At 62.7% G+C, this 55,223-nt stretch carries 54 protein-coding genes, 1 other RNA gene and 2 pseudogenes (1 of these 57 running past the window's edge); 33 read left to right on the top strand and 24 right to left on the bottom strand.

Features of this window, described 5'->3' with window-relative positions; all coding sequences use genetic code 11:
* From NKG99_RS06065 to NKG99_RS06055, 3 genes are all read right to left on the bottom strand, one after another.
* A protein-coding gene (locus NKG99_RS06065) for a hypothetical protein (RefSeq protein WP_352865257.1) crosses the window boundary here: on the bottom strand, positions 1-399 show its 5' portion. Its footprint begins 252 nt before the window's first position; the window shows 399 of its 651 coding nt (coding positions 1-399); the start codon lies at positions 397-399; its stop codon lies off the left edge, out of view.
* Positions 400-510: 111 nt separating this feature from the next.
* Complete coding sequence (locus tag NKG99_RS06060) at positions 511-999, bottom strand: Panacea domain-containing protein (protein WP_352865254.1); 489 nt, start codon at positions 997-999, stop codon at positions 511-513.
* A 53-nt stretch (positions 1,000-1,052) separates the two neighbouring features.
* A complete protein-coding gene (locus NKG99_RS06055; protein ID WP_352865252.1) occupies positions 1,053-3,722 on the bottom strand; it encodes an ATP-dependent helicase in 2,670 nt (889 codons plus the stop codon).
* A gap of 307 nt (positions 3,723-4,029) precedes the next feature.
* Here NKG99_RS06055 and NKG99_RS06050 point away from each other — a divergent pair, with 307 nt between their 5' ends.
* Positions 4,030-6,345 (top strand): glucose/quinate/shikimate family membrane-bound PQQ-dependent dehydrogenase, encoded by a 2,316-nt coding sequence (locus tag NKG99_RS06050; RefSeq protein WP_352865249.1) that lies wholly within the window; start codon positions 4,030-4,032, stop codon positions 6,343-6,345.
* Positions 6,346-6,582: 237 nt separating this feature from the next.
* Here NKG99_RS06050 and NKG99_RS06045 read toward each other — a convergent pair whose 3' ends face one another.
* Positions 6,583-7,014 (bottom strand): hypothetical protein, encoded by a 432-nt coding sequence (locus tag NKG99_RS06045; RefSeq protein WP_352865246.1) that lies wholly within the window; start codon positions 7,012-7,014, stop codon positions 6,583-6,585.
* A 9-nt stretch (positions 7,015-7,023) separates the two neighbouring features.
* On the bottom strand, positions 7,024-7,173 hold the full coding sequence (locus NKG99_RS06040) for a hypothetical protein (protein ID WP_352865244.1): 150 nt from the start codon (positions 7,171-7,173) through the stop codon (positions 7,024-7,026).
* A 246-nt stretch (positions 7,174-7,419) separates the two neighbouring features.
* Between NKG99_RS06040 and NKG99_RS06035 the strand changes: the two genes are divergently transcribed.
* Positions 7,420-8,313, top strand: coding sequence for a dienelactone hydrolase family protein (locus NKG99_RS06035; RefSeq protein ID WP_352865242.1), 894 nt, complete (start codon positions 7,420-7,422; stop codon positions 8,311-8,313).
* A 3-nt stretch (positions 8,314-8,316) separates the two neighbouring features.
* Here NKG99_RS06035 and NKG99_RS06030 read toward each other — a convergent pair whose 3' ends face one another.
* Positions 8,317-9,219 carry an EamA family transporter gene (locus tag NKG99_RS06030; protein ID WP_352865240.1) on the bottom strand — a complete coding sequence of 301 codons (903 nt, stop codon included), beginning with the start codon at positions 9,217-9,219 and terminating at the stop codon, positions 8,317-8,319.
* A gap of 89 nt (positions 9,220-9,308) precedes the next feature.
* Here NKG99_RS06030 and NKG99_RS06025 point away from each other — a divergent pair, with 89 nt between their 5' ends.
* The gene (locus NKG99_RS06025) at positions 9,309-9,788 is read left to right on the top strand and encodes an Lrp/AsnC family transcriptional regulator (protein ID WP_352865237.1); all 480 of its coding nucleotides are present in this window, start codon (positions 9,309-9,311) and stop codon (positions 9,786-9,788) included.
* 28 nt (positions 9,789-9,816) lie between these two features.
* On the opposite strand, the gene NKG99_RS06020 is transcribed toward NKG99_RS06025, so the two are convergent.
* Together NKG99_RS06020 and NKG99_RS06015 are read right to left on the bottom strand one after the other, a co-directional pair.
* Positions 9,817-10,014, bottom strand: coding sequence for a hypothetical protein (locus NKG99_RS06020; protein ID WP_284271956.1), 198 nt, complete (start codon positions 10,012-10,014; stop codon positions 9,817-9,819).
* Between the two features lie 240 nt (positions 10,015-10,254).
* Positions 10,255-10,734: a thioesterase family protein gene (locus NKG99_RS06015; protein WP_352865235.1), complete on the bottom strand. Its 480-nt coding sequence runs from the start codon at positions 10,732-10,734 to the stop codon at positions 10,255-10,257.
* Positions 10,735-10,836: 102 nt separating this feature from the next.
* Between NKG99_RS06015 and NKG99_RS06010 the strand changes: the two genes are divergently transcribed.
* Both NKG99_RS06010 and NKG99_RS06005 read left to right on the top strand, forming a co-directional pair.
* The gene (locus tag NKG99_RS06010) at positions 10,837-12,249 is read left to right on the top strand and encodes an FAD-binding oxidoreductase (protein WP_352865232.1); all 1,413 of its coding nucleotides are present in this window, start codon (positions 10,837-10,839) and stop codon (positions 12,247-12,249) included.
* Positions 12,250-12,417: 168 nt separating this feature from the next.
* Positions 12,418-12,786 (top strand): avidin/streptavidin family protein, encoded by a 369-nt coding sequence (locus NKG99_RS06005; protein WP_352633642.1) that lies wholly within the window; start codon positions 12,418-12,420, stop codon positions 12,784-12,786.
* A gap of 120 nt (positions 12,787-12,906) precedes the next feature.
* Here NKG99_RS06005 and NKG99_RS06000 read toward each other — a convergent pair whose 3' ends face one another.
* A complete protein-coding gene (locus tag NKG99_RS06000; RefSeq protein ID WP_352865229.1) occupies positions 12,907-13,893 on the bottom strand; it encodes a Dyp-type peroxidase in 987 nt (328 codons plus the stop codon).
* Positions 13,894-14,023: 130 nt separating this feature from the next.
* Here NKG99_RS06000 and NKG99_RS05995 point away from each other — a divergent pair, with 130 nt between their 5' ends.
* Positions 14,024-17,959 (top strand): AsmA family protein, encoded by a 3,936-nt coding sequence (locus tag NKG99_RS05995; protein ID WP_352865226.1) that lies wholly within the window; start codon positions 14,024-14,026, stop codon positions 17,957-17,959.
* Between the two features lie 54 nt (positions 17,960-18,013).
* Here the strand turns inward: NKG99_RS05995 and NKG99_RS05990 are convergent, their stop codons facing one another.
* The 6 genes from NKG99_RS05990 to NKG99_RS05965 all read right to left on the bottom strand — a co-directional run bounded on the left by NKG99_RS05990 (position 18,014) and on the right by NKG99_RS05965 (position 21,138).
* On the bottom strand, positions 18,014-18,895 hold the full coding sequence (locus NKG99_RS05990) for a sigma-70 family RNA polymerase sigma factor (RefSeq protein WP_352865224.1): 882 nt from the start codon (positions 18,893-18,895) through the stop codon (positions 18,014-18,016).
* Between the two features lie 16 nt (positions 18,896-18,911).
* Entirely contained in the window at positions 18,912-19,217 is a 306-nt protein-coding gene (locus NKG99_RS05985) for a hypothetical protein (RefSeq protein ID WP_352865221.1), read from the bottom strand.
* A 131-nt stretch (positions 19,218-19,348) separates the two neighbouring features.
* Positions 19,349-19,573, bottom strand: a complete 225-nt coding sequence (locus NKG99_RS05980; protein WP_352865218.1) for a ribbon-helix-helix domain-containing protein — start codon at positions 19,571-19,573, stop codon at positions 19,349-19,351.
* A 10-nt stretch (positions 19,574-19,583) separates the two neighbouring features.
* The gene (locus NKG99_RS05975; RefSeq protein WP_352865216.1) at positions 19,584-19,781 is read right to left on the bottom strand and encodes a DUF4169 family protein; all 198 of its coding nucleotides are present in this window, start codon (positions 19,779-19,781) and stop codon (positions 19,584-19,586) included.
* Between the two features lie 12 nt (positions 19,782-19,793).
* The gene (locus NKG99_RS05970) at positions 19,794-20,330 is read right to left on the bottom strand and encodes an SspB family protein (RefSeq protein ID WP_352865602.1); all 537 of its coding nucleotides are present in this window, start codon (positions 20,328-20,330) and stop codon (positions 19,794-19,796) included.
* A 118-nt stretch (positions 20,331-20,448) separates the two neighbouring features.
* Positions 20,449-21,138, bottom strand: a complete 690-nt coding sequence (locus NKG99_RS05965; RefSeq protein ID WP_352865213.1) for a TetR/AcrR family transcriptional regulator — start codon at positions 21,136-21,138, stop codon at positions 20,449-20,451.
* A 186-nt stretch (positions 21,139-21,324) separates the two neighbouring features.
* On the opposite strand from NKG99_RS05965, the gene NKG99_RS05960 reads away from it, so the two are divergent.
* The gene (locus NKG99_RS05960; protein WP_352865210.1) at positions 21,325-22,530 is read left to right on the top strand and encodes a multidrug effflux MFS transporter; all 1,206 of its coding nucleotides are present in this window, start codon (positions 21,325-21,327) and stop codon (positions 22,528-22,530) included.
* A 45-nt stretch (positions 22,531-22,575) separates the two neighbouring features.
* Here the strand turns inward: NKG99_RS05960 and NKG99_RS05955 are convergent.
* A pseudogene (locus tag NKG99_RS05955) lies at positions 22,576-23,130 on the bottom strand (AAA family ATPase).
* A 107-nt stretch (positions 23,131-23,237) separates the two neighbouring features.
* Positions 23,238-23,595, bottom strand: a transfer-messenger RNA (tmRNA) gene (gene ssrA, locus NKG99_RS05950).
* A 166-nt stretch (positions 23,596-23,761) separates the two neighbouring features.
* Here ssrA and NKG99_RS05945 point away from each other — a divergent pair.
* From NKG99_RS05945 to NKG99_RS05935, 3 genes are all read left to right on the top strand, one after another.
* Positions 23,762-24,073 carry a DUF2853 family protein gene (locus tag NKG99_RS05945; protein WP_352865208.1) on the top strand — a complete coding sequence of 104 codons (312 nt, stop codon included), beginning with the start codon at positions 23,762-23,764 and terminating at the stop codon, positions 24,071-24,073.
* 245 nt (positions 24,074-24,318) lie between these two features.
* The gene (locus NKG99_RS05940; RefSeq protein ID WP_352865600.1) at positions 24,319-25,113 is read left to right on the top strand and encodes a thymidylate synthase; all 795 of its coding nucleotides are present in this window, start codon (positions 24,319-24,321) and stop codon (positions 25,111-25,113) included.
* Between the two features lie 26 nt (positions 25,114-25,139).
* Positions 25,140-25,535 (top strand): hypothetical protein, encoded by a 396-nt coding sequence (locus NKG99_RS05935; protein WP_127328913.1) that lies wholly within the window; start codon positions 25,140-25,142, stop codon positions 25,533-25,535.
* A gap of 21 nt (positions 25,536-25,556) precedes the next feature.
* Here the strand turns inward: NKG99_RS05935 and NKG99_RS05930 are convergent, their stop codons facing one another.
* Positions 25,557-25,790 carry a TOBE domain-containing protein gene (locus NKG99_RS05930; protein WP_352865205.1) on the bottom strand — a complete coding sequence of 78 codons (234 nt, stop codon included), beginning with the start codon at positions 25,788-25,790 and terminating at the stop codon, positions 25,557-25,559.
* On the opposite strand from NKG99_RS05930, the gene modA reads away from it, so the two are divergent.
* From modA to NKG99_RS05910, 4 genes are all read left to right on the top strand, one after another.
* A complete protein-coding gene (modA, locus tag NKG99_RS05925; protein WP_352865202.1) occupies positions 25,789-26,580 on the top strand; it encodes a molybdate ABC transporter substrate-binding protein in 792 nt (263 codons plus the stop codon). The genes NKG99_RS05930 and modA overlap by 2 nt on opposite strands.
* Positions 26,581-26,605: 25 nt before the next feature.
* A complete protein-coding gene (gene modB, locus NKG99_RS05920; protein WP_352865200.1) occupies positions 26,606-27,310 on the top strand; it encodes a molybdate ABC transporter permease subunit in 705 nt (234 codons plus the stop codon).
* Positions 27,307-28,419 carry a molybdenum ABC transporter ATP-binding protein gene (gene modC / locus NKG99_RS05915; protein ID WP_352865197.1) on the top strand — a complete coding sequence of 371 codons (1,113 nt, stop codon included), beginning with the start codon at positions 27,307-27,309 and terminating at the stop codon, positions 28,417-28,419. Before modB ends, modC begins: the two co-directional genes overlap by 4 nt.
* Positions 28,420-28,500: 81 nt before the next feature.
* Positions 28,501-28,842, top strand: coding sequence for a winged helix-turn-helix domain-containing protein (locus NKG99_RS05910; RefSeq protein WP_352865195.1), 342 nt, complete (start codon positions 28,501-28,503; stop codon positions 28,840-28,842).
* A 24-nt stretch (positions 28,843-28,866) separates the two neighbouring features.
* Here NKG99_RS05910 and cobF read toward each other — a convergent pair whose 3' ends face one another.
* Positions 28,867-29,652 (bottom strand): precorrin-6A synthase (deacetylating), encoded by a 786-nt coding sequence (cobF, locus tag NKG99_RS05905; RefSeq protein ID WP_352865194.1) that lies wholly within the window; start codon positions 29,650-29,652, stop codon positions 28,867-28,869.
* Positions 29,653-29,824: 172 nt separating this feature from the next.
* Here cobF and NKG99_RS05900 point away from each other — a divergent pair, with 172 nt between their 5' ends.
* From NKG99_RS05900 to NKG99_RS05875, 6 genes are all read left to right on the top strand, one after another.
* On the top strand, positions 29,825-30,841 hold the full coding sequence (locus NKG99_RS05900) for a DUF4424 domain-containing protein (protein WP_352865192.1): 1,017 nt from the start codon (positions 29,825-29,827) through the stop codon (positions 30,839-30,841).
* Positions 30,841-31,356 carry a dihydrofolate reductase gene (locus NKG99_RS05895; RefSeq protein WP_352865190.1) on the top strand — a complete coding sequence of 172 codons (516 nt, stop codon included), beginning with the start codon at positions 30,841-30,843 and terminating at the stop codon, positions 31,354-31,356. The genes NKG99_RS05900 and NKG99_RS05895 overlap by 1 nt, the downstream gene beginning before the upstream one ends.
* A gap of 167 nt (positions 31,357-31,523) precedes the next feature.
* Positions 31,524-32,648 (top strand): FtsH protease activity modulator HflK, encoded by a 1,125-nt coding sequence (hflK, locus tag NKG99_RS05890; protein WP_352865187.1) that lies wholly within the window; start codon positions 31,524-31,526, stop codon positions 32,646-32,648.
* Positions 32,648-33,622 carry a protease modulator HflC gene (gene hflC / locus NKG99_RS05885; protein ID WP_352865185.1) on the top strand — a complete coding sequence of 325 codons (975 nt, stop codon included), beginning with the start codon at positions 32,648-32,650 and terminating at the stop codon, positions 33,620-33,622. Before hflK ends, hflC begins: the two co-directional genes overlap by 1 nt.
* A 6-nt stretch (positions 33,623-33,628) precedes the next feature.
* Positions 33,629-33,817: a DUF2065 domain-containing protein gene (locus tag NKG99_RS05880; protein ID WP_352658533.1), complete on the top strand. Its 189-nt coding sequence runs from the start codon at positions 33,629-33,631 to the stop codon at positions 33,815-33,817.
* 190 nt (positions 33,818-34,007) lie between these two features.
* The gene (locus NKG99_RS05875; RefSeq protein ID WP_352865182.1) at positions 34,008-35,525 is read left to right on the top strand and encodes a DegQ family serine endoprotease; all 1,518 of its coding nucleotides are present in this window, start codon (positions 34,008-34,010) and stop codon (positions 35,523-35,525) included.
* 46 nt (positions 35,526-35,571) lie between these two features.
* Here the strand turns inward: NKG99_RS05875 and NKG99_RS05870 are convergent.
* Together NKG99_RS05870 and serB are read right to left on the bottom strand one after the other, a co-directional pair.
* Positions 35,572-36,146: pseudogene (locus NKG99_RS05870) on the bottom strand (GNAT family N-acetyltransferase).
* Entirely contained in the window at positions 36,143-37,030 is an 888-nt protein-coding gene (serB, locus tag NKG99_RS05865; RefSeq protein ID WP_352865180.1) for a phosphoserine phosphatase SerB, read from the bottom strand. Before serB ends, NKG99_RS05870 begins: the two are co-directional and overlap by 4 nt.
* Between serB and miaA the strand changes: the two genes are divergently transcribed.
* Positions 37,020-37,964, top strand: a complete 945-nt coding sequence (gene miaA, locus NKG99_RS05860; protein ID WP_352865177.1) for a tRNA (adenosine(37)-N6)-dimethylallyltransferase MiaA — start codon at positions 37,020-37,022, stop codon at positions 37,962-37,964. The genes serB and miaA overlap by 11 nt on opposite strands.
* 129 nt (positions 37,965-38,093) lie before the next feature.
* Positions 38,094-38,885 (top strand): GGDEF domain-containing protein, encoded by a 792-nt coding sequence (locus NKG99_RS05855; RefSeq protein ID WP_352865174.1) that lies wholly within the window; start codon positions 38,094-38,096, stop codon positions 38,883-38,885.
* A gap of 217 nt (positions 38,886-39,102) precedes the next feature.
* Here NKG99_RS05855 and NKG99_RS05850 read toward each other — a convergent pair whose 3' ends face one another.
* The gene (locus NKG99_RS05850; protein ID WP_352865172.1) at positions 39,103-40,935 is read right to left on the bottom strand and encodes an ATP-binding protein; all 1,833 of its coding nucleotides are present in this window, start codon (positions 40,933-40,935) and stop codon (positions 39,103-39,105) included.
* A gap of 155 nt (positions 40,936-41,090) precedes the next feature.
* Here NKG99_RS05850 and NKG99_RS05845 point away from each other — a divergent pair, with 155 nt between their 5' ends.
* From NKG99_RS05845 to NKG99_RS05835, 3 genes are read left to right on the top strand one after another with little or no spacing between them, the layout of a single operon-like run.
* On the top strand, positions 41,091-41,654 hold the full coding sequence (locus tag NKG99_RS05845) for a helix-turn-helix domain-containing protein (protein WP_352865169.1): 564 nt from the start codon (positions 41,091-41,093) through the stop codon (positions 41,652-41,654).
* A gap of 4 nt (positions 41,655-41,658) precedes the next feature.
* On the top strand, positions 41,659-41,967 hold the full coding sequence (locus tag NKG99_RS05840; RefSeq protein ID WP_352865167.1) for a hypothetical protein: 309 nt from the start codon (positions 41,659-41,661) through the stop codon (positions 41,965-41,967).
* A gap of 43 nt (positions 41,968-42,010) precedes the next feature.
* Positions 42,011-42,538 carry a GNAT family N-acetyltransferase gene (locus NKG99_RS05835; RefSeq protein WP_352865164.1) on the top strand — a complete coding sequence of 176 codons (528 nt, stop codon included), beginning with the start codon at positions 42,011-42,013 and terminating at the stop codon, positions 42,536-42,538.
* 76 nt (positions 42,539-42,614) lie between these two features.
* Here the strand turns inward: NKG99_RS05835 and NKG99_RS05830 are convergent, their stop codons facing one another.
* A complete protein-coding gene (locus NKG99_RS05830; protein ID WP_352865161.1) occupies positions 42,615-44,417 on the bottom strand; it encodes an NAD(P)-binding domain-containing protein in 1,803 nt (600 codons plus the stop codon).
* Positions 44,418-44,901: 484 nt separating this feature from the next.
* Between NKG99_RS05830 and NKG99_RS05825 the strand changes: the two genes are divergently transcribed.
* The 8 genes from NKG99_RS05825 to NKG99_RS05790 all read left to right on the top strand — a co-directional run bounded on the left by NKG99_RS05825 (position 44,902) and on the right by NKG99_RS05790 (position 54,431).
* On the top strand, positions 44,902-46,683 hold the full coding sequence (locus NKG99_RS05825; RefSeq protein WP_352865159.1) for an acetolactate synthase 3 large subunit: 1,782 nt from the start codon (positions 44,902-44,904) through the stop codon (positions 46,681-46,683).
* 85 nt (positions 46,684-46,768) lie between these two features.
* On the top strand, positions 46,769-47,341 hold the full coding sequence (gene ilvN, locus NKG99_RS05820) for an acetolactate synthase small subunit (RefSeq protein WP_023757090.1): 573 nt from the start codon (positions 46,769-46,771) through the stop codon (positions 47,339-47,341).
* Positions 47,342-47,456: 115 nt separating this feature from the next.
* On the top strand, positions 47,457-48,053 hold the full coding sequence (locus NKG99_RS05815; RefSeq protein ID WP_352865156.1) for a LysE family translocator: 597 nt from the start codon (positions 47,457-47,459) through the stop codon (positions 48,051-48,053).
* 250 nt (positions 48,054-48,303) lie between these two features.
* On the top strand, positions 48,304-49,563 hold the full coding sequence (locus NKG99_RS05810; protein ID WP_352865153.1) for an efflux RND transporter periplasmic adaptor subunit: 1,260 nt from the start codon (positions 48,304-48,306) through the stop codon (positions 49,561-49,563).
* Complete coding sequence (locus NKG99_RS05805) at positions 49,560-52,721, top strand: efflux RND transporter permease subunit (RefSeq protein ID WP_352865149.1); 3,162 nt, start codon at positions 49,560-49,562, stop codon at positions 52,719-52,721. Before NKG99_RS05810 ends, NKG99_RS05805 begins: the two co-directional genes overlap by 4 nt.
* Before the next feature lie 78 nt (positions 52,722-52,799).
* The gene (nthA, locus tag NKG99_RS05800) at positions 52,800-53,405 is read left to right on the top strand and encodes a nitrile hydratase subunit alpha (RefSeq protein WP_352865146.1); all 606 of its coding nucleotides are present in this window, start codon (positions 52,800-52,802) and stop codon (positions 53,403-53,405) included.
* On the top strand, positions 53,402-54,061 hold the full coding sequence (nthB, locus tag NKG99_RS05795; protein ID WP_352865145.1) for a nitrile hydratase subunit beta: 660 nt from the start codon (positions 53,402-53,404) through the stop codon (positions 54,059-54,061). The genes nthA and nthB overlap by 4 nt, the downstream gene beginning before the upstream one ends.
* The gene (locus NKG99_RS05790; RefSeq protein WP_352865144.1) at positions 54,048-54,431 is read left to right on the top strand and encodes a nitrile hydratase accessory protein; all 384 of its coding nucleotides are present in this window, start codon (positions 54,048-54,050) and stop codon (positions 54,429-54,431) included. The genes nthB and NKG99_RS05790 overlap by 14 nt, the downstream gene beginning before the upstream one ends.
* Before the next feature lie 57 nt (positions 54,432-54,488).
* Here NKG99_RS05790 and NKG99_RS05785 read toward each other — a convergent pair.
* A partial coding sequence (locus NKG99_RS05785; RefSeq protein ID WP_352865142.1) for an ISAs1 family transposase occupies positions 54,489-55,223 on the bottom strand: 735 nt, incomplete at its 5' end.

Here is a 55,223-nt window from a genome sequence, read left to right as displayed (position 1 = left end):
TTTCCTAAAATCGGTTAGCGAAAACACAGCATCCTCAAAAATCGTGGCGAGCAAACGCATTTGCCAGATGGTCAACGGGAAGTTTGCCCAACCCACTGTAAAGATAGGAACCTGAAGCCCATTCTCAATGATGGTTATGAGGGGCTTCACGGGAACGACAAGCCCCTTACCAACTCGAAATGGTTCAATTATTTCGTCAAAACACGGCTTGCCGAAGTAGCCCCTTTTTTCATCGTAGTCATAAAACGCCTCAACGTACTCGCCGACAATACCACGGCTATTTGCGCGTCCCTTCGACATTGCCGCAATCAACGCGGTGCGCCGATCGAGTCCATAGACAATTCGGTCTCGAATAATCGGCGACGCCGCAGAATACGTAGTCGTTGGAAAGCCGGTCACAAATCTAACGAGTTCTTTCGTCGTTCGGGCGCGATCCGGAAAAACATATCGGACCCAGTTGTGAGCGTAGGGAGGCCTGCTAAGTTTGCTTATCTGCACGAGCGTTCCTCATTAGTGCCGGGTTTGACGTAAGAAATATTGCTGGATGAGATCGTCGGATATCTCCATTCCAGGATTGCTCCTCCCCGAAGCATTATACACTAGGTCCCACGGCCCACCTTTTTCATGGGACATATTCACAAGTTTTGTCGCCCCCAAGCGCATGTATTTGTCAATTATCGGATGCAGGAAATTTGCATCAGGCCCGCTTATAGTTTCGTATACGGGCACTCTCTTCAAAGAATTTAAATCGAGCCTCGTGGCTCTTGTTCTAATATCGGCAGCTCCAAAAGATTTAAATTCCGAATATATCTCCCTAATTACTGGACCGTAGTCCCAAGCCTCGATCTTTGCTTCAATTAACGGCTCTCCAAAATTAGCTAGATATGTGGAATGCAGAAAATATATTATTTTGTTGATCTCAAGATTTGTAATCCCCAGCCCTTCTGCGTCCGCACGATCGAGCACCAAATTTGCAATATAACGTGAGTCGTAGGCCATGCAAGAAATTGTACCCTATTTGTTCCCGGATGTCAGGCAAATTGCAAATGCGCTCACACCGCCGCGACGAACCCGTCCAGCACGCGTTTCTGGCCGGCCTTGTCGAAGTCGATGGTCAGCTTGTTGCCTTCGATGGCGGAAATGTTGCCGTTGCCGAATTTCTGGTGGAAGACGCGGTCGCCGACGTTGAAGGCGGACGGCTTGTCGGCGACGGATTTGGCGACCAGCTCGCCGTCGATGGTGCGGCCCTTGACCGAGGTGCGGCCGGCGCCGTAGCCGCTGTCCGTCTCGCCATAGCCGATGCGCTCGACCTGATGGCCGGAGCGCGAGCCCCAGTTGCGGTCGGTGGCCTCGGTGCGGTTGGCCTGCGCGCGCTGCCAGCCTGGCGTCGCATAGGTGTTGGAGAAGGCGCCGGATTTTTCGGTGTCGGCGCCGACATTGTCGAAGCGCGAAGCGCCATAGGGGTTCTGTCTTCCCGCGCCCTGACCGCCGCGACCGGAGGCAAAAGAACCGCCGCCGTATGAATTGCCGTAGCCGCCATAGGAGTTGCCGCTTTCGGCGACCTCGACATGGGCGTTCGGCAATTCTTCGAGGAAACGCGACGGGATCGTCGACTGCCACAGGCCGTGGATCTGGCGGTTGGAGACAAACCAGATATGCAGGTTCTTCTTGGCCCGCGTCAGGCCGACATAGGCCAGGCGGCGCTCTTCCTCCAATCCGGAACGGCCGCCTTCGTCGAGCGCGCGCTGGTGCGGAAACAAGCCTTCCTCCCAACCGGGCAGGAACACGGTCTCGAATTCGAGGCCCTTGGCCGAATGCAGCGTCATGATGCTGACGGCGTCGAGCCCGGCATTCTGCTCGGCATCCATGACGAGTGCTACGTGCTCGAGGAAGGAGCGCAGCGATTCGTACTCCTCCATCGAGCGGATCAGCTCCTTAAGGTTCTCCAGCCGGCCTGGCGCTTCGACCGAGCGGTCGTTCTTCCACATGTCGGTGTAGCCGCTCTCTTCGAGAATGGTCTCGGCGAGTTCGGTGTGCGGCGTTGTGTCCAGCGCCTTTTGCCAGCGCTCGAAATTGGCAGCCACTTCGCGAAGGGCTGCGCGCGGTTTCGGCTTCAGTTCGTCGCTTTCGGCGAGCTTGGCGGCGGCTTCCAGCATCGGGATGCGCAGCGCGCGCGCCGTGTCGTGGATCTGGCGGATGGTGGCTTCACCAAGGCCGCGCTTGGGCACATTGACGATGCGTTCGAAGGCAAGGTCGTCGGCGCCTTGCGCGACGACGCGGAAGAAGGCCATGGCGTCGCGGATTTCCAGACGTTCATAGAAGCGCGGGCCGCCGATGACGCGGTAGTTGAGGCCGAGCGTGATGAAGCGGTCCTCGAAGGCCCGCATCTGGAAGGAGGCGCGGACCAGGATCGCCATGTCGTTGAGATTGTGCTTTTGCCGCTGGTAGGTCTCGATGGTCTCGCCGACGGCGCGGGCTTCCTCCTCGGAATCCCAGGCGGCATGGACATGCACCTTGCCGTCATCCGGCTCGTTCCGGTCGGTGAACAGCGTCTTGCCGAAACGGCCCTCATTGTGGGCGATGAGGTGGGAGGCGGCGCCAAGGATGTGCGCGGTCGAGCGGTAGTTGCGCTCCAGGCGGATGATGGTGGCGCCGGGGAAATCCTTGTCGAAGCGCAGGATGTTGTCGACCTCGGCGCCGCGCCAGCCATAGATGGATTGATCGTCGTCGCCGACGCAGCAGATGTTTACTTTGTTGTCGCTCACGGCCGTACGCGAGCTTCGCTCGCTGGCCTCCGCGGGGGCGGCCTGGCCGGCCGACGCCCGGTCGGGCTTGCGGCCTTCGGCCGATCGCACATCCGTCGATGTCGACGCGCGCCCGGCATCAGGCCGCTGCGCCAGCAACCGCAGCCACATATACTGGGCGGTGTTGGTGTCCTGATATTCGTCGACGAGGATGTATTTGAAGCGCTTGTGGTATTCCTTCAGCACATCCGGATTAGCGCGGAAGATGCGGATCGGGTGGCAGAGAAGATCGCCGAAGTCGCAGGCGTTCAGGGTCTTCAGCCGCTCCTGATAGGCCTTGTAGAGTTCACGGCCCTTGCCGTTGGCGAACGCGCGCGCGTCGCCCTCGGCGATGTCGGCCGGACCTTGCCCCTTGTTCTTCCAGCCGTCGATCATCTGGGCGAACTGCTTGGCCGGCCAGCGCTTGTCGTCGAGTCCCTCGGCCTGGATCAGCTGCTTGATCAGCCGCACGACGTCGTCGGTGTCGAGGATGGTGAAGTCGGATCTCAATCCGGCAAGTTCGGCATGGCGGCGCAGCAGCTTGACGCCGATCGAGTGGAAGGTGCCGAGCCACGGCATGCCCTCGACATTGCCTTCGCCGATCAGGACGCCGATGCGGATCTTCATCTCGCGGGCGGCCTTGTTGGTGAAGGTGACGGCCAGGATCTGCGACGGGAAGGCCTTGCCGGTGGCGAGGATGTGGGCGATGCGGGTGGTGAGCACGCGGGTCTTGCCGGTGCCGGCGCCGGCCAGCACAAGAACCGGACCTTCGGTGGTTTCCACCGCCAGCCGCTGCTCGGGGTTCAGCCCCTTCAGATAGTCGGGTGCATTGTTGTGGCCGCCACGGGCAGCCATGGCGCGCGCGGCAATACCCGACGGGGCCGAGGGCCGCGCATTGGGTTCATCGAAAAAGGGCATGTCTTCGGAAAAGCCGGACATCGCCCCGAATGTAGTGATTCGGGGGCGAAAGACCAGAAGTGTCTACGTTTTGTTCCGGCAAAGTGCCTGATATCGCCGTTCAGGCCTTGCAGTAACCGAGAGTGACGAAAACCGAACGAGCGCGCCTCGTCGGTCGTCATGGCGCCGAGACTGCTGGAAACCCTGATACAAGCAAGATGGATTGCCACCATGGCGTGTGGCCAACTTGACAGGCGCGGCGGTCAGGAGAAAGTTGTGTCCTGGGCAGGAACGATTGCGTCGGGCTGTCCTTGGCGTCGCAAAGCGCAACAGTCGAAGGAGTATCATCTTGGCTGTCACCACCACCTCCCTCGTCCTCTTGCTCATAGGCCTGGCGCTCGGCGGCGGCGGTATCCGCTTGGCTTCGCTGGGCGGCAGCTGGTACTATATCGTCGCCGGCCTCGCCTTCCTGATCGCCGCCTGGCTGCTCTACCGACGCAGATCCACCGCGCTGTGGCTCTACGCGGCGATCGTGCTCGGCACGCTGGCCTGGGCCGTCTGGGAGACCGGCTTCGACTGGTGGGAACTTGGGCCCCGCGGCGGCATCATCGTGCTGGTGGCGCTATGGCTGCTGACGCCGTCGGCGAGGCGTGGTCTTGCCGGGCCTGACGCGCGCGCGCCGCTCATCCTTGCCGTGCTGGCATCGCTTGCCGTCGCCGGTTATTCGATGACAGCAGATCCGAAGGACATCGCTGGAGAACTCGACACCGACAAGGTGATCCCCAACGCCAACCTCGGTAACAATGTGCCGGCCGGCGAATGGCACTATTACGGCCGCACGCAGTTCGGCCAGCGCTATTCGCCGCTCGACCAGATCACACCGGACAATGTCGCCAAGCTGCAACCGGCGTGGACCTACCAGACTGGTGACGTGAAGGGTCCGGACGACATCGGCGAGACCACCTATCAGGTGACGCCGCTGAAGATCGGCGACACGCTCTACATCTGCACGCCGCACAATTTCGCCATCGCCATCGACGCCGCGAGCGGCAAGGAGAAATGGCGCTACGATCCCAAGGTCAAGCTCGACAAGGACCGCCAGCACCAGACTTGCCGCGGCGTGTCCTATTATGCCGATGCGGCCATCGCCGCCGGCCAGCCATGCGCTGCCCGCGTCTACCTGCCGACCTCGGACGCGCGGCTGATCGCGCTCGACGCCGCCAACGGCCAGGTCTGCCCCAGCTTCGCCGAGGGCGGCACGCTGAACCTTCTGACCAACATGCCCTATCCGAAGTCGGGCTATTATTACTCGACCTCGGCGCCGCTGATATCAGGTGGCAAGATCATCGTCGGCGGCGCGGTCAACGACAATTATTCGACCCAGGAGCCGTCCGGCGTCATCCGCGCCTACGACGCTGCCACCGGCAAGCTGCTATGGAACTGGGATTCCGGCAATCCGGACCAGACGACGCCGCTGGCGGCCGGCCAGACTTACACCGCCAACTCGCCCAACATGTGGTCGACGCCGAGCGCCGACGAGAAGCTCGGCCTGCTCTATGTGCCGCTTGGCAACCAGACGCCGGATCAACTCGGCGCCGGGCGCAGCGCCAATGTCGAGAAGTTCTCGTCGTCGATCACCGCGCTCGATCTCAACACCGGGCAGTTGCGCTGGGTGCGGCAGACCGTGCACCACGATCTCTGGGACATGGACGTGCCGGCGCAGCCGAGCCTGATCGACATCACCAAGGCCGACGGCACGGTGGTGCCGGCACTGGTCGGGCCGACCAAGCAGGGCGACCTCTATGTGCTCGACCGCCGAACCGGCGAGCCGGTCATCGCGGTCAACGAAGTGCCGGCGCCCGGCGGCGCCATCGAGGGCGACCACACATCGCCGACGCAGCCGGTCTCGGATCTTACCTTCATGCCGAAGCCGCTCACCGGCGCCGACATGTGGGGTCTCACCATGTTCGACCAGTTGGCTTGCCGGATCGAATTCCAGGGCCTGCGCTATGAGGGCCGCTACACACCGCCTTCCGTCCAGGGCTCGCTGATCTATCCCGGCAATTTCGGCACCTTCAACTGGGGTGGCGTCGCCGTCGATCCGGTCCGGCAGGTGCTGTTCGGCATGCCGACCTATCTGGCGTTCAAGTCGCAGCTCATTCCGCGCGATCAGGTACCGCCGCCGGACGAGGGGCGCGGCAGCGAGCAGGGACTGAACCGCAACGAGGGCGCGCCCTATGCGGTGGTGATGGGACCATTCCTGTCGCCGCTCGGCATTCCTTGCCAGGCGCCGCCCTGGGGCTATGTCGCGGGCGCCGATCTCAGGACCGGCACCATCGCCTACAAGCACCGCAACGGCACCGTCTACGACATGACGCCGCTGCCGCTGCCGCTGAAGGTCGGCGTGCCCGGCATCGGCGGGCCGATGATCACCGCCGGCGGCGTCGCCTTCCTGGGGGCCGCGGTCGACGACTATCTGCGCGCCTATGACCTGACATCGGGCAAGCAACTGTGGCAGGCGCGGCTGCCGGCCGGCGGGCAATCGACGCCTATGACTTACACGGTCGCCGACGGTCGCCAGTTCGTGGTCATCGTCGCCGGCGGCCACGGTTCGGTCGGCACCAAGCCGGGGGATTATGTGATGGCCTACGCGCTGCCGAAGTAGGGGATTGTTTCTGAGAGGTCAGCTTTTGCACGGGCGATCTTTCGGAACATCGCGCCGCCCCTCATCCGGCTGCCGCCACCTTCTCCCCGTATAGCGACGGGGAGAAGGGGCAATTCCTGCAGCGCTGGCGATTGACGAAACCATCGATGAAAGCGTCTTTCTCCCCGTCGCTATACGGGGAGAAATGCCCGGCAGGGCAATGAGGGGCAGCGCTACGCGGCGTCAGTAGCGAAACGATCAGCCAAGCCCGAGATGGCTCTTCAGGCTGGGCACCGAGCCGAGCACCTGGTTGGTGAGATCAGGGCCGGCGGCTGCTTCGGCCTGCTGGACCAGCATTTCGCCGGCCTTCTGGATCTGCGCCAAATCGAGGCCGGATGCCTTGAGCGCGGCGAGGCCGTTGACCAGCGCGCCGGCTTTTTCACCCAAAACGCCGCCAATTGCGCCCTGCAGCGATGACAGGAAGCCGCCCCCGGCCGGAGCGGCGGCCATGACGTCATATTGGTGGGCGAGATCATCAGCGCCGGCGATCTTGGCGAAAAACGCCGAGGCGCTGGTGCCTTCCGCCTCGTGTTCGAGCACCGAGAAAATGGTGCCGACGACTTTCTCCGTCGTCGCCTGGTCGAGGCCCGCTTTCTGCGAGACGGTGTTGACGATATCCTGGACGTTCATGGTCTGACCTCAACCTTGGGTTTTCTTGGATGCAGGCTGGCGCTGATTACCGCGGACCCTGATCATCGATCGCCTGGTGGAAGCGGCCGAGCGCAGTGCCAGCAGGGAGGCAGCGGCGAGCACGAAAACGGTGGCGAGGATCGGGGTGGAGAAGGTCATGGGTGTTGTTCCTTCTTGGTCGGAATGAGTGCAGATGCAGGGCAGGGACGAGACCGCCGCCGGCAGCTTCCCTAACATTGTGGCAGCAGCATCAAGATTGTCGAAAATGACCAAAATGTGATTGCAGCGGGTTCTGCCGCATCAAGGCTTTCGGGTGAGCACCGTCACCCAACCGTGACTGGACCATGCAGGTCTCGGCCCTATCTTGCGCCGCAACGAGACTTTCCGAAGCCGAGGAGCGCATCCATGACGAAAGCCGAAGCCAACACCAAGCCCGCCATCACTCAGGCGATGATCGATGCCTATGACGAATACACGCATCTGACGCTCGATCGCCGCCGCTTCATGGAGCAACTGACCAGGCTTGCCGGATCGGGCGCGGCGGCGGCGGCGATCGCGCCGCTTCTGGGGGCGAATTCCGCCCAGGCGGCAATCGTCGCCGACAACGATCCGCGGGTGAAGGGTGAGGACATCAGCTATCCCGGCAGCGCTGGCGAGATGAAGGGCTATCTGGTCAAGCCGGCGGATCAGGCGGGCAAGCTCGGCACGGTCATCGTCGTGCATGAAAACAGGGGACTCAACCCGCATATCCGCGACGTGGCGCGACGCGTGGCGCTGGAAGGGTTCGTGGCGCTGGCGCCGGATTTTCTGTCGCCGCTCGGCGGCACTCCGGCCGATGAGGACAAGGCGCGCGACATGTTCACCAAGCTCGATTCGGCGCAGACCATTGCCGATGGTGTAGCGACTGTCGCTTTCCTCAAGGGCGACAAGGACGGCAACGGCAAGGTCGGTGCCGTCGGCTTCTGCTGGGGCGGCGGCACGGTCAACATGCTTGCCGTCAACGCGCCCGATCTCAATGCCGCCGTCGCCTATTACGGCATGCAGCCGAACGCCGCCGATGTGTCTGACATCAAGGCGGCCTTGCTGCTGCACTATGGCGGACTGGACGAGCGCATCAATGCCGGCATCGATGCCTTCAAGAAGGCGCTCGACGCCGCGCATGTCGAATACACGGTCTATGTCTATGAAGGCGCCAACCATGCCTTCAACAACGACACCTCGGCCGCCCGCTACGACAAGAAAGCGGCCGATCTCGCCTGGGGACGCACGATCGCCTTCCTGAAGGAGAAGCTGGCGTAGCTTTCAGCGGGCTGGTTTGTGGAAGGCGACGCCGGCGACCACCAGCGCAATGCCGAGGCAATCGGTGGGGCTTGGAATCTGGCGCAGCACAATGACGCCGATCAGCGTCGCGGTGACCGGCAGTAGCGACAGCATCAGCGCGAAGCTGGCGCGCGGCAGCCGCGACATGGCGAGTTGGTCGCAGATGTAGGGAATGACGGAGGAGCAGATGCCGACGCCGACGGCGGCGAGCAGCAGCGGCCGTGAGAAAAAGGCCGGCAGTGCATCTCTGAAGCCGATCGGCAGCACGATGATGAAAGCGATCGCCATGGCGGCACCAAGACTGGCGATGCCGCCGCCCGCGCCGGAAGCGGCGATGCGGTGCCCGAGCACGATGTAGCCGACAAACAGAGTACCGTTGAGGAAGGCCCAGAACAGCCCAAGGGGATCACTCGACCATTTGACGTCGATGAGCAGCAAGGTGCCGGCGACGGCAACGGCAAGGGCGGCGAGATTGCGCGGGGTCTTGAGGCCGATCACCGCGACACCGATGGTGCCGACGAATTCGATCGCCGCCACCAGCGAGATCGGCAAGCGGTCGAGCGCCAGGTAGAACGAACAGTTCATCACCGCCAGGCAGGCGCCGAAGGCCAGCAACCGCAGCCGGGTCGAGCGATCGGCGCGGACGAGCGTTCGCCATGGACGGGTCATTGGTGCGAAGATCGGGGCGGCGGTAGCGATGCGCAGCCAGGCCATGCCGAGCACGCCGACATGCGGGAAAAGCAGCACGGCAAATGCCGGCCCGAGATAATGGAAGACGGCGCTGACGCCGAACCAGACATGCGGCGGCAGTGTTGTCGCCAGCCTGCGGAAGGGAAGGCCGGCAACAGCGGGGTCTGCCGCAGGAGCTTGCGTTTGATCATCCATCGGATCAGTATCGCAGGCGGTTTTGCCTGTTCATATGGGTGATGATTGGCTTTTCCAGCCGGTATCCTCACGGAAGCAAGGATCTTTCCATGAAACGCCTTCGGATTGAAAGCGCCGACCTCGATGCCGCGGATATGAAAATCCTGCGCTTGCTGGAAAAGGACGCGCGCATCAGCACGGCGGAGCTTGCGCGTTCGGTCGGCTTGTCGGCGCCGAGCGTGGCCGAGCGCATCAAGCGGTTGCAGGAGAGCGGGGTCATCGATGCCTATTCGGTCAGGATCAATCCCGCGGCACTCGGCCTGCCGGTGTCGGCGTGGCTGCGCATCCGTCCGGTACCGGGGCAACTGGCCGTCGTGGCCGAGATCATCCGCGATCTGCCTGAGATCGCACAATGCGACCGGGTGACCGGCGAAGATTGTTTCATCGCGCTGGCGCATGTCGGCTCGGTGGCCGAACTCGAACGGGTGATCGATCGCATCATCCCTTACGCGATGACCAATACGGCGATCATCCAGTCGTCGCCGGTGGTGGCGCGCTCACCACTGGCAGCGGTGAAGCGTACGGTTTAAGCAGGCAGGGATTGGTCGGCTCGAAGGTTTAAGCGTGGCCGCGCTTCAGGCGGGCGCGCTTCAGAATGGTGCGCCAGCGGATCATGTCGAACGGGATCGGTTCGTTGTTGTTGGCAATGTGGAATATCTCGTTGTCGACGTTCTTGAGCGAGCGCCAGAAATCATAGTCGGTGATGCGCGGATCGGCGGCCAGCCTGTCCACCTCGACCTTGATGTCGGTTTTCATGCACTTCCCTCGAACCGGCTTCGCCGCGCCGCCCGCATCGCAACCCTGTGCGGACCGTTTTCAACCGCTCCGCTGAGTCGTTCAACGGCTCAATTGGCTTTGTTCCCGTTAAAACCTCGGTAAGGTTAACGCGGGCGCGGGGCCGCTTCAAGCACCGCTGCCAGCCGATTTGAAGGTTCCGCGATTTTAGATTGTCGGTGTGCTTTGAAGCCCGGAACGGGATGGGTGTCGGCTTCGCCCCTATTTGCGTTTGATGCCGATCGAGCGGCCGGCGCGCTCTGGCATCGGCAGTGCCGAGTGGGCGGCGCGCATGGTTTCGACCTTGGCAAGCACATCGGCGGGGAAGGGCGCTACCTTCGGTCCGGACATGTCGACATGCAGCGAAAGCGATTCGGAGGTGGCGGCGAGCCAGCCGTCGACATGGCGGATTTCCTGGTAAACCCGCAGCCGCTTGTCATCATGGTCTATGAGTTGGAAGGAGACCGTGACCTTGTGCTCGAGATGCAACTCCTGCACGTAGCAAACATGGACTTCGGCCGTATAGATCGTGAGGCGGCGGTCCCTGGCATAGTTCGCCCCCATGCCCATTATGTCGAAGGCGTCGTCCGAGCAGCGGTCGAACAGCACGTTGTAATAGGCCATGTTGAGATGGCCGTTGTAATCGATCCAATCCTTCTCGATGTCCATCGGTCGGGAGACGAAGGGGGCGGAAATGGGCATCGAAACTTCCTTATGCTGGCGCTGGACAGAGCATGGCGGGTAAGACTACGCATCCATAATCGCACAACAAGGGTGGACGCTGGTCCATTCGCGGAGGAATTCATGGCTCTGAGCGACCTCAATCCGGTCGAACGCAACGAGGAAGGCATCGCTGCGGTGCTCGGCATCCTCAAGCAGCGGCTGGGCGAACGTTTTCAGACCGGCGAGGCCATCCGCTCCCAGCACGCGCACACCACCACCTATATTCCGACGCAGGCGCCGGACGGCGTGGCCTTTCCCGAGACGACCGCCGAGGTGCAGGAGATCGTGCGCGCCTGCGCCGCGCACCGCGTGCCGGTCATCGCCTTCGGCGTCGGCTCGTCGCTGGAAGGTCACACCAACGCACCGGGCGGCGGCATATCGGTCGACACGTCGCGTATGAACCGCATCCTGGCGGTCAATCCGCAGGATCTCGATTGCACGGTCGAACCCGGCGTCACCCGCGAGGATCTGAACCGGCATCTGCGCGACACCGGCCTGTTCTTTCCGATCGATCCGGGCGCCAATGCCTCACTCGGCGGCATGGCGGCGACGCGGGCGTCCGGCACCAACGCGGTGCGTTACGGCACGATGCGCGAGAACGTGCTGTCGCTGACGGCAGTCATGGCCGACGGCGAAACGGTGACGACCGGCAAGCGCGCGAAAAAGAGTTCGGCCGGGTATGATTTGACGCGACTGCTGATCGGCTCGGAAGGCACGCTCGGCATCATCACCTCGCTGACGCTCAGGCTACAAGGCATTCCGCAAGCGATCTCCGGCGGAGTCTGCCCGTTTCCGAGCGTCGAGGCGGCCTGCAACGCGGTCATCGCGACGATCCAGATGGGCATTCCGGTGGCGCGCATCGAACTGGTCAATGCGCTGCAGATGCAGGCGATGAAGAATTATTCGAAGCTCGACTATCCCGAGAGCCCGTGCCTGTTCGTCGAGTTTCACGGCAGCGATGCCGGGGTTGCCGAGCAGGCCGAGACTTTCGGCATGATCGCCGAGGAGAATGGCGGCGGGCCGTTCCTGTGGACCAGTGTCGCCGAGGAACGGACGAAACTGTGGAAGGCAAGGCACGACGCCTACTGGTCGTCGCTGACGCTGCGGCCGGGCGCCAAGGGCCTGTCGACCGACGTCTGCGTGCCGATCTCGCGCTTTGCCGAATGCGTCATGGAAACCGAAGCCGACATCGCCGAGATGGGCTTGATCGCACCGATCGTCGGCCATGCCGGTGACGGCAATTTTCACGTGCTGGTGCTGATGGACGTGAACGATCCGAAGGAGATCGCGCTGTCGGAAAAATTCGTCGCGCGGCTCAACATGCGGGCGATCGCCATGGATGGCACCTGCACCGGCGAGCACGGCATCGGCCAGGGCAAGATCGGCTTCCTGCGCCACGAGCTCGGCCACGGCGTCGACATCATGCGCACCATCAAGCAGGCGCTCGATCCCTTGAACATCATGAATCCGGGCAAGATATTGCCGGGAAACTAGGCGAGTCCTCCGACGCAAGGTTCACATACGGCTCATTACGACCGGGCAACGATGGAACCGAGATCGGCCGCACTGCGAGGTCCGAAACGGTCCGCCACCTTCGGAACCGATTCATAGCTTTCACGTTGCGGCAACCAACGGAACATCGTCAAAGCGGAGCGGTCGCCCATGAACTGGAAAGGCGTCTGGAAGAATCAATACGGGTCCATTGTCGAAATCACCGATGATGCGGACAATCGCATATCGGGATCGTTTCGAACCGCGCTGACGGATAGCGGGTTCCATGGCCAGGAAATTCCGATTTTGGGCGTGCACCGCGGTGACTGCATTAGCTTTGCCGGCGGCGGGAAAACGCCAGTCGGCGATGCAATCGTCTCTTATACCGGCCTCCTTCGGGAGGGAAAAATGGAGACTTTGTGGTTTGTCGTCTCGGATGCGGCGATTAAGGCCAGCGGCGAGGGCCAACCTGCGAAAATCGAAAAACTGAATTGGTGGCGTTCGATGTCGACCAGCGCGGACACGTTCCAAAGAAGCTAGTCCCAATGGCCAGCGAAGCCATTTGGCCTCGCACGACGCCGCTCTGGTCATCGCGGTAGGGCCAGCAGCGGGTGTCGACTATGTTCGCATGCGCCCAAAGCGGAAGTAAATCCCGGAGCGTTAGCGTGCGGCCGCAGGCTTCTCCTGCGCGCCCTGAACAAGTGTCTGCAGCATGGGGCGAGTTGGCGCGAAGAATGTCGTGCCGGTGTGCGGCGTCGAGAAATCAAGCAGGCGGTCGTAAGCGCCCGGCGGCTCACCGATGTACATGCGCTGAAGCATCTTCTCGATCACCCAGAGATATCTGGAATAGCCGATAAAATAGGTGCCGAACTCTTGCTGCCCCGGCCGGCCGAAGGGCATGTTGTCGCGCAGGATGTCGTATTCGTTGCCATCGGCATCCTCGATGGTGGCGAGCGATTTGTGCGACTTGCGCGGCGCGGCGTCATCGTCGATTTCGATGTTGTCGATCTTGGTGCGGCCGATGATCTCTTCCTGGAGGGGTGTCGGGGTCCGTGCCCACGCCTGGAGATCGTGCAGATATTTCTGCACGACGACATAGCTGCCCCCGGCGAATTCGGCGTCTTCATCGCCGACGAGTGCCGAGGCCGGCAGATCGAGGCCGGTCGGGTTGGCGGTTCCGTCGACAAAGCCGAGCAGGTCGCGTGCATCGAAATAGCGAAAGCCCGAGACTTCATCGACGACGGTCACGCCGTCACCGAGACTGTCGAGCAGAATGCGTTCGAACTCGAAGCACATGTCGGGGCGTTCGGACCGGATATGGAAGAGAAGATCGCCCGCTGTCGATGGCGCCGAATGAACGGCTCCCTTGATCGGCGCGAACGGTTTCAATTCGAGCGGGCGCCGATCGGGAGAGAAACGGTCCCAGAGATCGCGGCCGATGCCCGCTATGCACGACAGTCGCCCGGAGAGGTCGCGGAACCCGACGGTCTTCACCAGGTCATCAAGTTCGCCGAGCACCGAGGCGACCTTGGCGAGCGCGCTCTGTTCGCTGACGACAGTGACGACAAGAAAGACCGCCGAAAGCGACAGCGGAGCGTCGACGCTCTGCGCATCGATCGGCACCCGGTCCCAGTTCTTCCCAGACATTCGAATCTCCGCTTTGCCGGGATTTGTTTCAGATCACCGGACATCAGGCAACACTGGATGATTTGCCTCTTTATCGACACGCGGATGCGGGTAGAGTGCGGCAGAATTTCAATCAACCCGTTCGGAGCTGATGCTCGCTCGCCTGTTCGTGATCTTCGGTGGCCTTTTTGTGCTGGTGCTGTGTGCGGCGCTGGTGGTGCCGTATTTTGTCGACTGGACCAGCTACCGCGCCGATTTCGAACGCGAGGCGAGCGCCATTCTCGGCCGCAAGGTGACCGTGCGGGGCGACGCCACGGCTAGGCTGTTGCCGTTCCCGTCGGTGACCTTCGCGAATGTCGCCGTCGCCGGTGGCCCCAACGGCCAGCCGGCCATGACCGTCGAGACGTTTTCGATGGATGCGGAACTGGCGCCCTTCCTGCGCGGTGAAGTGCTGATCTTCGACATGCGGCTGGTGCGGCCGAAAGCGACCATCGATATTGCCAATGACGGCACGGTCGACTGGGCGATGCGGCCGTCCTCGCCCTTCGACCTCAACCAGATCTCGATCGAAAAGCTGACAGTGACCGAAGGTCAGGTCGAACTGCGCCATGCCGCCGGCGGCCGCAGCCATCTGATGTCCGAGATAAATTCGACCATCTCGGCCAAGTCGCTGGCTGGCCCGTGGCGCATGGACGGCACGCTGCGGCTGGATGGTCTTCGCACCACGGTCGCGGCGTCCACCGGCAAGGCCGAAGGCACAGGGCAGATGCGGCTTCGGCTGAAGGCCGATCCGGACGCCTATCCGCTGGTCATCGAGACCGACGGCAATGCCGGTATCGTCAATGGGGCTGCCGTCTATTCCGGCCAGTTCAAGATCTCAAATCCGGACAAGAATGGCGCCGACAAGAACAGCGCCGAGCTGCGCGGCACCGATGGCGAGACGAAGGTCAGCGCCGGCAAGCCCGATCCGGGCTTTCGGCTGAACGGCAAGTTTTCGCTCGACCACCAGAAGTTGGGCGTCGACGAATTTCGATTCGAGACCGGGCCGCTCGACAACCCCTACACCGCCGACGGCAAGGCCTCGGTCGATCTCGGGCTAGAGCCCAGGTTTGCCATCGAAGCCAGTGGCGCTCAGGTGCAGCTCGACGAGGCGGTGGGTGCGCAGGCTGGTGCCGGGCTGACATTGGATCAGCGCATTGCGGGGCTGGAGCAGGCATTGCTCGATATGCCGAAGCCGACCATTCCCGGTACCGTCGAGGTCAAGCTGCCAGCGGTGGTGGCCGGCGACACCACGGTGCGCGACGTTCATCTGTCCGCCGAGCCGGTCGATGGCGGCTGGTCGGTGAAATCGCTTGCCGCGACCTTGCCCGGTCGCACCACGCTGGAAGCCGATGGCATGCTCTTGCTCAACGTGGAGGGCCATTTCGGCTTCAACGGCTCGTTGCTGCTCGCCGTGGCGCAACCTTCGGGTTTTGCAGCGTGGCTGTCGAAGGACGTCGACGAGGCGATCCGCCGTTTGCCCGCCGCCGGCTTCAAGGCCAAGGTCGACCTCTCGGAAAAGCGGCAGGCCTTCAGTGATCTCGAACTGATCCTGGGCAAGGCGAAGTTTTCCGGCCGCATCGATGCTAGCCAGCCTGACGATGCCAAGCCGTCGGTGCTGATGCGACTCGAAGGCGGCGAACTCGATGTCGACGGGCTGGCGGCCTTTGCCTCGATCTTCGTCAGCGACAAGGGTGCCAATCGCTTTGCCGACCGCGACCTCGATTTCCAGATCAAGGCCGGTCCGGTCAGCGCCGGCGGGCTGACCGCCGACACGGTCGATACCGCACTGAGGCTGCGCGACGGGCTGCTCGAAATCGACCGGCTGTCGGTGGGCGGGCTGGCCGGCGCCTCGATCAGCGCCACCGGCAGGATCAAGGATTTCCCGGCACGCCCGACCGGCAAGCTCGACGCCTCGGTGGTTGCCGTCGACCTGAAGCCACTGATGGATGTCGCCGCCCAGCATTATCCCGACAGCGCCGTGCTCAAAGGACTGGCAAGCCGTGCCGCCGCCTATCCGGAGCTGTTCCAGGATGCGCGCGTCGACCTGGTGGCGAGTGCGGCGGACAATGGCGACGGCACCTCGGGCCTGGCGGTGAGCGGGCAAGGCAAGGCCGGCGGCTCGGCTTTTTCCGCGTCGCTGTCGGGGAAGGGGGCGGTGGACAAGCTTCTCGAAGCTCCGGTGGCGCTGACCTTCAACGCTAAAAATCCTGACGCCACCGCGCTGCTGGCGCTCTACGGACTGCCGGCGCTGCCGCTTGGCATGCTGGGCGAGGCAAGCACGGACATCCAGGCCAAGGGCACGCTTGGCGGCGGCCTGGCGACGAGTTTCAGCCTTGCCGGCGATGACTTCAAGGCCGGTTTTGAGGGAACGATCGCCGATACCCCGCAAGGCCTCGCCGCCAAGGGCAAGCTTAGCCTCGATGCCGCCGACATCGAACCATGGCTGATGACATCAGGCATCGGCCTGCCAGGCATGGGTGCCGGCATGTCGACGTCGCTCTCGGCGCAGGGCGACTATGGCAACGGTCTGCTGGTGCTGGACGAACTCAGCGGCGCCATCAACGAAGCGGCGGTGTCCGGCGACGTCAATGTCGACGTTAAGGACGGTATGCCGCATCTGGCCGGCGCGCTGGTGCTCGACGAACTCGACCTCGATCCGATGGCGGTGACGCTGTTCGGCGATTCCGCCTTTCTTGCCGACAAGGAAGGAACCGATAAGAGTGGGGCGTGGCCGGCCACACCGTTCAGCCAGAAATCCAATCTGCCGTTCACCGCCGATCTCGACCTGACGACGGCAGCGCTTGCCGCCGGCCGGTTCGCGACCGCCTATGATGCCGCCTTTTCGCTCAAGCTCGACCAGGAAGGCATCCGCGTTTCGGATCTCAAGGCGAAATTGCTGGGCGGGGCGCTGACCGGCCTGTTCGAGCTGAAGAACAATGACGGCACCGGACTTTTCACCGGCCAGATGAAACTGGCTGGCGCCGATTTGGCGACCATGCTGCCGGATGCCGGCATCAGCGGCAATGGCGATTTCTCGGCGGCGCTGTCAAGCAGCGGCAAATCGGTCGAAGGAATGGTGGCCGCCTTGTCAGGCTCCGGTACGGCGGCGTTGAGGGGCTTGCAGGTCGCCGGCGTCAATCCCGATGCGTTCAGTGCATTCCTCGCCAAGGCGGATGCGATCGGGCGCGACATCGATGCGGCCAAGACCGCCGGCTTTGCGCCTGAAATTGCCGCTGATGGCAGTTTTGCCGCCAAGGATACCGATATCGCCTTCACGGTTGCCGGCGGTATGCTCAGGGCACCGCCGGTCAACCTCGAAAATCCGGCGGCGACCTTGTCCGCCGACATCACGGCCGATCTCAATACCAGCATGGTTTCCGCCAAGGGGACGATCGCCTATCGGCCGGGCGATGACGCCCTGGTCGGCTCCGAGCCGACGGTGAATTTCACCGCCGAGGGGCCCTTCGGCGCGGTGAAACGAGAGTTCGACAGCGAGCCGCTGGCGCAGTTCCTGACTCAGCGCGCGCTGGAAAGGGAGCAGCAGCGGGTCGAGGCAATGCAGGCCGAACTGCTCGAAAAGCAGCGGCTGCGGCGCGAGGTACGCTACTACGCGGCGCTGCAGGACGAGCGTGACAAGGCGGCCGAGGAATTGCGCAAGCAGGAGGAAGCAGCGCGGCTGAAGGCCGAAGCTGAGGCTCAGGCCAAAGCCGAGGCCGACGCCAAAGCTCGGGCCGACGCCGAGGCGAAGGCCAAGGCGGATGCCGACGCCAAAGCCAAGGCGGATGCGGACGCCAAGGCCGCTGTTGAACGGCAGGCCGCCGACGAGGCGGCCAAGGCGCAGGCCGAGCAGGAGCGGCAGAAGGTGGAAGAGGCGATGCATGTGGTCTCGCAGGAAAAGGCAAGGCTCGAGGCCGAACGCAAAGCCGCGCAGCAGCCTCCCAAGGTGGAGCGTGCGCCACTGCCGGAGGCCAACGGCAATCCGCCGCCGGCCAAGCCGAAATCCAATCCGTTCACGATCGACAATCTGCTGAAGTCACTGCAGTAGGCAGTAGGCAGTAGGCAGTAGGCAGTAGGGAAGGCCTTTCCGCCCGAAATCGTTTCAAAGAACGAGCAGTTGCGCGCCGTCCGCCACATAGCGGGCGTGGCGGAAATCCCGGACGGTCAGGAGTTTGCCGTCCTGCCAGGCCAGCAGGATGAAATAGGATGGCCGCGCCGCTGGATCGTCGCTGTCACGGACGAGGACTGCCGGCCTGTCTTCGACGAAGCCCGGCACGAAGCGCCAATCCCGCACCTGGGAATAATTGTGGAAATAGGTGCCGACCTCCTGGCGACCATTCAGCCGCGTCCTTGCCACCAGCTCCAGCCGCACCTCATCGGCCAGCATGTCGCGCACGGCGTCGAAGTCTCGGGCGTTGAATCGATCGATATAGGCGTCGAGCAACAGACGCTCAGCCGCGCTCAGCTTGGGGAGAGGGCGGTCGTCAGGTTCGTCCGCGAACCGACGCAGCCGGCCGCGGCCGCGATGCAGGGCCGCCTTGATGGCGGGGATGCTGATGTCGAGCGTGGCGCTGATCTCCTGCAGTGAATAGCCCAGAACGTCCATCATGATGACGCTGCTTCGCTGCGCGAGAGGGAGGCGCATGAAGGTATGGAGGCCGGCCGCCGCGGCCTGACGGTCGACGGTGGGGTTTGCCGGGTCGACGATCATGTCCGGGTCCTCATCGGAAAAAGTCTTTTCACGGGCTCGCCGGCGCAGGAAGTCGAGCGCCGCATTGTGGGCGATGCGGAACAGCCAGCCCTCAGGATTGGCGATCGGGCCGGCATTCGGCAGCGCCTCGAATGCCTTGGCCAGGGCGTCCTGCAGCACGTCCTCACCGTCGATGACCGAGCCCGTCATGCGGGCGCAATAGCGGTGCAGCTTTGGACGCAGTTCGCCGAACAGGCGGTCAAAAGGTTCGCGGATCTCGCCAGGAATGTTCATGCGCCTCTGTTCGCCGTTACTGGTCGAGCATACGGTAACTGCCCACCACGGTCATTTCCTCGCGCTGCGGACGTTCGATCAAGCGATCCCTGATGCCATTCTGAAAGGCCTCGAATGCCGCCAACCCGGTGATGATGTCGGCATGGGCCTCGGTTTCCGTCTCGACCAGATGGACAAAGGTCCCGTCGTCGGAACGCCATGTCATGTAGCGAACGCCTTCCGGCGATTTTTCCCGCAGCTCGTGGAACACGGCCTTGACCAGCCGTTCATTCTCGTCGGCCCGTTCCGGTTTCGTCCTGTAGCGTATCAGGTGGCGTTTCATCGAAGTTGTTCCTCTTGATTGCCCGCGCCCAGCAGGCCGCTCATGTCCGAGACGTTGCGGCGAAGCCAAAGGATTCGGGATGCCCGGGAAAATAATTGCGGGTGCGCCTGCCTGGGAACGCCCTGCCGCAGTTAGACGTCCGCGCTGCGTTTCGCCCAGCCCAGGACATAGAGCCTCAGCGCCGAGGACAGGTTGGTGTCGCGGGGCCGCGTCTCGTCGACCTCGGCGACAAGGGCGGCGAGCGTCAGCTTTCTGGTCGCCGCGATCGCGACGAGGTCGTCATAAAAAGGTTTTTCAAGGGAATAGCTGGTGCGGTGGCCGCGAATGGTCACCGAGCGCTTTTCGACCGCGCTCACGGCAGAGCGCTCATTGTTCGTTTTCGCCGCCGGATGGCTCGCGGCGGTGGCCAGCGACGAATTTTTCGGCCTTGTCGGCGATCAGGTGGTCGCGTTGCTTCTCACCTTTGGAACGGCCGTGCAACGCCCGGTTCTGGTCGGCAACGCGCACCTTTTCGCCCCGCGCCTTCTGCTTGCGGGCCTGGCGGAGGTTGATGATTTCGGCCATGGCGAGCTTGGCTTATTTCTTGCGGAAGGCGTCGAGCGAGACCACTTCGGCGCCCTTGGTGGCGGCGTCCGCCGCCGCGGGCTTCTTCTCCGCCTCGGCGGCGGCCTTCTTCTCGGCCTTCGGCTTTTTCTCGGAGACGATAGTCAATGGCTCGGGCGAGGCTTGAGCGGCTGGTTCCTCGGCCGCACCGTCCGTCTTGACGTCGAATTCGAGCTCGAAATTGACCGAGGGATCATAGAAGCCGCGCACGGCCGAGAACGGGATTTCGAGTTTCTCCGGCACGTCGGAGAAGGACAGGCCGACCTCGAAGCCGGTGTCGGTCACCTTCAGGTCCCAATACTGAAACTGGATGACGATGGTCATCTGCTCGGGATAGCGCTCGCGCAGACGCGACGACACGCGCACGCCCGGCGCGCCGGTCAGGAAGGTGATGAAGAAGTGGTGGTTGCCGGGGAGGCCGGTGCGCGCGACTTCGGCCAGGACCTTGCGCATGACGCCGCGCAACGCCTCCTGGGCCAGAATGTCATAGCGGATGTGGTCGTCGGCCATGTGACGGTAGGGTTCCATTGAATCGTCCGCATAGCTGTAATCAAGCTTTAGGGCGGCGTAAACCTGATATAGACCCCCACCGCACCGAGACGAGGACTATTGCCAACGATTTGATCGTTCAGACGCTGGCGAGCGCGGTCTGCTTTTCAACCGGTGTCGTGGAGCGGCGCTTGCCAAAGGCGCGCAGGAAGGTGCGCACGCCATTCGTCGCGGATTGCACAACTTCCTCCTCGCTCGGCGAGCCGCCAAGCATGAAGGTCGTCTGCAGTTCGGCATTGACGAGGCCAAGGAACTGGCGTGCCGCCACATCGGGGTCCTCGATCGCGAGGTAACCGCCATAGGCAAGGCGGGCAAAGCGGGCGGCGATCGCCGGCCATGTCCTGCCCGGTCCCTGTTCGCGCCACTCTGCAAACAGTTCGGGATAGCGCTCGCCTTCGGTCTGGATCAGCTTGCGCAGGAATTTTCCGTCGCGGCTGCAGATGCAGTTCTGGTTCAAGCGCACGGCAAAGCCGATCAGATCCGCTTCGAGATCCTTGGGCTGATCGGGGAAGGTGGCGATGGTGGCGAAGATGCCGGCATTGCAGCGTTCGGTCAGATCACGAACTATCGCGACGAACAATTTCTCCTTGTCACCATGATGATTGTAGATGGTCTGGCGCGAGACGCCGGCCTCGGCGGCGATCAGATCGATGTTGGCGCCGGCGAACCCTTCGCGGCAAAACACGGCAGCCGCGGAATCGACGATCGACAAACGCTTGGCCTCATGGCCGCGTGGCGGGAAAGTGTCAGGAGAAACGTGCAGCTTCATAAAAATCTATATAGAGGTGATTGACGAATTAGACAAGACTGTCTAAATTTGTGGACATAACATAAAGAGATTTCGCCCGCTGAGACGAATAAAATTCGCTCTTGGGTGTCGGAATCTCATGGGATGGAACGTCCTAAGGTTAGACGTCGCCCGCGGCGGCAACCAGACTTGAAAGAAGCCTATATCATGAGTCCCAAATTCCTCCGCATAGCGGTCGTGCTCGGCCTGTTGTCCGCCATCGGCCCGTTCGCCATCGACATGTATCTGCCCGCATTGCCGTCGATCGGCGCCGATCTCAACGCCGGCACCGCTTCCGTGCAGATGAGCCTGTTGATCTTCTTCCTGTCGATGGGCTTCGGCCAGATCGTCGTCGGGCCGATCTCGGACATGGTCGGCCGCAAGCTGCCGCTTTATGGCGGCCTTGCGCTGTTCATGGTCGGCGGCATCGGGTCGGCAATGGCGCCGACCATCGAATGGCTGATCGCCTTCCGCTTCCTACAAGGGCTTGGCGCCAGCGCCGGCATGGCCGTTCCGCGCGCCATCGTTCGCGACCTGCATACCGGCAATGAGGCCGCCAAGCTGATGTCCTTGCTGATGCTGGTGTTTTCGGTGTCGCCGATCCTGGCGCCGCTGACCGGCAGCCAGATCATCGAGAATTTCGGCTGGCGCGCCGTGTTCTGGACGGTGACGGGCGCGGCACTGCTGGCCACCATCCTTTTGGCAACCTCGCTCAAGGAGACGCGGCCGGTGGAAGACCGCGCCGGATCCTCCTTCGGCACCGCGCTGTCGGGCTATCGCTTGCTGATGGGTGATCGCAACTTCCTCGGCCTGACGGCGATCGCCGGCTTCGGCATCGCGAGCTTCTTCGTCTATCTGTCGAGTTCGTCATTCATCCTGATCGATCATTACGGGCTGTCGCCCTCGGTCTACAGCGTATTCTTCTCGATCAATGCGGTTGCCTTCATCGGCATGTCGCAGATGACGGGATTGCTGGCCGAGCGGTTCGGCCTGCGGCGCGTGGTGCGCGTCGCGGTGACCGGCTATGCAACGACGATGGTGGTGCTGTTCGCGGTGATGGCGACCGGCATCGACCGGCTCGACGTGATGGCGGCACTGCTGTTCGTCGGCTACGGCTTCCTCGGTCTGGTCATCCCGACCACTTCGGTGCTGGCCATGGAAGAACATGGCGAGATCGCCGGTACGGCTTCGGCGCTGATGGGCACGCTGCATTTCGCCATCGGCGCACTCGCCATGGGCGTTGCCGGCGTGTTCTTCGACGGCACGCCGCTGCCGATGGTGGCCGGCATCACGCTGTGCGCGGTGATCTCGTTCACGCTGGCCAAGGTCACGCTCGGCCGTTCGCGCGAAACCGTCCAGGCCCCGGCGGAATAAACACTCGCCATTCCAAACAAAGGGCCGGGTTCTCCCCGGCCTTTTTCATATCGATCCTGCCTCGGCGAGCACGAAGCGCAACCGCTCCTCGACCGGTGCCAAAGGTAGCGGGACCGTTCGTAGCCACGTTCCGTATAGACGCCGACCAGTGCATGACAGGTGCGTACGGCCTCATCAGGCGTCTGCTTACGCTCCTCATCCTGCGCGAAGATCTCCGGCCATGGCGGGGCGACGAAGACGGGCGGGCTGGAGCGGAAACGTTTCGCTGCGCAACTGACATGCTGGGGCACCGGCAGGCCGCTCAGCCTGAGATAGCCAAGCGTGTCCGGCACGCCGCGATCGAAGAAAACAGGGCGCCCGGTCTGTTCTCGCGCAATTTGATACGAGCGCATCTCCCATGACAGCATCAATTCGGCGAATAGCGTGCGATCATGCCAGGGCAAAGCGAGTCCGCCAATGGCGGACTGGTCGCGGATGATGCCGCGCCCGGCTTCGACGGAAGCCGGCCCGGCGCAAGGCCTCGATCAAGGTGGTCTTGCCGGAGCCTGGATCTCCGGTCAGCATGAAGAATCGATCGGAATCGCTTCCGCATTTATCCATGGAGAGGCGCGCGAGGTGCCGCGCCTCGGCGGCTGACAGGTCGCACAAGGATTTGCCTGGACTGGGAGCTGCCGTTGCGCGTGACGCATATCGAAGGAGGAGTGAGAAGTGGAGGTTTCTGTTGCCAGGTACCTCCGAACCCCGCCTAGAAGTGCGAACCCCTAGGGCTTGAATTGAAGCTATCGCACCGCTTACGCGGCGAGACGTGCTTCCGCATAGTTGTCATTTGCAACTACAGGTTTAGCCCGATAACGGTGGTACCATGCCGGGCAAAAGTACGATCTTTACACCTTCGTCGATCCTATTTCGCCCCCAGCAAAAACCGCTGTCGCCGACAGCGGCTTTTGGTGGAGGCGCCGGGTACCGCCCCCGGGTCCGAACGGCTTATTTCATCGCCCATTTATCGCCATAGTCGGTCAAGCCGACAAGACGAATATAGTGACCCATCGCAAGAAATGAAAGGCCGCAATGGCACTTTGTTCCCGTCAAAACCGCATCTCCAAAGGGTTGACTTGGGCGCGGTCTCCACCGAAGCTTTGCCACGGTGAGGAGTAGCCGACCTAAAGGCACAAGTTGCAGCAGCGCCACAGCCTCATCGATCGGATCCGTGGCGCCGACGAGGGGAATTTTGATGGCCGACTATCTTGCAGACGTGAAGAAATACGACGCTGGTGCCAGTGCGGATTCGGTCGAAAAGATCGTAAAGCACCTGGGCATCGCGCTCAGAAACCGTGATTCCTCGCTGGTATCCTGCACCGACCTGAAGGAGCTTGGGCGCGTCAGGGACAACTGGGTCGCCAAGAAACTCGGCATCAGCGACGCGGCGAAGGCCGATGCGGCAATCGAGAAGACTTGCAAGGCAATGGCTGCTGACAACACCAAGAGCCGGGTGACTTTTTACTACCTGGTCGCGAAAGACCTGGGCAAGCTCGGCTCCCTCTGAGACCTTTTGATAATTCTACTCTGGCAGCCGACTAGCGCGGTTTGCGGCGCTTCCGGTGCTCATGTACTTTAAGTACGCTCCGCTCCGGTTCTCGAAAACCAGGCCATTCGACTCGCCAGAGCGAATTCTGAAAAGGTCTCCACGCACCCGGCCCCGTCCGCGAAGATGGGGATGACTTCAGACAAGCGTGGCGTCAGCGCGCACATGAGCTATTATTGGTGAAATCTCGAATCGAGCCGGAACCGATGCGCCAATATCTCGACCTCCTGCAGCACGTGCTGGACAGCGGCGCCGATCGCGGCGACCGCACCGGCACCGGAACACGCTCAGTCTTCGGCTACCAGATGCGTTTCGACCTGGCACGCGGCTTTCCCGTCACCACCACCAAGAAGCTGCATCTCAAGTCGATCGTCCATGAACTTCTGTGGTTCCTGGCCGGCGACACCAACATCAAATACCTGACCGACCACGGCGTTTCGATCTGGGACGAATGGGCCGACGAGAATGGCGATCTCGGCCCGGTCTACGGCAAGCAATGGCGCTCCTGGCCGGATGGTCATGGTGGCTCGATCGACCAGATTGCAAATATTCTCAATGAGATACGCAAAAATCCTCAATCGCGGCGGCTGATCGTTTCTGCTTGGAACCCCGCCGAGGTCGAGGCGATGGCGTTGCCGCCCTGCCATTGCCTGTTCCAGTTCTACGTCTCGGAAGGCCGACTTTCCTGCCAGCTTTATCAGCGCTCCGCCGATATCTTCCTCGGCGTGCCGTTCAACATCGCTTCCTACGCCTTGCTGACCCTGATGGTGGCGCAGGTAACCGGGCTGAAACCCGGCGACTTCGTTCACACGCTTGGGGACGCGCATCTCTATTCCAACCATTTCGAGCAGGCGCGCGAACAGCTGCGGCGCACGCCTAGGGGGCTGCCCACGATGTGGATCAATCCGGAGGTGAAGGACCTCTTCGCCTTCCGATTCGAGGATTTCCGGCTGGAAAACTACGTCGCCGATGCGTCGATCAAGGCGCCGATCGCGGTATGACGGTCGACGAAGAGCAAGGAAGATAGATGGCTTCAGGATCGTTGGTAAGGACCGACATCGATGCCGGCATCAACCTAATTCGGGCTCTTGATGAAAAGGGATTTGGAGTTGCAGCCGCATTATGGTTGTACAACAGTGACGTCGACAATTGGCGCATGATCATCGCCTATCGAGGTCCACGAAAGGATCTTGAGAAGAAATATCTCGATGCAGCAACCATTGCCGCCGACTGGCGCAAGGCACGTCCTCAAGAACCTATTTTAGATCTTAGCAAGGTGAAGATCACATCAGCGGACGACCGGCTCATCGCCGGCTTAGGTATCGCCATGCGAGTTGATGGTCTAGGAGAGGTGCGATTTTCACATAACACCATCAATGGCATCTATGTCGAAGATGCCTTGATTCATAGGCTTGCCGCCTAGACCTTATTAAGACGTGGCCGATCAATCGATGCCGACCCTCACGTTCGAGGCCTTGTCCACGGCATAGGCCTGTTTGCCCTTCTCCAACTCGAGATCGGCGACGGACTCGTCGGTGATCGCGGTGACGATGGCACCGCCAATGTCGATCCTGGCATGCGAAGTGGTGCTGCCGGGCCTTCCCTTGTTATATTCATGCAGATATATCGGTGGGCAGGCTTCGAGCCGATCGGTTTCGAACCAGGGAGAGTTTTCCATGACGCGCAAGGGTTTTGGATTGAGGGCGATCGCCATTGGCGGTTTGGCGGCGACGTTGATGGCAGTGCCGGCAGCACACGCGGAAGACAAGGTGGTGGTGTTTGCCGCGGCCAGCCTCAAGGACGCGCTGGATGCGGTGAACAAGGCCTGCGAGGCCGATGTCGGCGAGGCGGCGACCGTCTCCTATGCCGCAAGCTCGGCGCTGGCCAAGCAGATTGAGGGCGGGGCACCAGCCGACGTCTTCATCTCGGCCGACCTCGACTGGATGAAATATCTCTCCGACAAGAAGCTGACCAAGCCGGACACCGAAGTGAAGCTTCTCGGCAACGAGATCGTGCTGGTGGCGCCGAAGGACTCGGCGGTTGAAACCAAGATCGAGAAAGGTTTTGACCTCGCCAAGCTGATTGGCGACGGCAGGCTGGCCATGGGCGACTTCAAGGCGGTGCCGGCCGGCAAATACGGCAAGGCCGCACTCGAATCGCTCGGCGTCTGGTCCTCGGTCGAGGGCAAGGTGGCGCAGGCCGAGAATGTGCGCGCAGCGCTGAAGCTGGTTTCGACGGGCGAAGCAGCCCTTGGCATCGTCTACGCCACCGACGCGCATGCCGAAAAAGGCGTCAAGGTGGTCGGCACCTTTCCGGAGGATTCGCATCCGCCGATCATCTATCCGGTTGCCCAGACCGCCGATTCGAAGGACAAGGATACGCCGGCTTTCCTGAAATGCCTGCGGTCGGCAAAGGCCGGCGCACTGTTCAAGGATCAGGGTTTTACCGTGCTCGCGCCGAGCAACTGAGTTCCAAGGGGCTTCATCTCGCATTATGAACTGGCTGCTGGACCTCACTCCCGACGAATGGAATGCGGTCCGGCTGTCGATCAAGGTGGCAACGGTGGCGATGCTCGCCAGCCTGCCGCCGGGCATATTGATCGCGTTGCTGCTTGCCCGGGGACAGTTCTGGGGCAAGACGCTGCTCAACGGACTGGTGCATCTGCCGCTGATCCTGCCGCCGGTGGTGACTGGTTATCTGCTGCTGCTGACCTTCGGCCGGCGTGGCCCGGTCGGCGCGTTCCTGGCCGAGCATTTCGGCATTGTTTTCTCTTTCCGCTGGACGGGTGCGGCGCTGGCTTGCGGCGTCATGGGCTTTCCCTTGATGGTGCGGGCGATCCGGCTTTCGATCGAGGCGGTGGACCGCAAGATGGAGGCGGCGGCGGGAACGCTCGGCGCCAATCCATCCTGGGTCTTCGCAACCATTACTTTGCCGCTGATCCTGCCTGGGCTGATCGCCGGCGCCATACTGTCCTTCGCCAAGGCGATGGGCGAGTTCGGCGCGACCATCACCTTCGTCTCCAACATTCCCAACGAGACGCAGACATTGCCGTCGGCAATCTACACCTTCACGCAGGTGCCGGGTGGCGATGAAGGGGCGCTGCGGCTGACGCTGATTTCCATCGTCATTTCCATGGCAGCACTTGTCGCCTCGGAAGTGTTGGCGCGGCGTCTCGGCCGGCGGATGGACATCGAATGAGCGTTCTCGTCGATATCGGCCATCGGCTGGGCGGTTTTGCCATCGTCGCCCGCTTCGAAAGCGCCGGACGGCTGACAGCCCTGTTCGGACCGTCGGGGTCGGGCAAGACGACGCTGATCAACATGATCGCCGGGCTGATCCGGCCCGACAAGGGGCGCATCGAGGTCGACGGCCGCGTGATGGTCGATACGGATGCTGGCATTTTCGTGCCGAAGCACAAGCGCCGCATCGGCATGGTGTTCCAGGATGCGCGGCTGTTTCCGCATATGAGTGTTGCCGGCAATCTGCGTTACGGCCGCTGGTTCACGCCGCCAGCGGAGCGCTATGCCGATATGGATGCCGTCGTCGACCTGCTCGGCATCGGCCCGCTCATGGATAGGCGACCGGCAAAGCTCTCGGGCGGCGAGAAGCAGCGTGTGGCAATTGGCCGGGCACTGCTAGCCAGCCCCGGATTGCTGCTCATGGACGAGCCGCTGGCCTCGCTCGATGAGGCGCGCAAGGCCGAGATCCTGCCCTATGTCGAGCGGCTGCGCGACGAGACGAAAATCCCGATCGTCTATGTCAGCCATTCCGTCGCCGAGGTGGCGCGGCTGGCCAGCGACGTGGTGATGCTGGCGCAAGGCCATGTCATCGCCAGCGGTCCGACCGAGGCGGTGATGCAAAGGCTCGACCTGCTGCCGGCGGAGGAACGCGGCGAGGGCGGTGCCGTGCTGGACACCAGGGTGCTGCGTCACGACGAGACTTTCGGCATGACCGTGCTCGGCTCGGCGGCAGGCGAGATCCGGGTGCCGCGGCTGGCGATGAAGGCGGGGGCGTCGGTGCGCATCCGTATACGCGCCCGCGATGTGATGATCGCCACCGAACATCCGGCAGGCCTCAGCGCGCTCAACATCCTGCCGGGAACCATTACCGCGATGAGCCCCGGTGAGGGCCCGGCGGTCGAGATCGGCATCGACTGCAACGGCGCAACCGTGCTTGCCCGCATCACCGAACAGTCGCGGCACACGCTGAAGCTTCATCTCGGCGGCAAGGTTTTCGCGGTGGTCAAGACGGTGAGCTTCGACCGGGCCAACACCAGCGCCGGGCTGCCAGGTGAGGTGGATGGATGATCATCGCTATGTCTTTTTGGAATAGCGGTTTCGCCAAGGAGATTCTAGTATGGGATCAGGCGTGATCGCGGAGGAGCAAAAATGCCGTCGCTGAGCTTGCGGATAAATCTCGATCCCGACGGGCGCATCGGACCGGGCAAGATCGAGCTCCTGGAACAGATCGCCGCCTTCGGCTCGATCTCGGCCGCCGCGCGCGGCATGGAAATGTCCTATAAGCACGCCTGGGACCTCGTCGAGGACATGAACCGGGTGTTCGGCAAGCCACTGGTGGCGGCGCAGACCGGTGGCCGCAAGGGCGGCGGCGCGCAACTGACGGCCGCGGGGCTTGCGGTGGTCAGCCGCTTCCGCGCCATTGAGCGTGCGGCGGCTGCAGCGGCCGCGACGCATATGGAGGCATTGCAGGCGGAGATTGATGCGGGGTGAGGGCAAGGCAGTAGGCAGTAGGGCTTAATCCTCTCTACTGGGCTTGCGCAGCAGGTAGGTGTCCATGATCCAGCCCTTCTGCCGGCGGGCTTCCTCGCGGACTCGTTCGATCTCGGCGCCGACATCACCGAGACGGCCCGAAATGAGAATCTCGTCCGGCGTGCCGAGATAGGCGCCCCAATGGATGACGACATCCTTGTCGTCCAGCGTGTTGAAGGCGCATTTGCCGTCGAGCAGGACGACTGTGCTGTCGGCATTGTCGGCCAAGCCTTCCTGCGTCAGGCGCCGCCCGGTGGTGATCAGCACGGAATCGCCGATCCGGTTCAGCGCCATTTTGTGACTGGCGGCAAGCGACTGGACAGCGGTGATGCCGGGTATGACTTCCAGTTCGAACGCGACATTGCCTCTCAAGCGCACGCGCTCGAGGATGCGCAAGGCGCTGTCATAGAGCGAAGGATCGCCCCAGATCAGAAAGGCGCCGCAGCCATCCCCTGCAATCTCGTCGCGGATCAGGTTCTCGTAGATCGCGGCGATGGCTTCATGCCAGTCATCGACGGTCGAACGATAGGACGGTGCAGGCCCATCTTCTACTGGCAGGTCGCGCACCGGCACGTCGAATTCGACGCGGCGTGACTTCGGGTTGGTGACGAAGCGGTCGCAGATCTGGCGGCGCAGCTCGGCAAGCTCGTCTTTTTTCGTGCCCTTGTCGGGGATGAACAGTACATCAGCCCGGTTCAGGCCTGATATGGCCTGAACCGTCATATGGTCGGGATTGCCGGCGCCGATGCCGATGACGAGAAGCTTGCGCATGGGGCGAACTCCTGCCCGATCGGAACCTGTTAGTCCAGACCGCGCTGGTGCGTGTCCAGACCGCGCTGGTGCGTGTCCAGACCGCGCTGACACGCCCACAGGGTCGGAAGGCTTTGAAACGCTGGATTGAAACAGCTAGGGTCATGCAGGCATTCCAGTAGAGGGAGCTTCGATGTTGCGATTTGTTCTGACTGCAGCGCTGATGCTTTCAGCCGCGCCCGCATTCGCCAATGATTCGATTGCCGAACTTGGCACCGGCGGCCTGATCCTGTCGCGCAGCGATGCCGTGGCAATGCAAAGCGAGGACCTCTTCATCTCGCCGGAAAAAGTGACGGTCGACTACGTCTTCCACAACAACACCGATCGGGATGTCGACGCCATCGTCGCCTTCCCGATGCCCGACATCGAAGGCGATCCTGAAGAGAGGCCGGCGCTTCCCAACGACCAGAGCGACAATTTCCTCGGCTTCGAGGTGACGATCGATGGCGCACCGGCAAAGCCGCGGCTCGAGCAGAAGGTGTTGGCGCTCGGCATCGACATCGGCGCCGATCTGAAGGCGCAGAACGTGCCGTTTTATCCTTTCGGCGACGCGGCGAAGGCGGCGCTGGCCAAGCTGCCTCAAGCGGTTACCGATGACTGGGTCAACCGCGGCATCATCATCGAGGATACCGGCGGCGATGGCACCGAGACGAAGAAGATCTACACGCCGTTCTGGCAATTGCGTTCGACCTATTGGTGGCGCTCGACCTTTCCAGCCAACAAGGACGTCCACGTTTCCCACCGCTACAAGCCGAGCGTCGGGGGCACCTCTTCGGTCAGCTTTTTCTACGACGGCAAGTTCCAAGGGCAGTACGCGACCTACAAGACGCGCTACTGCATGGACGACACATTTGAGAATGCGGTGCGCAAGGCAGCCAAGGACGACCCCGACGGCTATTCAAAATATTATGAAAATCGGATCGCCTATATCCTGACCACAGGCGGCAACTGGGCGGCGGGTTCGATCGGCAAGTTCAAACTGACGGTCGACAAGGGCAATCCGAAAGCCCTGGTCTCGTTCTGCGGCGACAGTGTCAAAAAGGTCGGGCCGACGACATTCGAGATGACGGCGAATGATTTCGACCCGGAGCACGACATCGACATCCTGCTGCTGGTGCCGTCTGACAGAAATGGGGGGAATGCCAACTGATGCACGTCGCAATCTACGTTGCCATTGCCGAGAACGGCGTGATCGGGCGAGACGGCGGGTTGCCGTGGCGGCTGTCCACCGATCTCAAGCGATTCAAGGCCGATACGATGGGCAAACCCATAATCATGGGCCGCAAGACCTATGAAGGCATCGGCCGGCCGCTGCCTGGCAGGCTGAACATCGTGGTTACCCGCGACAAGGCCTGGCGCGCCGAGGGCGTCGAGGTCGCGCATTCGCTCGAAGCCGCGATCCAGCTGGCAACGGTGCGCGTGCGCTGCATGGCCGGTGTGGACGAAGTCTGCGTTATCGGCGGCGGCGAAATCTATGCCCAGGCGCTGCTGCTGGCCGACCGGCTGCACGTCACCCATGTGCTGGCAGCGGTCGACGGCGATGCGCATTTCCCGCTCATCGATCCGGATTCCTGGCTTGTCGTCAGCTCCCAGGACGTTCCAGCCGGAGAAAAGGACAGCCACGCGACGCGCTATACGATTTACGAGCGCCGCGCGAGACTTTGAATGACAAAAAGGGCATTGAAAGAAGACAAAGGGTCGCGACCGGACCAAATCGGACGAACTGGCAGCGCATCGCGTTGAAAGCGCCTCGCGGCGTCCCTATAGAAGAACATACTGGATTTTGCGCCGTAATGCCGGCGTTTGAGGGAATTCCAAGCGAAAGGACATTTATGCCCTGGAACGATAAAAGCGGCGGTGGCGGCGGCCCGTGGGGCGGCGGCGGCAACAATCAGGGACCCTGGGGGCAGGGACCCAAGGGACCGAGCGGCCCACAGGGCTCGCCTCCCGATCTTGAAGACATCATCCGCCGCGGCCAGGACCGGCTGCGGCGCGCCCTGCCGGGTGGCGGTGGCGCAAGCCCAGCCATTTTCGCGCTGATCGCGGCGGCACTTGTGGTGCTGTGGGCGTTCAAGGCGGTTTATACCGTGCAGCCCGACGAGGTCGCGGTCGAACTGCGCTTCGGCAAGCCAAAGACCGAGCTGTCGCAGCCCGGCCTGCATTTCCATTGGTGGCCGCTCGAAACGGTCGAAACGGCCAAGATTTCCGAGCAGCTCGTCGACATCGGCGGCGGCGGCGCGACGAGTGGCAACACGTCCGGACTGATGCTCACCGGCGACCAGAACATCGTCAACGTCCAGTTCTCGGTGGCCTATCAGGTCTCCGACCCGAGCGCGTATCTGTTCGACGTGTCCGATCCCGACGGCATGCTGCGGCAGGTTGCCGAAAGCGCCATGCGTGAAGCCGTCGGCCGCCGGCCGGCGCAGGACATCTTCCGCGACGATCGCCAGGGCATTGCCGCCTCGGTGCGTGAAATCATCCAGACGACGCTGGACGGCTACAAGGCCGGCCTCAACGTCAACGCCGTCTCGATCGAGGATGCGGCACCGCCACGCGAAGTGGCCGATGCGTTCGACGAGGTGCAGCGCGCCGAGCAAGACGAAGACAAGTTCGTCGAGCAGGCCAACCAGTACTCCAACCAGAAGCTCGGCCAGGCGCGCGGCGAGGCCGCACAGGTCCGCGAAGACGCGGCCGCCTACAAGAACCGGGTCGTGCAGGAAGCCGAAGGTGAGGCACAGCGCTTCATCTCGGTCTATGACGAATACGCCAAGGCGCCCGACGTGACACGCAAGCGCCTCTATCTGGAAACCATGGAGAGGGTTCTGAAGGATTCCAACAAGGTCATCGTCGAGCAGGGCAACGGGCAAGGGGTCCTTCCTTATCTGCCGCTGCCGGCATTGCAGCCGAAGACCCCGGCACCGGCCGCCCCTGGTGGCGTCACGGGAGGTAACCAGTGATGGCCAACCGTCTTCCCATCATCGTCGTCGCAGCAGTGGTCATCCTGTTCCTGCTCTATTCGTCGGTCTTCGTGGTCAATGCGCGCCAGCAGGCGCTGGTGCTCAGGTTCGGCGAGATCGTCGACGTCAAGAGCGAGCCCGGCATCTACTTCAAGGCGCCGTTCTCGTTCTTCGACGCCGATACGGTGCAGTTGATCGAGAACCGGGTGCTGCGCTTCGATCTCGACAACATCCGCGTCCAGGTGTCGGGCGGCAAGTTCTATGAGGTCGACGCCTTCATCGCCTATCGCATCTCGGATCCGCGCGTCTTCCGCTCCGCCGTGTCCGGTCAGATCGAACTGGCCGAAGCTCGGCTCAGGACGCGTCTCGACGCTGCCTTGCGCCGCGTCTACGGTCTGCGCGATTTCGAGGCCGCGCTCTCCGAACAGCGCGCCGTGATGATGCGTGAAGTCCGTGATCAGCTCAGGCCCGACGCCACCTCGCTCGGCCTGCAGATCGAGGATGTCCGCATTCGCCGCACCGATCTCACCGCCGAGGTTTCGCAACAGACCTACGATCGCATGAAGGCGGAACGCCTGGCGGAGGCCGCGCGACTGAGGGCACGCGGCAATGAAGCGGCACAGCGCATCACGGCCCGCGCCGATCGCGAAGTGGTCGAGATCGTTGCCGAAGCACAGAAAGAGTCGGAAATCCTGCGCGGCGAGGGCGAAGCCCAGCGCAGTGCCACCTTCGCGGGAGCGTATCAGCGCGATCCGGCCTTCTTCGATTTCTACCGGTCGATGAATGCGTATGGAGCGGCGCTGGACAACACCGGGACGACGATGGTGCTGTCGCCGAGCTCGGAGTTCTTCCGCTTCTTCCGCGATCCCGACGGTAAGGAAGGGCCGGCAAAGCCGACTTCGCCCGCGCCTGCTCCAACCGCTCCGGCGACGGCACCTGCCGCGCCGGCGGCACAGCCCAGCACCGGCCAGTAGCGGCCGGTGCAGGATTTTCTCGCCGCCATGGGTCTCGTCCTTGTCATAGAAGGTCTGGTCTATGGCGGCTTTCCCGGCCTTGCCAGGAAGCTTGCCACCGAAGTGTTGTCGCTGCCCGAGAACGCGTTGCGGATTGCCGGGCTGGCGGCGATCGCCATCGGCGTCGGGATCGTCTGGCTGGTGCGAGGCATATGAGGCCGGTGAGCTTCGGTTTTTGGGATACGAGCATCGATCCGGGATACGAGCATCGATCCCGGGGATAACGGATGATTTATCCTCTGCCGATGGTCATAGCCGCAAACGTGCCGTATTTTTTGCCAACATGGCGCGACGCGGCGTTTTCGTCGAAGCGCTTTTCTTTTCAGGAATACCGGGAGGCTTCTCGATGACATCCAATACAATCTTGCGCGCGGCACGGCGGACGTTCATCGCCGGCGCGGCGGCACTTCTTGTCAGCGCCGTCGCTGTCCCGTCGTCCGTGACGCCGACATTTGCCGCGGATGGGCCGGCTTCCGTCGCCGACCTGGCGCAAGGCCTGCTCGGCGCGGTGGTCAACATATCGACCTCGCAGACGGTGAAGGGCACCGAAGGTCCGGGCGCCGTGCCGATGCCGCAACTACCCGAGGGGTCGCCCTTCCAGGATTTCTTCGACGATTTCTTCAAGAACCGTGGCGGCGACAAGGACAACGGCGCGCAGAAAGTGCAGTCGCTGGGTTCCGGATTCGTCGTCGACGCCGAGCAAGGCATCGTCGTCACCAACAACCACGTGATCGCCGACGCCGACGACATCGAGGTCAATTTTTCCGACGGCGCCACCTTGAAGGCAACGCTGGTCGGCACCGACACCAAGACCGATGTCGCGGTGCTGAAGGTCGATCCGAAAGGACACAAGCTGACGGCGGTGAAGTTCGGCGATTCCACCAAGATGCGTGTCGGCGACTGGGTGATGGCGATCGGCAATCCGTTCGGCCTCGGCGGCACGGTGACGGTCGGTATCGTCTCGGCCCGCAACCGCGATATCAATTCCGGCCCCTATGACGACTTCATCCAGACCGATGCCGCGATCAATCGCGGCAATTCCGGCGGCCCGCTGTTCAACAGCGCCGGTGAGGTCATAGGCATCAACACCGCCATCATTTCGCCCTCTGGAGGCTCGATCGGCATCGGCTTCTCCATTCCCTCGCAGCTCGCCTCGGGCGTCGTCGACCAGTTGCGCCAGTTCGGCGAGACGCGGCGTGGCTGGCTCGGCGTGCGCATCCAGCCGGTCACCGACGACATCGCCGAGAGCCTCGGCATGGCGACCGCCAAGGGCGCGCTGGTCGCCGGCGTCATCAAGGGCGGACCGGTCGACAATGGCACCATCCAGGCCGGCGATGTCATCATCAAGTTCGACGGCAAGGACATCCATGAAATGCGCGACCTGCCGCGCGTCGTCGCCGAAAGCCCGGTCGGCAAGGCGGTCGATGTGCTGATCGTGCGTAAGGGCGTCGAGCAGACCGTGAAAGTGACGCTCGGCCGGCTCGAGGATGGCGAGAAGCTCACCAGCGGCGAGGAGGGTGGCAATACCGACCAGGACAAGGGTGACAAGGCCCCGGCCGTTTCCACGGCTTCGGTGCTCGGCATGACGGTCGGCGAACTGAATGAGGAGACGCGCAAGAAATTCAGCATTGCGGCCGATGTTTCCGGCGTCGTCATCACCGACGTCACCAAGGATTCTGCTGCCGCCGAGCGCGGCATCCAGCCAGGCGAGGTGATCACCGAGATCGCGCAGGAATCGGTCGCCACGCCCAAGGACGTCATGGACCGGATCGGCGCCTTGAAGGAACAGGGACGCAAGAATGCGCTGCTGATGCTGGCGTCGAAGACCGGCGAGCTCAGGTTCGTGACGATCCGGATGGACTGAAGCCCGGAAGATCCGGCAGAATTCTCATCTTGAGTGGACAGGGCGGCTAGGGGCCGCCCTTTTTTCTTTGTTCCCAGTTGGCGCGGGAGAGCCTGTAGAGGACATGCCGCTTGAGCGCCGGGTGACTGTCCGGGACGTCGGGATGGTCGAAGTCGCTGGCCGGGTCGGCACTCATGCCGAGGCGTTCCATCACGGCGATGGAGCGCCTGTTGTCGGCGACGGCGATAAGGAGATAATCTCGCCGAGGCCAAGCCTTTCGAAACCGTAGGCAAGCCATGCCTCGGCCGCTTCGGTGACATAGCCCTTGCCCCAGAATTCAGGGGCCAGTCGCCAACCGATCTCGAAGGTGCCGGCCGGAAGGAATGGCAAATGATCTGTGTCGAAGAGGCCGATGAAGCCGATGCATTCTCCGGTGGCGACAATCTCGGCGGCGGTGAAACCGTAGCCATCCCTGGCGATCGAGGTCCGGAACTCGTTCATCTTGGCATCCGCGGCGGCCCGATCGCGGCGGAACGGAAAGAATTCCATCACCTGTTCTTCGGAATTGATCCGGTGAAACAGCGCGCGGTCACGATCCTCCCAGTTGCGCAGGATCAGGCGCTCGGTACGTATTGGTTTCATTGCACAAACTCTTCCTGCCTGTAGCCTTGCGCATAGAGCAGCGCGGTCAGGTCGCCATGGTCGATGCGGACCTTTGCCTGTGCCGCCACCGTCGGCTTGGCATGCAGCGCGACACCGGTGCCGGCCAGGCGAATCATGTCGAGATCGTTGGCGCCGTCACCTACGGCGATGGCGTCGGCAGGCGTCAGGCCGAGGCGCGCTGAAATTTCGAGCAGCGCGTCGGCCTTGGCGGCACGGCCGAGGATCGGCTCGCCGACCAGTCCGGTGAAGCGGCCATCCTGTTCGAGCAGGCGATTGGCGCGATTCTCCTGGAAGCCGAGCATGGCCGCGATGCGCGTCGTGAAGACCTCGAATCCGCCAGACACGAGTGCCGTCCAGGCGCCGTTGGCGCGCATGGTCTGAACCAGCGCGCGAGCGCCCGAGGCCAGGGTCAGGCGATTGGCGACGATGCGATCGACCACGGCCGCATCGAGTCCCTTCAGCAACGCCACCCGCTCGCGCAAGGCCGGTTCGAAGGCGATCTCGCCATTCATCGATCGCGCGGTAATTATGGCAACCCGATCCTTGAGGCCGATCTCGTCGGCCAGTTCGTCGATGCATTCCTGGTCGATCATGGTCGAATCCATATCGGCGATCAGGATTTTCTTGCGCCGGGTTTCCGCCTGCTGGACGATCACGTCGACCGCCTCGGTGGCGAGTACCGTGCGCAAGACGGCACTCGTATCGGCGGCGTCGGCTGCCTCAGGCAAGACAAGATCGCAGGCAATCCCTTCGGCCAGCCAGACAACAGCGCTTGCGCCGGCCGACCGTGACGCCATATTCGCAAGCGACAGCGACAAAGCGCGGTCGGCGGGATGGGATACAAGCGTGGCGATGAGCGGCATGGAACATTCCGGCGGACAGGCGGGCGAGGGCCGCGTGAAGAACGCGATCCTGATAGCCGGGCCGACCGCCAGCGGCAAGTCGGCGCTGGCGCTCGATCTGGCCGAGCGCAAGGGCGGCGTGATCGTCAACGCTGATTCCATGCAGGGCTATTCGGTGCTCGATGTGCTGACCGCCCGGCCGGAGGCGACCGACCTCGCCCGCGCACCACATTTCCTCTACGGCCATGTCCACCCGGCCGTAGCCTATTCCACCGGCGCATGGCTGCGCGACGTGATGAAGCTGATCGACGAGGGTGCGCTTTCCGAACGGCCAGCAATTTTTGTCGGCGGTACCGGGCTCTACTTCCGCGCGTTGGCCGAGGGCATTTCGGAAATGCCCGATATTCCGCAGCGGGTCCGGGACCGCTGGCGCTACGAACTGAAGGAGCAGGGCGCCGTCAAGCTGCACAGCCTGCTGCTGCGCGAGGATTCGGCGGCCGCCATGATGCTCAAGCCGACCGACAGCCAGCGCATCGTGCGCGCATTGGAGGTGCTCGACGCGTCGGGCCGTTCGATTCGGGAATGGCAGGCAGAACGCGGCCGGCCGCTCATCGACAGGGAGACCGCGCGTTTCTTGGTGATCGAGCCGGACCGGGCGGCGCTGGTCGGCCGCATCGAAAAACGCTTCGACCAGATGCTGGACAAGGGCGCGCTGGACGAGGTCAAGCTTCTATCGGCGCTTGGCCTCGATCCCGAATTGCCGGCGATGAAGGCGATCGGCGTTCGCGAACTGCAGGCCGCGGTCGCCGGAGAGATTGGCTTTCCCGAGGCGATCGAACGCGCCAAGATCGCGACCAGGCAATATGCCAAGCGGCAGACGACCTGGTTCAGGCATCAGCTGGGGCCGGAATGGCAAAGGGTGCGCCCCGGTGATGATGTGGAAACCACGATCTGACTGCTTATTTCCATTGCAACCTGAAAAGTTTACTTGCAAAGAAAGGTTCTCGTTGCGGTTGTCCAAATTAACCCTCCGTAAGCCCGCCCATGCCATAAGGTCAGTGGGCACTTTTCCAACGGGGAGCAGATGCGTTTCCACAAGGCGGAATCAGCATTTTTCGTCTTTATATTCGTGATCCTGGCCGCCGGCCTGGTGACGCTGCATGCTTATGGACTTCTGCAATCCTTCGCCAACGAGCTGCATACGGCTTCGGGTCTGGACAAGGTCATCTATCTCAACAAGCTTTTGTTCGCGACCGGCGTGCTATTGGCTACCGCGCTGTTCTTCGGCATTTTCTTCATCTATCCGCTGATCCGAAAACAGGCGACGGAAGAAGGCAAGCTGCGCGCCATGACGGTCTCGCTCAGCGCGCGCTCGGAAACACTCGAGCATGCGGCGCTGACCGACGGCCTGACCGGCATGCAGAACCGGCGCTATTTCGATGATGCGCTGAAGGAGTATCTCGAGGAGTTCAGGCGCATCGAAAAGCCGGTCGGGCTGATGATCCTCGATCTCGACCATTTCAAACAGGTCAACGATACCCATGGCCACGACGTCGGCGACGAGGTGCTCAAGGCCGTCGCGAACTGCCTCAAGGATATGACACGCTACCACGATGTGGTGGCGCGATTAGGCGGCGAGGAGTTCGCGGTGGTCACGCCCAACATGGACGCCGACCTTCTGGGCAAGTTTGCCGAGCGCATCCGCAAGGCGATCGCCAACATGTCGGTGCTGTCAGGCAATGTCCGCCTCAAGATCACCACCAGCGTCGGGCTTGCCGTCTGGGATCGCAAGGAGACGGCGGAGGAGTTCTATCGCCGCGCCGACCGCCAGCTCTACGAGGCGAAGAGGCAAGGCCGCAACCGCGTCTGCGCCTAAAATCCCGTCGCTGAATTCGTGAGGCTGGCCGTCTGCCGCCATTTTCTGCGCCTCCAGTGCTCTCGGACTCAAACGTCCGCTCCGCTCCGGTTCTCGAAAACAGCACCAGCCGACTCAGCCTGACGAATTCCCTGACGGGATTTACCCAAGCGGTCCGGGCAGAGCGCAAGCTTGGCGCGGTTTCTCAATCAGCGGGCAGAACAACCAGGCCGCAAACTCAGTCGTTTTGCGGGCGCAGGCCGAAGGTTGCGGGCTTGAGGCCGTAGCGCATGTCGAAGTCGTCGTCCGATGGCGCGCGCGCGGCGGGGGGCTTGCGGTAGTCGGGGTCGCCGGCCTGGCGGCCTGAATCGACGACTTCGGCGAAGGCCATCGACTGCTGCGTTGATTTCGGCACGTTGCGCAGTCGTTCGACGATCGCCACCAGATCGACATCGTCGGCTGACTTCGAAGAGGCGGCCTCTTCGCGCTTGGCCGTGCCGGGAAGCAGGTGGCTCGGCAGTTTTTCGAACTTGAGCCGCATTGTCGCCGCCACGCCTTCGCCGAAGGCGATGGCTTCGCGCTGGCCCATGGAGGACAGGAAGGCAAGCGTCGAGGCGGAAGAGTCGGCAATCGCCGAGCGGATGATCGCCTGGTCCTGCTCGTTGGCAAGCCGCATGGCGAAGAAGGTCGAGCATTGCGACAGGATGGTCGGGTCGAGCTCGCCTGGGCGCTGGGTGACCACGCCGAGATAGCAGCCATACTTGCGGCCTTCCTTGGCAATGCGCGACAGCGCGTGCCTGGTAGGCGCGAAGCCGAGGCGCGGATCGGCGGGCATATAGCGGTGCGCTTCTTCGCACAAAAACAGAAGCTGCAGCTTGCCTTCACTCCACAGAGCGAGGTCGAAGGCCAGGCGCGCCAGCACCGAACAGACGGAATTGACCACTTCGGACGGCATGCCGGCCATCTCGAAGCAGGTCACCGGGCGGCCATGATGCGGCACGCGGAAGATGTTGCCGATCGTTTCGTGGATGGTGTCCTCGATCAGGCGCGAGTTGAACATGAAGCGGTAGCGCGGGTCGGCCGCCGCCGATTCGATGCGCGTCTTCAGCGATCTGAGCGTCGGGCGATCGGTCTTGCTTTCGAGCATGCCCATGCGCTCGTCGATCTGCTTGAGGAGGTCGGCGATGCGGTAAGGAACCGGCGTATCGGCGGTCAGCGCATCGCCGCCGCGCCTGATATAAGCGCCGGAATTGGGATTGCGGTAAAGGTTCTTGGCGGCCGGAATGAGGTCGCGCAAGGCATCGATTTCTTCCGGCTCGGTCTCGCGGCCCCGGAACAGCACCTCGGCGAATTCCTCCAGCGTGAACATCCAGAACGGAAGATCCAAGGTTTTGGAATCGACCCTGACGCAGTATTCGGGCAGCGACGCCGCGAACTCGTTGTGCGGGTCGAGGATCAGGATGCGCAGGTCGGGTCTTGCCGCGATCGACTTGCGCAGCAGCAGCGAGACGGCGGTGGATTTGCCTACACCGGTGGTGCCGACAATGGCGAAGTGACGCGCCAGCGTATCGTCGATGGCGATATTGGCGGCGATCGTTTCGTCCTGCGCGAGCGTTCCGATGGCGATCGAATGACGCCCGGCGAGGTCATAGACCGCCTGCAGGTCACGGGTGCGGATGCGGTGCGCGACGGCGCCGATATGCGGATAGGCGGTGATGCCGCGGTCGAAGACCGGTTTGGCGGCCGGCTCTGCTCCGTCACGCACTTCGCCGATCAGCTCGATGCTGACCTCGATCGCGTTCTGGCCCTCATTGCTCCAGGCACGATCCGACTTGCCGATCCCGTAGACCAGGCCGACGGTTCGCGTGGATCCGAGATTGATGGAAATCATCTTGCCGACCGTCCACAGGCCGGTCACCGCGCCGTCGACATCATTCGCATAGGCACCGATGGTCGCGCGTGCGCCGTCGCATTGCACGACATTGCCCAGGATGCGCCTGTCGTTCTGCTCGGCGTCGCGGCGCTCCTGCGATGTCGGTTCTCCAACGGAGGCTTCGCGTTCGACATACATGGACAGGCCAATCCCCATTTCCCCTGGAGCAACGATCCTACAGGAATGGGGTTAAGGCCCGATGAGGTCGGATGGTGTAGAGAGGATTAAGGGGTCCGTGAAAATTGTAGCGAGGCGGCTCTTTTCCGGTGTCGATATTTCGCTATAATAGACATATGGATGATATAGCGAACGATATTTCCTCGACGATCGGTCGAAGGATACACGCCGAAAGGATCATGCGGGACTGGTCCTTGGCCGAACTCGCGGAGCGTTCCGGCGTCTCGAAGGCGATGCTGAGCACGATCGAGCGCGGCAAGACCAGTCCGACGGCGGCCCTTCTCGTTCGCATCGCGGCGGCCTTCGGCCTGACCCTGTCGACCTTGATCGCGCGCGCGGAGTTGCATGGCGGCGGGCTGCTGCGCGAGGCCGATCAGCCGGTGTGGCGCGATCCCGATACCGGCTATGTGAGACGGCACCTTTCGCCGGCGTCCGACATGCCGCTCGAGCTGATCAGGGTGCAGCTGCCGGCGAGCGCCAAGGTCAGCTTTCCGGCCGCCTCCTACGCCTTCATCAAGCAGCAGATATGGCTGATTTCCGGGCGACTCGAATTCATCGAAGGCGAGGTGGTGCACAGGCTCGAACCCGGCGATTGCCTGGCGCTCGGCGCGCCGTCGGACTGCACCTTCCACGCCCTGGAGCTCGGCGCCGACTATCTCGTCGCGCTGGTCAGGGGCTGACGTCATGGCGAAGAGACCAAAGCGCTCCCACAATGGGGGGCCGCCTCTTGATGAGTATAAGGGGCCGCCATGGGGCAAGGGCGATCCCTACGTCTTCCTTGCCTGGCAGGCCGCCCATGCCAAGGCGTGGAAGGCGCCGAGCCGCGACGTCATGCTGCTGCGCATGGACAAGGCCGAGCGGCTGGGCCTGACCTATGAGGAGTACACGCTCGAGATTCTGGAGCGCGGGCGGCATCTCGGGGCGGAAGACACCGAACGCATCAGCGCCATCAAGGCGGTGCGAAAGCGACGCCGCGTGCGCCATCTGGACTGATGGCAATGCCCGCGTCTATCGCAAATCACAGGACATCCTGCACATGAACTTGATCGAGATCGGAACCCTGACCCCGTCTGCTCAGACGCAGGAGATGCTGGCCGAATTGCTGGTCGCAACGGTGGCGGCCGGCGGATCTGTCAGCTTCATGCATCCGCTGGCGCCGCAGACGGCAAGGGCATTCTGGGAGAAATCGCTGGCCGCGGCGGAAAGAGGGGAAAGAGCGGTGCTTGGCGCCTGGGACGGCAAGGTCCTGGTCGGCACCGTGACCTTGCTGCTCGACTTCCCGCCCAACCAGCCGCACCGGGCCGAGATCGCCAAGCTGATGACCCGGGTCGATCGCCGGGGCAGCGGTGTGGGAACGCGCCTGATGCGGGCCGCCGAAGGCCTTGCGGTCGAGAAGGGGCGCACGCTGCTGGTTCTGGACACGGCCGCTGAAGATGGCGCTTCAGGCCTCTATGAAAAGCTCGGCTTCACGCTGACCGGCGAGATACCGGACTATGCCCTGAAGCCGCATGGCGGGCTGACCGGCACGCTCATCTACTGGAAGCGGATCGGGCCAATCTCGTAAGGTCATCCAATCGGGGAAGGAGGCAGGGTGTGCAAGCCGTGCCTCCTTCATGCTGCTCGGCTGGAATGGCGATCGACTATCCCTTGTGGTGGACCTGCTGCAGGCCGTAGACCGGTGTCGCGATGCCTTCGTGCCGCGCCTTCAACTGCAGCGACAGGAACTGCGAATAGTGGCGTGACTGATGCAGATTGCCGCCATGGAACCACAGCGCTTCCTGTTGCGTCGGCTTCCACATGTTGCGCAACTCGCCTTCCCATGGGCCGGGATCCTTGGTGGTGTTCGAGCCGAGGCCCCAGCATTTGCCAACCTTGTCGGCGACGCCCTTGGAGATCAGATCGGCGGCCCAGCCGTTCATCGAGCCGTAGCCGGTGGCGTAGACGATGAGGTCCGCGGGCAGTTCCGACCCGTCGCTGAGCAGAACCGAATGCTGCTTGATCTCTTCGACGCCGACGCCGCTCTTCAGCTTGATCGAACCATCGATGATCAGCTGTGAGGCGCCGACATCGATATAATAGCCAGAGCCGCGCCTCAGGTACTTCATGAACAGGCCGGACTCGTCGTCGCCCCAGTCGAGCATGAAACCGGCGTCTTCCAATCCCTTGTAGAACGCCGCGTCGCGTTTCTTCATCTCGGCATAGGCCGGGATCTGGAACTCGTGCAGGATCTTGTAGGGCAGCGAAGCAAAGATCAGGTCGGCCTTTGCCGTGGTGATGCCGTTCTGCACCGCCTGCTCCGAATAGAGCGAACCCAGTCCGATTTCCATCAACGTGTCGGATCTGGAGATGTGGGTACTCGAGCGCTGCACCATGGTGACGTCGGCGCCGGCTTCCCAAAGTGCCGCGGCGATGTCATGGGCGGAATTGTTGGATCCGATGACAACGGCCTTCTTGCCGACATAGGCGTCGGGTCCGGGGTGCTGCGAGGAGTGATGCTGATCGCCCTTGAAGTCTTCCATGCCCTTGAATTTCGGCATGTTGGCCTTGCCGGATTGTCCCGTCGCCAGCACCAACTGCTTCGGCTTCAGCGTGATGTCCTTGCCGTCGCGGTGGACGACGATGGTCCACTCCTTTTTCTTCTCGTCATAGGAAGCGCTTTTGGCCTCGGTTGAGGACCAATAGTTCAGCTCCATCACCTTGGTGTACATTTCCAGCCAGTCGCCGATCTTGTCCTTGGGCGAGAAGACCGGCCAGTTCTTGGGGAAGTCGATATAGGGCAGATGGTCGTACCAGACCGGGTCATGCAGGCAGAGCGACTTGTAGCGCTTGCGCCAGCTGTCGCCGGCCCGCTCGTTCTTCTCGATGATGATGGTCGGCACGCCCAGTTGCCGTAGCCGCGCGCCAAGCGCGATGCCGCCCTGGCCGCCGCCGATGATGACCGTGTAGGGCTGCGTCTTGAAGCCGAGTTCGGCCGCTTCCTTCTCGCGCTCTTCCTTCCATGTCGGACGGTTCTTGCCCGAGCCGTGTTTGGCGCCCATCGGCCGCGCGAAACCCGCCGGCTCCTCGTGGCCTTTCAATTCGACCATGGTGGTCAGCAGCGTCCAGATCTTGCCGTCCTTCAGCCTGACATGACCGAAACCGCGTGCCACCTCCGTCTCGAAGCTGATCCAGCCCTCGATCAACCCGCCGCTCTTGGTCGCATCCTCGCCCTTGGCGATGGCAAAGTGTGACGGCCTGGTTTTCGACAGCTGGCTTTTCAGCATGTCGCGAACCTGGTCGCGGCCTTCCATGGTCTTGATGTTCCAGGTGAAGGTGACGAGGTCGCGCCAATAGCAATCCTCCTGAAAGCAATCGACCGCTTTCTCGATGTCATTGGCGGCCAGGGCGGCGCCGAATTGGTCGAGCAAGTCGGACAGTTTCTTGCTAGGGGCCTTGTCGAGCATCAGGTTTCCTCCCGTGAAATCCAGATCGTCATGGTGGCTCCGCCGGACGTGCCGGCCGGACGATCAAGTATCGGCAAAGATAGCGGCCCTCGTCACGCCCCGCCATAGTTTTCAGCGGTTTCAACGGCTTATCCGAAGCCGCGATTTCCAAAATACGTTGCGGCGGCGGCTGAACACAGCTCATGCCTCAGAAACGGCGGCAGCAAAGACAGTACCCACGCTCCGTCGTGGCACCGAGCCATGGAACGCCTTCATTGCCGGCGCGACTTTTTCCCGTTGACAGGGTGCCTTTCCCGCCCTTAGTGTCCGCCACCATGAAAACGGCACTCATTCTCGTAGGAAAGCGCATGGGCAAGGCGGTGTAACCGCCGGGCGAACCCCCCCCATGCGCAGACACAGGCTCCCTCGGGAGCCTTTTTTATTGCCTGAAACACGACTAAACGACCAGCAATCGCCAGATGGCGGACAGTACGGGACCAGACCGATGAGCAACGGACAGAACGAGCGGCGCGAAATGACGGGCGCCGAAATGGTGGTGCAGGCGCTGAAGGACAATGGCGTCAAGCATGTCTTCGGCTATCCGGGCGGCGCCGTCCTTCCGATCTATGACGAGATCTTCCAGCAGGACGAGGTCGAGCACATCCTGGTGCGCCACGAACAGGGCGCCGGCCATGCGGCGGAAGGCTATGCGCGCTCGACCGGCAAGGCCGGTGTCATGCTGGTGACCTCCGGCCCCGGCGCCACCAATGCGGTGACGCCGCTGCAGGACGCGCTGATGGATTCGATCCCGCTGGTCTGCCTGACCGGGCAGGTGCCGACCTCGCTGATCGGCTCCGACGCTTTTCAGGAATGCGATACGGTCGGCATCACGCGTCCCTGCACCAAGCACAACTGGCTGGTGAAGGACGTCAACGAGCTTGCCGCGACCATCCACGAGGCCTTCCATGTCGCGACCACCGGCCGTCCCGGTCCGGTCGTCGTCGACATCCCGAAGGATGTGCAGTTCGCCAAGGGATTCTACGTCCCGCCGCAGATCGCGCCGCGCACCAGCTACCAGCCCAAGGTCCAGGGCGACCTGGAAAAGATCAAGGCGGCGGTCGAGCTGATGGCCGGCGCCAAGAAGCCGATAATCTATAGCGGCGGCGGCGTCATCAATTCCGGCCCGGAAGCAAGCCACCTGCTGCGCGAGCTGGTCGATCTCACCGGTTTCCCGATCACCTCGACGCTGATGGGCCTCGGCGCCTATCCGGCATCGGGCAAGAACTGGATGGGCATGCTGGGCATGCACGGCACCTATGAAGCCAATATGGCCATGCATGATTGCGACGTGATGATCTGCATCGGCGCGCGTTTCGACGACCGTATCACCGGGCGGCTGACCGCGTTTTCGCCGAACTCGAAGAAGATCCACATCGACATCGATCCGTCGTCGATCAACAAGAACGTCCACACCGAGGTGCCGATCATCGGCGATGTCGGCCGGGTGCTGGAGGATATGGTGCGGCTGTGGCGGGCGAGCGCCAAGGCCGACAAGAAGGCGCTCTATCCCTGGTGGGAGCAGATCGCCAAATGGCGCGCGCGCGACTCGCTCGCCTACAAGATGAACAACGACGTGATCATGCCGCAATACGCCATCGAGCGGCTCTACGAACTGACCAAGGGCATGGACACCTACATCACGACCGAGGTCGGCCAGCACCAGATGTGGGCGGCGCAGCACTATCACTTCGAGAAGCCGAACCGCTGGATGACGTCGGGCGGGCTGGGCACGATGGGTTACGGCCTGCCGGCCGCACTCGGCGTCCAGATCGCGCATCCCGACGCGCTGGTCATCGACATCGCCGGCGATGCCTCGGTGCAGATGACGATGCAGGAGATGAGCGCTGCGGTGCAGCACGACGCACCGATCAAGATCTTCATCCTGAACAACCAGTATATGGGCATGGTGCGGCAGTGGCAGCAGCTGCTGCACGGCAATCGGCTGTCGCATTCCTATACCGAGGCGATGCCGGACTTCGTCAAGCTGGCGGAGGCCTATGGCGGCCATGGCATTCGCTGCGAGAAGCCGGACGAGTTGGACGACGCCATCAAGGAGATGATCTCGGTCAGGAAACCGGTGCTGTTCGATTGCCGGGTCGCGACGCTCGCCAACTGCTTCCCGATGATCCCGTCGGGCAAGGCGCACAACGAGATGCTGCTGCCCGACGAGGCGACCGACGAGGCGGTGGCCAACGCCATCGACGCCAGGGGCAGGGAACTGGTGTAGCCGTCAGAACGGGGGCAGGGCTGTCGCGAGAAGCCGTGCGCAAATAGAGAATTAGATCCAAGAGCTTGAAATCGAGATTCATGTCATGAACGCACAGCTACAGCCGACCGGTTCCGCTTATTTCATCGCCAAGGAAACCGAAAAGCCGGAAAATCACACGCTTTCCGTGCTGGTCGACAACGAGCCGGGCGTGCTTGCCCGGGTCATCGGCCTCTTTTCCGGGCGGGGCTACAACATCGAAAGCCTGACCGTCTCCGAGACCGAACATGAGAAGCACCTGTCGCGCATCACCATCGTGACGCGCGGCACGCCGCATGTGCTGGAGCAGATCAAGCATCAGCTGGAGCGCATCGTGCCGGTGCACCGCGTCGTCGACCTGACCGTGCGTTCGCACGAATCCGGCCAGGAGCGGCCGCTGGAGCGGGAACTGGCGCTGGTCAAGGTGGCCGGCACCGGCGAGGCCCGCGTCGAGGCACTGCGGCTGGCCGACGCCTTTCGCGCCAGCGTCATCGACGCCAACACCGAGCATTTCATCTTCGAGATCACCGGCAAGGGCTCCAAGATCGACCAGTTCATCGCCATCATGAAGCCGCTCGGCCTGGTCGAAATCTGCCGCACCGGCGTGGCGGCGTTGAATCGCGGCCCACAGGCGATGTAAGTCCGCCGCACCGACAGTCTTGGCGGGGCGCGCCTGGTCCGGCCACGAGCCGGCCGCTGGCCTTTGCGCGGACCTCACGAAGCGACAATAATGCTGACATATCTGGGAGGATACCATGTCGCTTGACGCATTCCTTGCCCTGCTTGTCTACGCTTTCGTGACCTCGATCACGCCGGGGCCGAACAACCTCATGCTTCTGGCATCGGGTGTGAATTTCGGCCTCGTCAGATCGGTTCCACACATGCTGGGCATCAGCATCGGTTTCCTGGTGCTGCTGGTTGCCGCGGGTCTTGGCCTGGGCGCGGTGCTTACGGCTTTCCCGGCGCTGCACACCGGATTGAAGATCGCCGGCGGTGCCTATCTGCTCTATCTCGCCTGGAAGATCGCCATGTCGCGCTCACTCAGCGGCAAGGGCGAGGTGAAGGCACAGCCGATGCGCTTCATCGATGCGGCGGCATTCCAGTGGGTCAATCCGAAGGCATGGGTGATGGCGATCACCGCCATGGCCGTCTACGCCAATCCTGAGCGTCCATTCCTGTCGGTGGTGTTGATCGCCGTGGCCTTCACCGTCGTCAATCTGCCAAGCGTCTCGGTGTGGGCGGGGTTCGGCACCGCACTGCGCGGTTTCCTGTCGGACCCGCTGCGGCTGAAATGGTTCAACATCGCCATGGGCGTGCTCTTGGCGGCGACGCTTTGGCCGATGCTGAGGTAGGTCGTGGGGCGCACCATCTGATCGTCGCGAAACGGGATCCGGACTCTCGGTGGGCCGTCCAGATTGGGAGCCAAGCCGTGTTGCACATCCATTGTGCAGTGCACATTAAATCTTCGTAATGCCGTGTTTTGGCCCTTTTCCGACAAAGGCGTGTCCTATGTATTCGGCGTAATCGCGGCAACGGCCGTGATTTGCGTTAGAATAAGAACCATCGGACCACGGCGCGTCGGGTGAAGAGGGCCTTTTGACCATGCGTGGAAAAGCCGTTCTTTCGTTGCTTGCCCTCGCCTGCCTGGCAGCGGCCTGGCTCTATCTTTCGCCTGATGCGCTGGGCAGGGTTCGACAGCTCGTCGGCGCAAGGCAGGTGGCCGCGCCGTCGGACAAACCGGCTGCGGGTTTGGACAAGAAAGCCGCTGGCGCGTCGCGCTCCGCATCCATCCTCTCGGCCGTCGCCTCGACCGCCGATTTCCCGATCCGGCGCTATGCGATCGGTTTTGTCTCCTCTCCGGCCGTCGTCAGCATCAATGCGCGGGTCTCCAGCCAGATCGTCTCGATCGACGTCAAGGACGGGCAGATGGTCAGGGTTGGCGACGTTCTTTTTTCGCTCGATGACCGGGCGCTGAGGGCGCAACTGGCCAAGGACCAGGCGGCGCTCGCCAAGGACCAGGCGATGCTCGCCAGCTCGCGTTCGGATCTGCAGCGCGCCAAGGACCTGGTCGCCAAGCAGGCCGGCACGCAGCAGACCTACGACCAGGCCGTCGCCGCGGAGAAGGCTGCCGCGGCGACCGTCGATGCCGACAAGGCGACGATCGACGCCGACAACGTCCAGCTTGGCTTTGCCACGATCACGGCGCCGATTGCCGGCAGGCTGGGTGCGGTCAATGTCGCCGTCGGCGACCTCGTCACCACCAGCAATGGCAACAGCAGCACGGCCACTCCGCTGGTGACCATCACCCAGATGGACCCGCTGCAGGTCAACTTCAATCTTCCTGAGAGCAACCTGGCGCTGCTGCACAAGGCGCTCGCCAACCCGCGGCAAGGGGCAGTGACGCTGACCAAGGACGGCGACCCGACGCCGATCGGCAAGGGCACGCTCGATTTCGTCGACTCCAGCGTCGACACCGCGTCGGGCACGATCGCCACGCGGGCAAGCATTCCGAATGCCGATCTTTCGCTCTGGCCGGGCCAGTATGTGAATGTCGTGCTCGACGCCGGCATCATGCCGCGGATGACCTCCGTTCCCACGGTCGCGGTCCAGCCCAGCCAGAAGGGGCCGTTCGTCTATGTGGTCAAGCCGGACAACACCGTCGAGATGCGCCCGGTGCAGGTGGCGCTGACCGACGGCGAGAACAGCGCCATCAGCCAAGGGCTGAAAAGCGGTGAGAAAGTTGTCACCGAAGGCCAGACAAAGCTGAAGGACGGCGCCGCCGTGCATGAAGGCAAGGCCGCGGCGGGTGCTGCCGCGCCCAAGGTGGCCGAGGCAGCCAATGCCGGCGAGGCGGCTCGATGATCTCCGAATTTTGCATACGCCGGCCTGTCGCCACCCTTCTGATGTCATTCGCGCTGGTGCTGGGCGGACTGTTCGCTTACAAATTCCTGCCGGTGGCCGCACTGCCCAGCGCCGAATTCCCGGTGGTCAATGTCTCGGCCTCGCTGCCCGGCGCCTCGCCGGAGACCATGGCGACCTCGGTGGCGACGCCACTGATCAAGCAGTTCGCCACCATTGCCGGCATCGATTCCATTTCGACCACCAACTCGCTTGGCCAGACCTCGATCGCCATCCAGTTCGTGCTCAACCGGGACATCGACGCCGCCGCCGCGGATGTACAGGCGGCGATCGCGCGCACGCAAAGATCGCTGCCGCCGCAGATGACGGCGCCGCCGAGCTATCGCAAGGTCAATCCGGCCGACGCGCCCATTCTTTTGATGTCGCTGGTCAGCGACACGGTTCCGCTGACCGATCTCGATGCTTTCGCGGAAAACGTCATCTCGCCGTCGCTGTCGACCATCGACGGGGTGGCGCAGGTCTCGATCTTCGGCCAGCAGAAATACGCGGTGCGCATCCAGATCGACCCGACCGCGCTTGCCGCGCGCGGCATCTCGATCGATCAGTTGCAGGCGGCGATCGCGTCCGCCAACAGCAACACGCCGCTCGGCGTGCTGCAGAACGACAAGCAGCAGCTCACGATCACCGCCAACACGCAGCTCAATGACGCGGCCGGCTTCTCCAACATCATCATCGCCACCAAAAACGGTCACCCGGTGCGGCTGGGCGAGGTCACCCGCGTCGTCGATTCGGTGCAGACGACCACGACCGCAAGTTGGTACGATGGTACCCGCGCGATCATCATGGCGGTGCAGCGCCAGCCCGACGCCAACACGGTCGACGTCGTCGACAAGGTCAAGGCGATGCTGCCGTCCTTCCAGGACCAGATGCCGGCCGCTGCCTCGATCAAGCTGCTCAACGATCGCTCGACCTCGATCCGCCAGGCCGTCGACGATGTGCAGTTCACGCTGCTGTTGACCATCGCGCTGGTGGTGATGGTGATCTTCGTGTTCCTGCGCCGGGTGACGGCGACGATCATTCCGGCCGTGGCGGTGCCGATCTCGCTGATCGCCACGCTCGGCGCGATGTTCCTGTTCGGCTTTTCCATCGACAACATATCGCTGATGGGCCTGACGCTCGCCGTCGGCCTCGTCGTCGACGACGCCATCGTGATGCTGGAAAACATCTTCCGCCACATGGAGGAGGATGGGCTGTCGGCCTTCGATGCGTCGCTGAAGGGCGCGCGCGAGATCGGCTTCACCATCATTTCGATCTCGATCTCGCTGGTGGCGGTGTTCATCCCGGTGCTGCTGATGGGCGGCGTCATCGGGCGCATCTTCAACGAGTTCGCAGTCGTGGTGACGGTCGCCATCCTGGCGTCGATGTTCGTGTCGCTGACGCTGACGCCGATGCTGTGCTCGCGGCTGCTGTCGGTCACGAAGGCCGACCGCGACAAGCATGGCCCTGGCCATAAGCAGGACCTCGTCACACGCGGCTACGACCGGATCTTGAGTTTCTGCCTGCGGCACACCTTCCTGGTGTTCCTCGTCTTCATGGGAACCGCGGCAGCGTCGGTGTGGCTGATCGAGGTCTCGCCGAAGGGGTTCTTCCCACAGGAGGATATCGGCCAGATATCGGTGACCACCATTGCGCGCCAGGACATCTCGTTCGACGCCATGTCCAAGCTGCAAGGGCAGGTCGCCAGCGTCTTCTCGCATTCGCCCTATGTCGACCATGTGGCGTGGTCGGCGGGTAGCGGCAACAATGCGCTCAACCAGGGGCAGCTCTTCGTCCAGCTCAAGGGCAAGGACCAGCGTCCCGATATCGACAAGGTGCTTTCGGATCTGCGCAAGCAACTGGCCGGCGTGGCGGGTATCGAGACCTACATGCAGCCGGTGCAGAACCTGAGGCTGGGCTCACGGTCGTCGGCCAGCGCCTACCAGCTCGTGGTTCAGGGGCTCGATGCCGGCCAGACCGATATTTGGGCGCAGAAACTCAATGACGCGATGGCGGCCGACCATACGAACTTCACCGATGTCACCAGCGACCTGCAGAACAATGCGCTGCAGGCGACGCTGGTGGTGGATCGCGACAAGGCCGCGCAGCTCGGCATCGATACCGACACGCTGCGCTCTGCCCTCTATGGCGGGTTCGGCACCGACCAGGTTTCGACGATCTTCGGTTCGGCCGACAGCTACGAAGTCATAACCGAGCTTGATCCCAAGATCGAATGGTCGCCCGAGCGGATGCTCGCCATCCAGATGAGGACGGCAAGCGGCAGTCTGGTTCCGCTCGGCGCCTTCGCCCGGGTCGAGCGCACGGCAGGCGCCCTGACGGTCAACCAGCTCGGCCAGCTTCCGGCGGTGACGATCTCCTACAATTTGCCGCGGGGCGTTGCGCTGGGTGACAGCGTAGCGCGCATCGACGCGCTCAAAGAGCAGATCGGCATGCCGACGGCTATCTCGACCACCTTTGCCGGCACGGCCAAGACCTTCCAGGATTCGCTGGCCAACCAGGGTCTTCTGGTCGGCGGCGCGATCCTGACCATCTATATCGTGCTCGGCATCCTCTATGAGAGCTTCATCCACCCGCTCACGATCCTCACCGGCCTGCCGTCGGCTGTGCTCGGGGCGGTTGTTGCCCTGCGCTTTGCCGGCATGGATCTGTCTGTCATCGCGGTGATCGGTATCCTGATGCTGATCGGCATCGTCAAGAAGAACGGCATCATGATGGTCGACGTCGCGCTCGAACTGCGACGAGAAGGCATGTCGGCGACCGAGTCGATCCACAAGGCCTGCCTGATGCGTTTCCGGCCGATCATGATGACGACGCTGGCGGCATTGATGGGTACGTTCCCGATCGCGCTCGGCACGGGCGCCAGCGCCGAATTGCGCCAGCCGCTGGGCGTTGCCGTTGTCGGCGGTCTGCTTGCGTCGCAGGCGCTGACCCTGTTCGTGACCCCGGTGATCTATGTCTACATGGAGAATTTCTCGGGCTGGCTGGTCGGGCTATGGTCGAAGCGCAAGGGCGAGCCGAGTCGTGTCGAAGATATCGACCAGCCCTCGCTGTTCAGGGCGAGGGAAGAAATGCTGCCCGAACCGCAGCGGGCGGCCGCCGAATAGAGGCAGGGCCAGCTCCATATGCCGCTGGCCCAAGGCGTTGCGCTTGCGGTGGCAACACCGGAACCGTAATTTGGCGCCATGTCACACGATCATGACCACGACAACGAACTCGATCCGTTTGCAGCCCGCGTGCGCGCGCTGGAGACCATCCTCACCCGCAAGGGGCTGATCGATCCGGCGGCGATCGATGTCATCGTCGATACTTACGAGACGAAAATCGGCCCGCGCAACGGCGCCAGGGTGGTGGCCAAGGCCTGGGCCGACGCGGAGTTTGCCGACTGGCTGAAACGCGATGCGACCGCGGCGATCGGATCGCTCGGCTATACCGGCCGGCAGGGCGAGCATATGCAGGCGGTGTTCAACACCGAGGAGACGCACAACCTCGTCGTCTGCACGCTGTGCTCCTGCTATCCGTGGTCGGTGCTCGGCCTGCCGCCGGTCTGGTACAAGGCCCCGCCCTATCGGTCGCGCGCCGTCATCGATCCGCGCGGGGTGCTGGAGGAATTCGGGCTGACGCTGCCGGCGGACAAGAAGATCCGCGTCTGGGATTCGACCGCGGAACTGCGCTATCTCGTCGTGCCGATGCGGCCGGAGGGCACCGAGGGCTGGAGCGAGGAGCGGCTAGCGGAACTGGTGAGCCGCGATGCGATGATCGGCACCGGCCTGGCGAGGCAGCCGGCATGAACGGGCCGCACGATCTCGGCGGACAGATGGGGTTCGGCCCGGTCGCGCCGGAAAAGGACGAACCGTATTTTCATGCCGCCTGGGAAAGGCGAGCGCTCGGCGTGACGCTGACTGCCGGCGCGATGGGAGCGTGGAACATCGACGAAAGCCGGCATGCGCGGGAATCGCTGCATCCCGCCGATTATTATGCCTCCAGCTACTACGAGATCTGGATCAAGGCGCTGGAGATCCTGCTCAAGCGCCATGGCTTCGTCACGGAGCGCGATCTCGAGGCAGGCACGGCGGTCGATCCGGCAGCGGTGCCGAAGCGGGTATTGAAGGCTGAAAGCGTGCCTGATGTGCTGGCCAAGGGCGGTCCCTGCGACCGGCCGGTGGCGCGGCCGGCGCGGTTCAAGGCCGGCGACCTCGTGCGGACCAAGAACTTCAACCCGACCGGCCACACGCGGCTGCCGCGCTACGCACGCGGCAGGCAGTGTACAATCGAGGCGGTGCGCGACGGGTTCGCGTTTCCCGACAGCAACGCGCATGGGCACGGTGAAAACCCGCAATGGGTCTACACCGTGGTTTTCGAAGGGGCGGAAATCTGGGGCGAGGGGGCCGACCCGACGCTGAGCGTTTCGATCGACGCCTGGGAGAGCTATCTTGAGCCGGCGTGAGGGCCTCGTCGCCGATCTGCCACCGGGCGTCGATGCTCCGGTCTTTGCCGAGCCATGGCAGGCCGAAGCCTTCGCCATGACGGTAGCGTTGCACGACAAGGGCCTGTTTTCGTGGAGTGAATGGGCGCAGGCGCTGTCGGCGCAGGTGAAGAAGCCAGGTGCCGCGGCTGATGGCCATGACTATTACGAACATTGGCTGGCGGCACTCGAAAGCCTGCTTGTCTCGAAAGGGCTGGCCGCCAAGGCGGATGTCGACGCAATGGCTGAGGCCTGGGAACGCGCAGCGCACGCCACCCCGCACGGCAAGCCGATCCTGCTGGAGAACGATCCCAGTCTGACCCGACAGGGTCGTGGCGGCCCGAGCCGATAGGTCGGCAACCCGCCCTAAGGACGTCGAGCGAGATCGCAGGGGAATCGGGTGAGTTAATTATCGTGAGATGACGCTTACGAGGAATTCGTCGTCCCACGCCGCCACTTTTCGTTTCAATCGCAACGAATCCTTTCCAGGCGCTCGTCGTATGAGATTGAGAGCCATGTGTTTTATGGTGGTGAAGTTTGCTGGAGCATGGTCTGTTCGCAGGCGGCACTCGTCATCGCGGAAGACCATGTCGAGCACCCAGTGGAGGCTGTTTTCGACGGCCCAATGGTCGCGGATGAGAGGGCCGATCAGATTGGCGACGAGAACCAGCGAGGTAATGTAGAAACGCGTCTCGCGTTCGATCTTGCCGCCGGCCTCACGGGTGCTCTGGACCATGACGACACTCTTGAGGCCAGGCCATTGATGGCTCTTTTGAAGCCAGTCGACATCGTGGATAACCGTGATGTCTCGGGTCTCGATACGACCGTGGTTACCATCGACCGTGCTGGCGCGGCTCACGGTGGCGTCCTTGAAGTTGCGGGCTTTTTGCTCGGCGGCAAAGAGTTCGACGTCATCGCGCAGCGTGCCCTGATTGCCTTTGAGGGCGAAGATGTAGTCGGCCTTCTTGTCCAGGACCTTCTGGGCGATGGTACGCTGGCAGCCCATGGCATCGATGGTCACGATGGCCCCCTCGATGGCCAGCATGTCCAGCAGCTTGGGAATGGCGAGGATCTCATTGGCTTTGTCCGCCACCTTGACCTGCCCCAGCACCAAGCGTTGACGGGCGGCGAAGGCGGAAACCAT

This window comes from Mesorhizobium sp. M1409 (assembly GCF_040317535.1).
In the GTDB taxonomy this organism is placed as follows: Bacteria; Pseudomonadota; Alphaproteobacteria; order Rhizobiales; family Rhizobiaceae; genus Mesorhizobium.
The sequence above is the reverse complement of the archived record's forward strand: the minus strand, read 5'-3'. Positions and strand labels throughout refer to the sequence as shown.

Excerpts from the sequence above, each read along its gene's own strand:
- NKG99_RS06060 (WP_352865254.1), bottom strand. The coding sequence starts at position 999 with ATGGCCTACGACTCACGTTATATTGCAAATTTGGTGCTCGATCGTGCG.
- NKG99_RS06055 (WP_352865252.1), bottom strand. The coding sequence starts at position 3,722 with ATGTCCGGCTTTTCCGAAGACATGCCCTTTTTCGATGAACCCAATGCG.
- NKG99_RS06045 (WP_352865246.1), bottom strand. The coding sequence starts at position 7,014 with ATGAACGTCCAGGATATCGTCAACACCGTCTCGCAGAAAGCGGGCCTC.
- NKG99_RS06040 (WP_352865244.1), bottom strand. The coding sequence starts at position 7,173 with ATGACCTTCTCCACCCCGATCCTCGCCACCGTTTTCGTGCTCGCCGCT.
- NKG99_RS06035 (WP_352865242.1), top strand. The coding sequence starts at position 7,420 with ATGACGAAAGCCGAAGCCAACACCAAGCCCGCCATCACTCAGGCGATG.
- NKG99_RS06030 (WP_352865240.1), bottom strand. The coding sequence starts at position 9,219 with ATGGATGATCAAACGCAAGCTCCTGCGGCAGACCCCGCTGTTGCCGGC.
- NKG99_RS06025 (WP_352865237.1), top strand. The coding sequence starts at position 9,309 with ATGAAACGCCTTCGGATTGAAAGCGCCGACCTCGATGCCGCGGATATG.
- NKG99_RS06020 (WP_284271956.1), bottom strand. The coding sequence starts at position 10,014 with ATGAAAACCGACATCAAGGTCGAGGTGGACAGGCTGGCCGCCGATCCG.
- NKG99_RS06015 (WP_352865235.1), bottom strand. The coding sequence starts at position 10,734 with ATGCCCATTTCCGCCCCCTTCGTCTCCCGACCGATGGACATCGAGAAG.
- NKG99_RS06010 (WP_352865232.1), top strand. The coding sequence starts at position 10,837 with ATGGCTCTGAGCGACCTCAATCCGGTCGAACGCAACGAGGAAGGCATC.
- NKG99_RS06005 (WP_352633642.1), top strand. The coding sequence starts at position 12,418 with ATGAACTGGAAAGGCGTCTGGAAGAATCAATACGGGTCCATTGTCGAA.
- NKG99_RS06000 (WP_352865229.1), bottom strand. The coding sequence starts at position 13,893 with ATGTCTGGGAAGAACTGGGACCGGGTGCCGATCGATGCGCAGAGCGTC.
- NKG99_RS05995 (WP_352865226.1), top strand. The coding sequence starts at position 14,024 with ATGCTCGCTCGCCTGTTCGTGATCTTCGGTGGCCTTTTTGTGCTGGTG.
- NKG99_RS05990 (WP_352865224.1), bottom strand. The coding sequence starts at position 18,895 with ATGAACATTCCTGGCGAGATCCGCGAACCTTTTGACCGCCTGTTCGGC.
- NKG99_RS05985 (WP_352865221.1), bottom strand. The coding sequence starts at position 19,217 with ATGAAACGCCACCTGATACGCTACAGGACGAAACCGGAACGGGCCGAC.
- NKG99_RS05975 (WP_352865216.1), bottom strand. The coding sequence starts at position 19,781 with ATGGCCGAAATCATCAACCTCCGCCAGGCCCGCAAGCAGAAGGCGCGG.
- NKG99_RS05970 (WP_352865602.1), bottom strand. The coding sequence starts at position 20,330 with ATGGCCGACGACCACATCCGCTATGACATTCTGGCCCAGGAGGCGTTG.
- NKG99_RS05965 (WP_352865213.1), bottom strand. The coding sequence starts at position 21,138 with ATGAAGCTGCACGTTTCTCCTGACACTTTCCCGCCACGCGGCCATGAG.
- NKG99_RS05960 (WP_352865210.1), top strand. The coding sequence starts at position 21,325 with ATGAGTCCCAAATTCCTCCGCATAGCGGTCGTGCTCGGCCTGTTGTCC.
- NKG99_RS05945 (WP_352865208.1), top strand. The coding sequence starts at position 23,762 with ATGGCCGACTATCTTGCAGACGTGAAGAAATACGACGCTGGTGCCAGT.
- NKG99_RS05940 (WP_352865600.1), top strand. The coding sequence starts at position 24,319 with ATGCGCCAATATCTCGACCTCCTGCAGCACGTGCTGGACAGCGGCGCC.
- NKG99_RS05935 (WP_127328913.1), top strand. The coding sequence starts at position 25,140 with ATGGCTTCAGGATCGTTGGTAAGGACCGACATCGATGCCGGCATCAAC.
- modA (WP_352865202.1), top strand. The coding sequence starts at position 25,789 with ATGACGCGCAAGGGTTTTGGATTGAGGGCGATCGCCATTGGCGGTTTG.
- NKG99_RS05930 (WP_352865205.1), bottom strand. The coding sequence starts at position 25,790 with ATGGAAAACTCTCCCTGGTTCGAAACCGATCGGCTCGAAGCCTGCCCA.
- modB (WP_352865200.1), top strand. The coding sequence starts at position 26,606 with ATGAACTGGCTGCTGGACCTCACTCCCGACGAATGGAATGCGGTCCGG.
- modC (WP_352865197.1), top strand. The coding sequence starts at position 27,307 with ATGAGCGTTCTCGTCGATATCGGCCATCGGCTGGGCGGTTTTGCCATC.
- NKG99_RS05910 (WP_352865195.1), top strand. The coding sequence starts at position 28,501 with ATGCCGTCGCTGAGCTTGCGGATAAATCTCGATCCCGACGGGCGCATC.
- cobF (WP_352865194.1), bottom strand. The coding sequence starts at position 29,652 with ATGCGCAAGCTTCTCGTCATCGGCATCGGCGCCGGCAATCCCGACCAT.
- NKG99_RS05900 (WP_352865192.1), top strand. The coding sequence starts at position 29,825 with ATGTTGCGATTTGTTCTGACTGCAGCGCTGATGCTTTCAGCCGCGCCC.
- NKG99_RS05895 (WP_352865190.1), top strand. The coding sequence starts at position 30,841 with ATGCACGTCGCAATCTACGTTGCCATTGCCGAGAACGGCGTGATCGGG.
- hflK (WP_352865187.1), top strand. The coding sequence starts at position 31,524 with ATGCCCTGGAACGATAAAAGCGGCGGTGGCGGCGGCCCGTGGGGCGGC.
- hflC (WP_352865185.1), top strand. The coding sequence starts at position 32,648 with ATGGCCAACCGTCTTCCCATCATCGTCGTCGCAGCAGTGGTCATCCTG.
- NKG99_RS05875 (WP_352865182.1), top strand. The coding sequence starts at position 34,008 with ATGACATCCAATACAATCTTGCGCGCGGCACGGCGGACGTTCATCGCC.
- miaA (WP_352865177.1), top strand. The coding sequence starts at position 37,020 with ATGAGCGGCATGGAACATTCCGGCGGACAGGCGGGCGAGGGCCGCGTG.
- serB (WP_352865180.1), bottom strand. The coding sequence starts at position 37,030 with ATGCCGCTCATCGCCACGCTTGTATCCCATCCCGCCGACCGCGCTTTG.
- NKG99_RS05855 (WP_352865174.1), top strand. The coding sequence starts at position 38,094 with ATGCGTTTCCACAAGGCGGAATCAGCATTTTTCGTCTTTATATTCGTG.
- NKG99_RS05850 (WP_352865172.1), bottom strand. The coding sequence starts at position 40,935 with ATGTATGTCGAACGCGAAGCCTCCGTTGGAGAACCGACATCGCAGGAG.
- NKG99_RS05845 (WP_352865169.1), top strand. The coding sequence starts at position 41,091 with ATGGATGATATAGCGAACGATATTTCCTCGACGATCGGTCGAAGGATA.
- NKG99_RS05840 (WP_352865167.1), top strand. The coding sequence starts at position 41,659 with ATGGCGAAGAGACCAAAGCGCTCCCACAATGGGGGGCCGCCTCTTGAT.
- NKG99_RS05835 (WP_352865164.1), top strand. The coding sequence starts at position 42,011 with ATGAACTTGATCGAGATCGGAACCCTGACCCCGTCTGCTCAGACGCAG.
- NKG99_RS05830 (WP_352865161.1), bottom strand. The coding sequence starts at position 44,417 with ATGCTCGACAAGGCCCCTAGCAAGAAACTGTCCGACTTGCTCGACCAA.
- NKG99_RS05825 (WP_352865159.1), top strand. The coding sequence starts at position 44,902 with ATGAGCAACGGACAGAACGAGCGGCGCGAAATGACGGGCGCCGAAATG.
- ilvN (WP_023757090.1), top strand. The coding sequence starts at position 46,769 with ATGAACGCACAGCTACAGCCGACCGGTTCCGCTTATTTCATCGCCAAG.
- NKG99_RS05815 (WP_352865156.1), top strand. The coding sequence starts at position 47,457 with ATGTCGCTTGACGCATTCCTTGCCCTGCTTGTCTACGCTTTCGTGACC.
- NKG99_RS05810 (WP_352865153.1), top strand. The coding sequence starts at position 48,304 with ATGCGTGGAAAAGCCGTTCTTTCGTTGCTTGCCCTCGCCTGCCTGGCA.
- NKG99_RS05805 (WP_352865149.1), top strand. The coding sequence starts at position 49,560 with ATGATCTCCGAATTTTGCATACGCCGGCCTGTCGCCACCCTTCTGATG.
- nthA (WP_352865146.1), top strand. The coding sequence starts at position 52,800 with ATGTCACACGATCATGACCACGACAACGAACTCGATCCGTTTGCAGCC.
- nthB (WP_352865145.1), top strand. The coding sequence starts at position 53,402 with ATGAACGGGCCGCACGATCTCGGCGGACAGATGGGGTTCGGCCCGGTC.